At 45.3% G+C, this 45,109-nt stretch carries 41 protein-coding genes and 1 tRNA gene; 20 read left to right on the top strand and 22 right to left on the bottom strand.

The window, feature by feature from the left end; genetic code table 11:
- Nucleotides 1-480: 480 nt before the first annotated feature.
- Nucleotides 481-551 (bottom strand) — tRNA-Cys (locus QZW82_RS27030).
- Nucleotides 552-736: 185 nt separating this feature from the next.
- Here QZW82_RS27030 and cpdA point away from each other — a divergent pair.
- From cpdA to QZW82_RS27015, 3 genes are all read left to right on the top strand, one after another.
- Nucleotides 737-1,516 carry a 3',5'-cyclic-AMP phosphodiesterase gene (gene cpdA / locus QZW82_RS27025; protein ID WP_293155660.1) on the top strand — a complete coding sequence of 260 codons (780 nt, stop codon included), beginning with the start codon at nucleotides 737-739 and terminating at the stop codon, nucleotides 1,514-1,516.
- 545 nt (nucleotides 1,517-2,061) lie between these two features.
- On the top strand, nucleotides 2,062-3,540 hold the full coding sequence (locus tag QZW82_RS27020) for an alpha-amylase (protein ID WP_293155658.1): 1,479 nt from the start codon (nucleotides 2,062-2,064) through the stop codon (nucleotides 3,538-3,540).
- 207 nt (nucleotides 3,541-3,747) lie between these two features.
- A complete protein-coding gene (locus QZW82_RS27015; protein ID WP_293155655.1) occupies nucleotides 3,748-4,524 on the top strand; it encodes an SDR family NAD(P)-dependent oxidoreductase in 777 nt (258 codons plus the stop codon).
- Between the two features lie 591 nt (nucleotides 4,525-5,115).
- Here QZW82_RS27015 and cofG read toward each other — a convergent pair.
- Nucleotides 5,116-6,081, bottom strand: a complete 966-nt coding sequence (gene cofG / locus QZW82_RS27010) for a 7,8-didemethyl-8-hydroxy-5-deazariboflavin synthase subunit CofG (RefSeq protein ID WP_293155652.1) — start codon at nucleotides 6,079-6,081, stop codon at nucleotides 5,116-5,118.
- Between the two features lie 358 nt (nucleotides 6,082-6,439).
- On the opposite strand from cofG, the gene psbA reads away from it, so the two are divergent.
- From psbA to QZW82_RS26990, 4 genes are all read left to right on the top strand, one after another.
- Entirely contained in the window at nucleotides 6,440-7,522 is a 1,083-nt protein-coding gene (psbA, locus tag QZW82_RS27005; RefSeq protein WP_293155649.1) for a photosystem II q(b) protein, read from the top strand.
- A gap of 170 nt (nucleotides 7,523-7,692) precedes the next feature.
- Nucleotides 7,693-8,478 (top strand): hypothetical protein, encoded by a 786-nt coding sequence (locus QZW82_RS27000; protein WP_293155646.1) that lies wholly within the window; start codon nucleotides 7,693-7,695, stop codon nucleotides 8,476-8,478.
- Nucleotide 8,479: 1 nt separating this feature from the next.
- Nucleotides 8,480-8,956, top strand: coding sequence for a hypothetical protein (locus QZW82_RS26995; protein ID WP_293155643.1), 477 nt, complete (start codon nucleotides 8,480-8,482; stop codon nucleotides 8,954-8,956).
- Nucleotides 8,957-9,224: 268 nt separating this feature from the next.
- Nucleotides 9,225-9,998 (top strand): GerMN domain-containing protein, encoded by a 774-nt coding sequence (locus tag QZW82_RS26990; protein ID WP_293155640.1) that lies wholly within the window; start codon nucleotides 9,225-9,227, stop codon nucleotides 9,996-9,998.
- 342 nt (nucleotides 9,999-10,340) lie between these two features.
- Here the strand turns inward: QZW82_RS26990 and QZW82_RS26985 are convergent, their stop codons facing one another.
- From QZW82_RS26985 to efp, 3 genes are all read right to left on the bottom strand, one after another.
- Complete coding sequence (locus tag QZW82_RS26985) at nucleotides 10,341-10,733, bottom strand: metalloregulator ArsR/SmtB family transcription factor (protein WP_293155637.1); 393 nt, start codon at nucleotides 10,731-10,733, stop codon at nucleotides 10,341-10,343.
- Nucleotides 10,734-10,763: 30 nt separating this feature from the next.
- Nucleotides 10,764-11,324 (bottom strand): acetyl-CoA carboxylase biotin carboxyl carrier protein, encoded by a 561-nt coding sequence (accB, locus tag QZW82_RS26980; protein WP_293155634.1) that lies wholly within the window; start codon nucleotides 11,322-11,324, stop codon nucleotides 10,764-10,766.
- Between the two features lie 192 nt (nucleotides 11,325-11,516).
- The gene (gene efp / locus QZW82_RS26975) at nucleotides 11,517-12,074 is read right to left on the bottom strand and encodes an elongation factor P (protein ID WP_293155631.1); all 558 of its coding nucleotides are present in this window, start codon (nucleotides 12,072-12,074) and stop codon (nucleotides 11,517-11,519) included.
- A gap of 375 nt (nucleotides 12,075-12,449) precedes the next feature.
- Between efp and QZW82_RS26970 the strand changes: the two genes are divergently transcribed.
- The 3 genes from QZW82_RS26970 to thiL all read left to right on the top strand — a co-directional run bounded on the left by QZW82_RS26970 (nucleotide 12,450) and on the right by thiL (nucleotide 15,597).
- Nucleotides 12,450-13,574 carry a peptidylprolyl isomerase gene (locus QZW82_RS26970; protein WP_293155626.1) on the top strand — a complete coding sequence of 375 codons (1,125 nt, stop codon included), beginning with the start codon at nucleotides 12,450-12,452 and terminating at the stop codon, nucleotides 13,572-13,574.
- 297 nt (nucleotides 13,575-13,871) lie between these two features.
- On the top strand, nucleotides 13,872-14,186 hold the full coding sequence (locus QZW82_RS26965; protein ID WP_293155623.1) for a hypothetical protein: 315 nt from the start codon (nucleotides 13,872-13,874) through the stop codon (nucleotides 14,184-14,186).
- Between the two features lie 310 nt (nucleotides 14,187-14,496).
- Nucleotides 14,497-15,597, top strand: a complete 1,101-nt coding sequence (gene thiL / locus QZW82_RS26960) for a thiamine-phosphate kinase (protein WP_293155620.1) — start codon at nucleotides 14,497-14,499, stop codon at nucleotides 15,595-15,597.
- A gap of 258 nt (nucleotides 15,598-15,855) precedes the next feature.
- On the opposite strand, the gene QZW82_RS26955 is transcribed toward thiL, so the two are convergent.
- The 10 genes from QZW82_RS26955 to QZW82_RS26910 all read right to left on the bottom strand — a co-directional run bounded on the left by QZW82_RS26955 (nucleotide 15,856) and on the right by QZW82_RS26910 (nucleotide 26,147).
- Nucleotides 15,856-17,337, bottom strand: a complete 1,482-nt coding sequence (locus QZW82_RS26955; protein WP_293155617.1) for a hypothetical protein — start codon at nucleotides 17,335-17,337, stop codon at nucleotides 15,856-15,858.
- On the bottom strand, nucleotides 17,324-17,677 hold the full coding sequence (locus QZW82_RS26950) for a hypothetical protein (RefSeq protein ID WP_293155614.1): 354 nt from the start codon (nucleotides 17,675-17,677) through the stop codon (nucleotides 17,324-17,326). The genes QZW82_RS26955 and QZW82_RS26950 overlap by 14 nt, the downstream gene beginning before the upstream one ends.
- A 111-nt stretch (nucleotides 17,678-17,788) precedes the next feature.
- Nucleotides 17,789-18,616 carry an Rpn family recombination-promoting nuclease/putative transposase gene (locus tag QZW82_RS26945; protein ID WP_293155611.1) on the bottom strand — a complete coding sequence of 276 codons (828 nt, stop codon included), beginning with the start codon at nucleotides 18,614-18,616 and terminating at the stop codon, nucleotides 17,789-17,791.
- Nucleotides 18,617-18,896: 280 nt separating this feature from the next.
- Entirely contained in the window at nucleotides 18,897-21,899 is a 3,003-nt protein-coding gene (locus QZW82_RS26940) for a CHAT domain-containing tetratricopeptide repeat protein (protein ID WP_293155607.1), read from the bottom strand.
- Between the two features lie 28 nt (nucleotides 21,900-21,927).
- Entirely contained in the window at nucleotides 21,928-22,230 is a 303-nt protein-coding gene (locus QZW82_RS26935) for a hypothetical protein (protein WP_293155604.1), read from the bottom strand.
- Between the two features lie 258 nt (nucleotides 22,231-22,488).
- Nucleotides 22,489-23,511, bottom strand: a complete 1,023-nt coding sequence (locus tag QZW82_RS26930; RefSeq protein WP_293155601.1) for a tetratricopeptide repeat protein — start codon at nucleotides 23,509-23,511, stop codon at nucleotides 22,489-22,491.
- Between the two features lie 200 nt (nucleotides 23,512-23,711).
- Nucleotides 23,712-24,041, bottom strand: coding sequence for a hypothetical protein (locus tag QZW82_RS26925; protein ID WP_293155598.1), 330 nt, complete (start codon nucleotides 24,039-24,041; stop codon nucleotides 23,712-23,714).
- Nucleotides 24,042-24,068: 27 nt separating this feature from the next.
- Nucleotides 24,069-25,259 (bottom strand): cysteine desulfurase family protein, encoded by a 1,191-nt coding sequence (locus QZW82_RS26920; RefSeq protein WP_293155595.1) that lies wholly within the window; start codon nucleotides 25,257-25,259, stop codon nucleotides 24,069-24,071.
- Between the two features lie 165 nt (nucleotides 25,260-25,424).
- Nucleotides 25,425-25,547, bottom strand: a complete 123-nt coding sequence (locus QZW82_RS26915) for a hypothetical protein (protein WP_293155592.1) — start codon at nucleotides 25,545-25,547, stop codon at nucleotides 25,425-25,427.
- Between the two features lie 195 nt (nucleotides 25,548-25,742).
- Nucleotides 25,743-26,147: a hypothetical protein gene (locus tag QZW82_RS26910; protein ID WP_293155589.1), complete on the bottom strand. Its 405-nt coding sequence runs from the start codon at nucleotides 26,145-26,147 to the stop codon at nucleotides 25,743-25,745.
- Between the two features lie 190 nt (nucleotides 26,148-26,337).
- Here QZW82_RS26910 and QZW82_RS26905 point away from each other — a divergent pair, with 190 nt between their 5' ends.
- Entirely contained in the window at nucleotides 26,338-28,002 is a 1,665-nt protein-coding gene (locus QZW82_RS26905) for a DUF655 domain-containing protein (protein ID WP_293155586.1), read from the top strand.
- Between the two features lie 37 nt (nucleotides 28,003-28,039).
- Here QZW82_RS26905 and QZW82_RS26900 read toward each other — a convergent pair whose 3' ends face one another.
- The gene (locus QZW82_RS26900) at nucleotides 28,040-28,270 is read right to left on the bottom strand and encodes a hypothetical protein (RefSeq protein ID WP_293155583.1); all 231 of its coding nucleotides are present in this window, start codon (nucleotides 28,268-28,270) and stop codon (nucleotides 28,040-28,042) included.
- A 174-nt stretch (nucleotides 28,271-28,444) separates the two neighbouring features.
- Between QZW82_RS26900 and QZW82_RS26895 the strand changes: the two genes are divergently transcribed.
- Nucleotides 28,445-29,095, top strand: coding sequence for a hypothetical protein (locus QZW82_RS26895; protein WP_293155580.1), 651 nt, complete (start codon nucleotides 28,445-28,447; stop codon nucleotides 29,093-29,095).
- 365 nt (nucleotides 29,096-29,460) lie between these two features.
- Here QZW82_RS26895 and cax read toward each other — a convergent pair whose 3' ends face one another.
- The 5 genes from cax to QZW82_RS26870 all read right to left on the bottom strand — a co-directional run bounded on the left by cax (nucleotide 29,461) and on the right by QZW82_RS26870 (nucleotide 34,735).
- Nucleotides 29,461-30,549 carry a calcium/proton exchanger gene (gene cax / locus QZW82_RS26890; protein ID WP_293155577.1) on the bottom strand — a complete coding sequence of 363 codons (1,089 nt, stop codon included), beginning with the start codon at nucleotides 30,547-30,549 and terminating at the stop codon, nucleotides 29,461-29,463.
- Nucleotides 30,550-30,660: 111 nt separating this feature from the next.
- Nucleotides 30,661-31,119: a hypothetical protein gene (locus QZW82_RS26885; RefSeq protein WP_293155574.1), complete on the bottom strand. Its 459-nt coding sequence runs from the start codon at nucleotides 31,117-31,119 to the stop codon at nucleotides 30,661-30,663.
- A 653-nt stretch (nucleotides 31,120-31,772) separates the two neighbouring features.
- On the bottom strand, nucleotides 31,773-32,396 hold the full coding sequence (locus QZW82_RS26880) for a DUF6391 domain-containing protein (protein ID WP_293155571.1): 624 nt from the start codon (nucleotides 32,394-32,396) through the stop codon (nucleotides 31,773-31,775).
- 48 nt (nucleotides 32,397-32,444) lie between these two features.
- Entirely contained in the window at nucleotides 32,445-33,182 is a 738-nt protein-coding gene (locus QZW82_RS26875) for an MORN motif-containing protein (protein ID WP_293155568.1), read from the bottom strand.
- Between the two features lie 44 nt (nucleotides 33,183-33,226).
- Entirely contained in the window at nucleotides 33,227-34,735 is a 1,509-nt protein-coding gene (locus QZW82_RS26870) for a hypothetical protein (RefSeq protein WP_293155565.1), read from the bottom strand.
- Nucleotides 34,736-34,960: 225 nt separating this feature from the next.
- Here QZW82_RS26870 and QZW82_RS26865 point away from each other — a divergent pair, with 225 nt between their 5' ends.
- The 5 genes from QZW82_RS26865 (at nucleotide 34,961) to QZW82_RS26845 (ending at nucleotide 39,638) form a co-directional block, all read left to right on the top strand.
- A complete protein-coding gene (locus QZW82_RS26865; protein WP_293155563.1) occupies nucleotides 34,961-35,638 on the top strand; it encodes a retropepsin-like aspartic protease in 678 nt (225 codons plus the stop codon).
- Nucleotides 35,639-36,054: 416 nt separating this feature from the next.
- Entirely contained in the window at nucleotides 36,055-37,656 is a 1,602-nt protein-coding gene (gene gpmI, locus QZW82_RS26860) for a 2,3-bisphosphoglycerate-independent phosphoglycerate mutase (protein WP_293155561.1), read from the top strand.
- 352 nt (nucleotides 37,657-38,008) lie between these two features.
- Nucleotides 38,009-38,248 (top strand): preprotein translocase subunit SecG, encoded by a 240-nt coding sequence (gene secG / locus QZW82_RS26855; RefSeq protein ID WP_293155559.1) that lies wholly within the window; start codon nucleotides 38,009-38,011, stop codon nucleotides 38,246-38,248.
- Between the two features lie 196 nt (nucleotides 38,249-38,444).
- Nucleotides 38,445-39,065 (top strand): peptidase, encoded by a 621-nt coding sequence (locus QZW82_RS26850; RefSeq protein ID WP_293155555.1) that lies wholly within the window; start codon nucleotides 38,445-38,447, stop codon nucleotides 39,063-39,065.
- Nucleotides 39,066-39,212: 147 nt separating this feature from the next.
- On the top strand, nucleotides 39,213-39,638 hold the full coding sequence (locus tag QZW82_RS26845; RefSeq protein ID WP_293155552.1) for an NUDIX domain-containing protein: 426 nt from the start codon (nucleotides 39,213-39,215) through the stop codon (nucleotides 39,636-39,638).
- Nucleotides 39,639-40,144: 506 nt separating this feature from the next.
- Here QZW82_RS26845 and QZW82_RS26840 read toward each other — a convergent pair.
- Complete coding sequence (locus QZW82_RS26840) at nucleotides 40,145-40,624, bottom strand: rhodanese-like domain-containing protein (RefSeq protein WP_293155545.1); 480 nt, start codon at nucleotides 40,622-40,624, stop codon at nucleotides 40,145-40,147.
- Between the two features lie 546 nt (nucleotides 40,625-41,170).
- On the opposite strand from QZW82_RS26840, the gene QZW82_RS26835 reads away from it, so the two are divergent.
- From QZW82_RS26835 to QZW82_RS26825, 3 genes are all read left to right on the top strand, one after another.
- Nucleotides 41,171-41,890, top strand: a complete 720-nt coding sequence (locus QZW82_RS26835; RefSeq protein ID WP_293155542.1) for a hypothetical protein — start codon at nucleotides 41,171-41,173, stop codon at nucleotides 41,888-41,890.
- Between the two features lie 67 nt (nucleotides 41,891-41,957).
- Nucleotides 41,958-43,781, top strand: coding sequence for a hypothetical protein (locus QZW82_RS26830; RefSeq protein ID WP_293155539.1), 1,824 nt, complete (start codon nucleotides 41,958-41,960; stop codon nucleotides 43,779-43,781).
- A gap of 87 nt (nucleotides 43,782-43,868) precedes the next feature.
- The gene (locus QZW82_RS26825; protein WP_293155536.1) at nucleotides 43,869-44,903 is read left to right on the top strand and encodes a DUF1802 family protein; all 1,035 of its coding nucleotides are present in this window, start codon (nucleotides 43,869-43,871) and stop codon (nucleotides 44,901-44,903) included.
- Nucleotides 44,904-45,109 lie beyond the last annotated feature (206 nt).

Raw genomic sequence — 45,109 nt, 5'->3', positions numbered from 1 at the left:
CTTTCTGCCCTGCTACGGCAGGCTTTTTGGCTTTTTTTCGGTCTATTTCATAATAAAAACCTTTTTCGATGTTTTTGGGCTTAAATCATTGGTAAAAGTTATGTTGTGCTATCATAAAATTTATAAAGTTTATATTACCAAGACGATCTCAAATTCACTCATTTTTACTAAATGCTGTTTTCTGACTTTTTCAGCAAGCCCTAGCTAAAAAAGCGGTTGTCACCAATTTTTGATGGCAAGGTAGCTCAAAAGGAAAGGCGATCGCCTCTTTCTTCAATCCGAACACCTATCCTCGCCACCTTTACTCTTCCATTGGCCTGATTCAACCTCGCCTGATTTAGTCTGGCATTTTGCTTTGCATTAAATCTGCATTACTTTGTGTGGTTGATTGTAGTTAATTGTGGGCGATACACGCTCCGTTACAATCCCAGAAATCCTGCAAACAAGGCATTTCAAGCTTGTCCAAACAGATAAAAATAAAGGCGGCACCCAGATTTGAACTGGGGGTGGAGGTTTTGCAGACCTCTGCCTTACCACTTGGCTATGCCGCCGTTACGTCTGAAAATTGACGTTATACGATAATACACTAAATCCTGATTATTTCAACATATCTCTCAAAAATTTCCATCGCCCAAAGTTCGTTAGCGAAGCCCTCGAAGAGGATCGCCCTTAAAACCGCATCCCAGGCTAATCTAGAAATAGCTCGATCGCCTCCGCTTCACCCGCAACAGCAGCCATGACACCAAATTCTCCGCTACTCGTCGCCCAAATCACCGACACTCACTTGTTTGCAGTGTGCGATCGACAATGGAAAGGAATCTCGACAACCCGCACCCTGCAAGCAGTTCTTGATCGCCTGCAACAGATACAGCCGTCCCCCGACTTACTCTTGCTCACAGGCGACTTATCTCAAGACGAAACACCCGAATCTTACCAGCGATTGATTTCCCTCATCGCCCCCCTGGGAATTCCCGCCTACTGGATACCGGGAAACCACGACAACATCCCAGTCATGACAGAAATCTTAAATCAGCCGCCGATTTCCCCAAAAAAATCGTGGATGCAGGGAAACTGGCAGTTTCTGCTGCTTTCGAGTGTGGAAGCAGGATGCGACGGCGGGTGGCTTTCCCCAGACAGCTTGCAGTGGCTGGACTCTCAACTGCAACAAACGGGCGATCGACCTGTTACGATTGCTTTGCACCATCATCCGCTGGCGATCGACTGTGAAATCATGGACAGCATGATGCTGCACAATGCCGATGAATTTTTCGCAATTGTCGATCGATACCCTCAAATCAAAATAGTCCTTTGCGGCCACATTCACCAAGAATTTCAGCAACAGCGAGGCTTAGTGTCCTACTTGGGCACGCCGAGTACCTGCATCCAACTGCTACCCAAAAGCCATCCCATTGTCCTCGACACCATCGGGCCCGGATTTAGATTGCTCGAATTGGCGATCGATGGTACTTGGGAAACTAAGATTGAGCGAGTAGCCGCAGAACCTGCAACAGCTTGATAATTTATAGTCAAGAGGTGGTATAGCAATCCTATCTGAGTTTCAAGGTACGACTACCCTCGTTTTGCTAGACTTGTTTTATAGCAAGGATTTCAGAATTACCCGATCTTGAAAATGATTTAGGATTGCTATAGTTGTGCGATCGACAAATCCAAGAATCCTCTACTAGGTTCGTAGTGAGGACTTCAGTCCGCATCAAATTGGTTAGTAGTGAGGACTTCAGTCCGCAGTAAAAATCATATAACTCAAGTCCAAACGAGCCAACCAATTTGATTGTGTTGCTTCAAACGCAAACAGCAAACAACAATATTCAGCAAGTTTCTGAACCCAAATTTACAAATCATAGAACATATTTTTTACTGAATTATATATTAAAACAGTATTAGCAAAAACACACTCAATTGTCAATCTATCAACAGATAGATATCTTTATTAAGGTCAACATTTTATGATAAGTATTGACCGTAAATTGCAGACATATTTAGAGCGCACCGACAACGAACAAAAATATATCTGACAACCTTACAAAACAGGAGAAACTTAATATGTCTCAAGTCAATGGCGTCATGATGCAGTATTTCCACTGGTACAACCCGGCTGATGGCAGCCTGTGGAATCAGCTAGCAGAATCTGCAAAAGATTTAGCAAAAATTGGTGTAACATCCCTGTGGTTGCCGCCCGCCTATAAAGGAACCGGCGGCGGGATGGATGTAGGTTACGGTGTTTACGACATATTCGACTTAGGTGAATTCGACCAAAAAGGATCGGTACGCACCAAATACGGCACAAAAGATGAATATTTGCGCGCGATCAAAGCTGCACAAGATGTAGGAATTCGGATTTATGCCGATGTTGTCTTCAACCACAAATTAGGTGCCGATGCCGAAGAAGAAGCCGAAGCCACACCCTTCAATCCAGACAACCGCAATGACACCGTAGGCGAATATCAAAAAATCAAAGCTTGGACGCATTTTACTTTCCCCGGCCGCGAAAAAAAATATTCCAGCATGGAGTGGCATTGGTGGCATTTTGACGCTATTGATTACAACGTTTACAACACAGACACCCATGCCGTTTACCTGCTAAAAGGCAAAGAATTCGATCGCGGAGTAGACTTAGAGAAAGGCAACTTTGACTACCTCATGGGTTGCGATTTAGATATGGACAACCCAGAAGTCACCGGAGAATTAAAATACTGGGGCGAGTGGTATGTCGATACAACAAACGTTGACGGCTTTCGCTTCGATGCCGTCAAACACGTAGCAGCAGAATTTTTCCAAGAATGGTTGGAACACGTCCGCAACTATGCCAAACGCGACCTATTTGCCGTCGGTGAATATTGGTCTTACGAAGTGGAAGCTTTGCACTACTTCATCCAAGCAACGGATGGTAAAGTATCGTTATTTGACGCGCCACTCCACTACAACTTCCACGCTGCTAGCAAAGCCGGCAATAGCTACGACTTGCGTACCATTTTTGACAACACCCTGGTAAAAGACCAACCAACCCTCGCGGTTACTTTGGTTGACAACCACGATTCGCAGCCTTTACAATCTCTTGAATCAGTTGTCGAGGCTTGGTTTAAACCCTTAGCTTACGCTTTAATCCTGCTACGCAGCGAAGGATATCCGTGTATTTTTTACCCGGATTATTACGGCGCTAACTATAAGGACAAAGGAAAAGATGGCAGCGAATACGAGATTTGGTTAGAAAAACATCAAGCAATTCTCGATAAATTGTTGTTCGCACGCCAAACTTATTCCTACGGGAATCAGTACGATTACTTTGACCACGCGAACACCATTGGCTGGACGCGACTCGGAGATGAAGAACATCCGGGCGCTATGGCTGTGGTACTCAGTAACGGAGGCGATGGCACTAAGTTTATGGAAGTCGGACATCCAAATCAAACTTATATTGACATCACCGAACACATCAAAGAACCGATCGCAACTAATGACGATGGTTGGGCTGATTTTAGGTGCAACGCCGGTTCAGTTTCTGTCTGGGTTCCTCAGCCCTAAGCATTACCTTAATATTGACGGCATCCTCTATCTGAAGTAGGGTGCGCGCTGCGCACCTTACGGCTACGATCGTCCTATCCAACCATTTTTTACTTGGCTATTTCTGATTTTTGCTGATTAAAGCCTGTTCGTAGTGAGGACTTCAGTCCTCTCTTTCTAATCTTACTTTTAGGCGATCGCGCTACCAAATTATTTAAATAAAAAATTATGAAACTTGCAGAAAAAGTTGCCGTAATTACGGGCGGCGGGTCGGGCATTGGACGTGCAGCAGCAATCTTAATGGCCCAGGAAGGCGCAAAAGTTGCAATTATCGATCGCACTTTAGAAACAGCACAAGAAACCGTCCGCGAGTTGGTCAGTAAAGGAGGTTGCGGGTTGGCAATTGTCGCAGATGTGGCTGATTCTAAGCATATGCAACAGGCATTTGAAACAATTTTTGACGAATATCAAAGAATTGATATTGTGTTCGCAAATGCGGGGATTAATGGTGTCTGGTCGCCGATAGAAGAGATAGAACCGAATGAATGGGATCGGACAATTAACATCAACCTCACAGGAACTTTTTTGACAGTTAAGTATGCTGTTCCTTATCTCAAAAAACAAGGAGGTTCCATCGTCATTACATCATCGATTAATGGCACCAGAAGCTTCAGGAAAGTTGGCGCTACAGCTTACGCTTGTAGCAAAGCAGCCCAAGTAGCTTTTGCAAAAATGCTGGCGCTAGAACTTGCACCCAGCCACATCAGAGTCAATGCAATCTGTCCGGGCGGCGTACTGACTGCGATCGATAAAAGTACCGTTAAGCGCCATCTCGATCGCATCTTAGTCCCGCCTGATTGTATTAAAGATGTGATTCCGTTGACTGATAATACCGCAGGTTCCAGCGAAGACATCGCTCAATTAATGTTATTTCTGGTATCCGATGCCTCCAGCTTTATTACTGGTACTGAAGTCTGGATTGATGGCGGCGGTTCTTTGATTTAACATCGATTTAATCGGCAAACATACTGTTCAATAAAAATGCTATTTTTTAAAAAAAAGGTTCGTAGTGAGGACTTTAGTCCGCATCCAAATCAGCCGACTAAAGTCCTCACTACGAACCTTGGGAAAATTAATATTTGAGAAATATTGGCACCAACTCTCCATTTAATCGGCAAACATACTGTTCAATAAAAATGCTATTTTTAAAAAAAAAGGTTCGTAGTGAAGACTTTAGTCCGCATCCAAATCAGCGGACTAAAGTCCTCACTACGAACCTTGGGAAAATTAATATTTGAGAAATATTGGCACCAACTCTCCATTTAATCGGCAAACATACTGTTCAATAAAAATGCTATTTAAAAAAAAAAGGTTCGTAGTGAGGACTTTAGTCCGCATCCAAATCAGCGGACTAAAGTCCTCACTACGAACCTTGGGAAAATTAATATTTGATAAATATTGGCACCAACTCTCCATTTAATCGGCAAACATACTGTTCGATAAAAATGCTATTTTTCAAAGAAAGGTTCGTAGTGAAGACTTTAGTCCGCATCCAAATCAGCCGACTAAAATCCTCACTACAAACCTTTGTAAAATTCATATTTGATAAATATTGGCACCAACTCTCCATTGTTTGACAGCAGTTTGCAATTTTTGCGGCAGCCAGTTATCGTATTTAGGATAAACAGGCAAACGCTGCACGAGCTGCCATCGGGATGCTGCTAAAATTTCTGTTAAGGCTTGGTGTTGCAAATGAGGATAATCGGGATTAACTTCATCCAGCGGCCCAATTCCTCCTAAATCTCTCGCACCTGCTTCTAAACAAGCTAGCAATAAGTCGGGCTGTGCAACTAAATTCGGCGGAATTTGTAGGCAGATTTCAGATGGTAAAATGCTGCGGCCGATCGCAATTACTTGTGGCATTTTTGTAGCATCAAAAACTTCGCCGTCCCAACTTTGCTTGTTTCCCGGACTGTGAGGCTGCAAAATAACTTCTTGAATGTGATTGTAGCGCGAATGAATCCGGGCGATCGCCTCCAACGTCTCAATCCAATCCGCCTCAGTTTCCCCAATTCCCAGCAGCAAACCAGTGGTAAACGGAATCTGCAATTCCCCAGCCCATTCTAACTGTTTGAGCCGCAGCGCCGGCACTTTACTCGGTGCGTGTCTGTGAACCGTTTGTAACAAATCGGGGGACAACTGTTCTACCATCAGCCCCATTGAGACATTCACCTGTTTTAACTGTGCCATCTCCTCAAAGCTGAGCGGCCCCACATTAGTATGCGGTAAAAATCCGAGACTAAGTGCCAGTTCGCACAAATCGTAAATCCGCTGAAACCAGGCTTTGCGCCGTTGACTCTGGGGATGTACCTCGCCGCTGAGGATGAGAATTTCAATTACACCTTGAGGAAGCAGCAATTTGAGCTGTTTTTCGGCTTCTGTGAGTGTTAGCCAAGGACTTTGCAGCGGTTCGGCCCGAAAGTTGCAATAGGTGCAGCGATTGTAACACTCGTAGGTGGGAACCAACGTATAGGCAGGGCTGTAGGTGACAGTGCGGGACATTCCTTGGGATTTTTATCGATCGGACTTACGCAATAACATATATGTCTCACTGGGAGTTTTGCGGTTGGCGATCGCGCTCCTTCATTTATCTTAACACTCAGGCCAGTCCCGAATCTCGTTATCAGCTAAATTATGAGCATTTTTTTCTTGGTGCGATCGCCATCCCATTCCGCTCTCAGCCTTTAAACCCTTGTATAGTAAGCTTTACGGATATACATTAGTTATACTTATGACACTTATAACAAAAACTGTGCTTAATACCCCTTTACAAACCGAAATAAAAGCTTTATGTTTATTTACATGGCGGAACACAAAGCCGTCACGAACATTGAAAACCAAATAAAGCAATCATAAAACCATGACAGCAACCTTACAGCAGCGCGAAAGCGCCAACCTGTGGTCGCAGTTTTGCAACTGGGTCACCAGCACCGACAACCGCATTTATGTGGGTTGGTTCGGCGTCTTGATGATTCCTACCTTGCTAACTGCAACAATCTGCTACGTAATCGCCTTCATCGCTGCTCCTCCAGTGGACATCGACGGCATCCGCGAACCAGTTGCTGGTTCCTTGATGCTCGGTAACAACATCATCTCCGGTGCTGTTGTTCCTTCTTCAAACGCGATCGGCTTGCACTTCTACCCAATCTGGGAAGCTGCTTCCTTGGATGAGTGGTTGTACAACGGCGGCCCTTACCAATTGGTAATTTTTCACTTCCTCATCGGCATTTTCTGCTACATGGGTCGTGAATGGGAACTGTCTTACCGTTTAGGTATGCGTCCTTGGATCTGCGTAGCATACTCTGCACCAGTTGCAGCAGCTACCGCAGTATTCTTGATCTACCCAATTGGTCAAGGTTCCTTCTCTGACGGTATGCCCTTGGGTATCTCCGGCACATTCAACTTCATGATCGTGTTCCAAGCCGAGCACAACATCCTGATGCACCCCTTCCACATGTTGGGAGTTGCCGGTGTATTCGGTGGTAGCTTGTTCTCCGCCATGCACGGTTCTTTGGTAACATCTTCCTTGGTTCGTGAAACAACCGAAACCGAATCGCAAAACTACGGTTACAAATTCGGTCAAGAAGAAGAAACCTACAACATCGTTGCAGCCCACGGCTACTTCGGTCGTTTGATTTTCCAATACGCTTCCTTCAACAACAGCCGTTCTTTGCACTTCTTGTTAGGTGCATGGCCAGTAGTTGGCATTTGGTTTACCGCTTTGGGTATTTCCACAATGGCATTCAACTTGAACGGTTTCAACTTCAACCAATCGATTATCGACTCACAAGGTCGCGTCATCAACACCTGGGCTGATGTCATCAACCGCGCTAACTTGGGTATGGAAGTAATGCACGAGCGCAATGCTCACAACTTCCCTCTCGACTTGGCTGCTGGTGAAACAACTCCTGTGGCTTTGGTTGCTCCTTCTATCAATGGCTAAGTTTTAGCTTGAGATAACAGAAAGCGCCCCTATTTCTAGGGGCGCTTTTTGTTTGCGAAAAATTACAGTTTTAGCGAGATGATCGTTTATGATAATAGAAGGAGCGCGCTAGTTGTAGCTCATGTGCTCTCATAAATCATAAAAGCCTTTATTTATGGAGTCGGCTTCCTATGACAGTCACTACAGAAAATTTAATTAGAGCATTGCCATCGAACAGTGAGGAGGTGATGTTTGGTGAACTAAGTTTAATCAAACACGCCTTAGAAAAGCTGTTTAAATCTGATGAAGCGCGGATTCCTAAAGAAGAACTATTTATTGATGGATTGAAAATTTATGAGGTACTAGAACGGATTAGAGAAGCAAAAGATATACGTCTAAGAGCGGATATTTATTACTCTGAATACAGACCACTTTTAAACGAATTTAAAGCAAAATATAGTGACTTTTTAGCCCGTGATACTTTCAAAGAAATTGAAGATCGTGAAAAATACATGGATGGCTTGAGGGAATTAATCATAGCTCAGGGTTTTATGCTGATTGCGTTTGAAGAAGAAACAGATAAAGTACGTCAATATCGATCGCTATACACGGGTATGGTGAAACTATCAGAGCTTTTAGAAGAATATCTTGTCTACTTTCCACAACACTTAATAGAGTGCATTAAGAATATAGCATTGGCTTTTTTAAATGATTCTAATCTAAAACCCGATCGAGCCAATCAGAACGAGTCAGTTTTTTCATATTTAGTTGGATTAAAAAACACTGCTAGAGCAGTATTATGGCAAATCGAAGAAGACCGAACACAAAATGAAAAATTACATTTGATTGACTCTCCTTATAATCCAATATTTACTCGTGAAATGCAAATTCAGAAAAACCAATCTGCTATGGATTGGGCAAATTCACGACTTGAGCAAATGGAAAGTATTGGAGAAGAAAAAGGATGGAAATTGTAGAGTGATTGTAATTCTAGACTCTAATATTCTTGCTTTGCTGGCAACAAATCTTGATGAAAATTTGTCTGAAGATAAGAAGCTAGCTACAGAGATTTATCAATGCACGAAATGGTTTTATAGCCTGTTATCGAAAGGCGTTTATATAATTGCTTCTGATATCTGTGATTATGAACTTAGACGTGAATTGATTCGTATCAAAAGCAAAAGTATTCAAGAGTTAGATGAACTAAGAGACTTAATTGAATTTCAAGAAGTAACTTTTGCTTTGCTAGAAAAGGCTGCCGAACTATGGGCGGAGGCAAGAGCTATGAGTCAATCTAATAAAATTAAGGAGAACATTGATGTAGACTGCATTCTGGCTGCTCAATGGTGTCTGCTCAAAGAGCAATATCCTGGTCGTAAAGTCATTATTGCCACTAAAAATATTAAAGATTTTCAACGTGTTACCGATTGTGATATTTGGGAAAATATTACTTAATTTATAGTATTTACAAGTTAGATAAAATGTCAGGTAAACTTCAGATATACCATAGCATAAGTGCCTTCTAGATTCTGCCTTCAGACTTATACCTTGTTTTTAAGCGGGAGGGTGTCAAAATGAAATATAGCTCCTAAGCTGTTAAAGATGCCAGGATTGTTTTGGTTTAGCTGTTCCCTGTTCCAGAATCTCAGCAAAAACAAATGTAGCCGATCGGGAGTAGCTCCTCACCGTGTCAAGCGCTTTATCTCTAACGAGGATTTGTATTATGAAAGATGGACAAGAAGTACGCCACGTCTCCACAACAGCACTCATTGCCGGTGTTTGCGGGTTGGCTTTAGTGACTGGAGGGGGCATTGCTTGGTGGACGGCAAGCCGTTCGCCCACCGCAGACACGCAGTCTTCAGCTCCGACAACCGCTCCGGCGCTATCCCCAACTCCTGCCCAATCCCCTGCTGTAATTATCCCCGTACCTCCTCCAAATGCTGTGCAGGTGCCACAGGCTCAGACGCCGCAGGTTCAGACGCCTCAAGCTCAGAGACCTACCCCTCTGGCGTCTCAGGCTCTGGCGCCGAAGTCGCCACAGCCGAAGCCTTTGCAGCAGGCTGATGCCCAAACAGTCCAAGTGTACTGGGTTAAAGATGCGATCGGCAAATTTGAGGCAGTTCCTACGAAAGTAGCTGTCAAACAAGCTGATAAGCCTGATGCAACTTTACAAGCTGCTTTTAACACTTTGTTGGCCGGGCCGAAGGATGCAACTGTTTCTAGCGAAATACCTAAAGGAACAAAACTCCGGGGTTTGAGTGTCAAGAATGATGAAGTTTATGTCGATTTGTCGCGTGAATTTACTGCGGGGGGAGGCAGCAGTTCAATGACGAGTCGGTTAGGGCAAGTTATCTATACAGCTACCAGTTTAAAACCGAATACTAAGGTTTGGATTTCGGTGGACGGTAAGCCTTTGGAACTTTTGGGAGGCGAAGGTTTGGAGGTGGCTCAACCGAGTACCCGCCAAAGTTTTGACAAAAATTTTCCCCTTAACTAACTTTTGATTGATTAGTCATTAGTTAGGAGTTAGGAGTTAGGAGTTATTAGTTATTAGTTAGGAGTTGGGAGTTATTAGTCATTAGTTAGAAGTTATTAGTCTGAATGCAGAAAATAGGGATTGATAGCTGATAACTGATTGCTGATGATATCGTTAACATTTGCATCGGAATAATAATTTTCGGAGTGCAATTCGAGCGTGTCGCTCGCTTCGGATCGCGGAGCCAAACGTCCCGCTCGCTTGCAGGGTAGAATTCCGTAGTTACCGGATTTGAGATAACTGTTGACTGGGAACTGATTACTAATGACTGCTGACTAATGATTGCTGACTAATGACTAATTTTCAGTGCTTGGTAGTCAGGCTAAATGCCCGAAAGTGGAGGGCTTGCTGTTCGATCCGAGTGGCAAGCCGATCGCACACCATAGTACATAGCTCAAAAATTAACTCGTCTTGCACCTTATAATAGGCTGATGTTCCTTCACTGCGGCGAGTGAGGATACCAGCTTGGAGCATAAGTTTTAGGTGCTTAGAAACATTGGCTTGACTCGTTTGAGTAGCTTCCACCAACTCTTGCACGCATTTTTCGCCGTCGCGAAGCAAGTTCAAAATTCGTAAACGCATTGGCTCGCTCAGAATACTGAAATACTCAGCAACTTGTTGCACAACCTCTTGCGGGACAGGCTGGGATGACTTCATCAAACTCACCGGGGAGAAGTGATCTCGAAATATTAGCATTTATTCTGTCCATAACAATAAAGTAATGCTTCAATCCGGATTAATTCGCATTAAAATTTGACCGTATTCGACAGGTTCGCCATTTTGCACTAATATTTCCATGACTTGACCGGACACTTCATCAGCATCAATCTCGTTCATCAGCTTCATTGCTTCGATAATACAGACTGTCTGGCTGACTTTGATGCGATCGCCCACATTGACAAAAGGTGGCTCATCGGGAGCAGCAGCGCGATAAAACGTTCCTACCATGGGCGAGATAATTGACACCCATTTGGTATCGACGGGAGCAGAGACGGCAGCAGGAGCTGCGACAGCAGGGGCTGGTGCAGCCATGGCCGGAGTCGCTGCTGCATTTTGACTAGCAGCATCCGGTGGGGTGGCAGTGGGGCTAGAAACAGGGCCCAGGGCGATCGTCGGAGCGACACTTGCCGCAGTAACTGGGAGTGCAGCAGTCATGGCTGGTTCGCTGGCAATAATGCCTTTGCGTACAGTCAGTTCAAGCTCCCCACTTTTTAATGTCAGTTCCGAAATGCCTGTTTTGTCTAAAACAGTCAGCAGTTCGCAAAGCTGGTTTAAGTCTAATTGCACAGTAGATTCAAGGGTAATTAAGAATTTAAAATTGAAAAATTGGAATGCGGCGAAGCTAGGAAACTTCACCGATTTTGGAGACAAAGGGATAGTTTTTAATCTTTGAGCGATGAGCGATGATTTTTTAGCTCTTTAACTAATAACTCACAACTAAAAACTAAAAACTAAAAACTCCCTTTTCCTCCGTCGTTTCTACTCTCGGCCGAGGTACTTGTCTTCACGAGTATCAATCCGAATGCGTTCTCCTATCGAAATAAATAGAGGAACCATAATCTGAGCTCCGGTGGAAAGGATGGCCGGTTTACTGCCACCGGTGGCAGTATCTCCTTTGACTCCGGGATCGGTTTGTGTCACTTCCAAGACGACAGAATTGGGTAATTCCACTTCCATGATTTGGTCGTTCCAGCGAAGGATACTGACTTCCATACCTTCATTCAGGTACTTGACACGCTCGCCTATTTCCTTGGCTGTGAGGCGGCTTTCCTCGTAAGTTTCCATATCCATAAAGACAAACTGGTCGCCTTCTTTATAGGTATGCTGCATCGCGCTCTTTTCGAGGTTGGCTTGAGGCAAAGATTCGCCAGCTCGGAATGTGTGTTCCACTACGCTGCCGGTTTGGACGTTTTTTAATTTTGTCCGCACAAAGGCGGAACCCTTTCCGGGCTTGACGTGGAGGAATTCGATAACCCGCCACACGCCGTTATTCCATTCAATTGAAACACCTGGTCGAAAGTCGTTACTGGAGAGCATATAAATTTTTGCGGGCAATCCCGTCGCCATTGGGCACGGGGGAACTATAGTCAGTCGATTTTAGATTTGAGATTTTAGATTTGAGATTCACTCGCAGCTTTGAATCTGGGAGATTGAACCTTGCTCTAAAATTTCGATCTCTCCACGACAGGAGTCTGGGGATTGTATCCGTTTTTGAGCGGGGTCAGCTTAAAGCCGCAGTCTAGCTGACGGCATCAAAAAGCAATTGGCAATTTATTTTACCTTTCAAAGGGAGCAAGTGCTGTACTCCAAGCGAAAAACCTCTGTCTGTTGGACAAGTTGGGCAACGGATGTAATGGAGAGAAGGCGATCGCGCGCTGTGGGAAGATAATAGAGGCAATAAAAGTTAAAGATATGTTGCATTGGCCTAATTTCTCGATCGATACGTGCAAGCGCTGGGTGAAGACCGCCGCTTTAGCAATCCTGCTGTTCGCACTCTCCCTGAGTTTCAGTGCAGTTTCCTATGCGAAACGCCCCAGCAGCAGTATGCCTGCGGGGAATCCGGTTACGGATGGGCGGGCGCTGCTGCGTTTCGCGCTACCTATTGACAATCAGACTGTGCGTGAGTTGCAAGTCAGCCTGGAAGACATTGGCAACCACATCCGTTCTAAGCGTTGGGGGCCCATTAGCAGCGATGTCAGCAAGGCTTCGAGGATTCTCAGCATTCGGGAGTCCGACATTTTAAAGAGTATTCCTGAGGCGAAACAGCCGGAAGCTGAGGCGCTAGTTGCACAAGTCAAGGAGGGAATTGCTGAACTGGAAAAGGCTGTTGAGACTAAAGACAGGGAAAAAGTTATTGACTTGAAGGCGAAAATCCTCGGTTCGGTAGGCGAAATCGAAGAGTTGATGGTGACTGGGTTTCCGTTTGAAGTGCCTGCTAAGTATGCTAATCTGCCTCAACTGAAAGGCCGCGCTACTGTGGCGGTGGAAACGGATAAGGGGACAATTACTGTTGTGGTTGATGGTTACAGCGCGCCTGTGACTGCTGGTAATTTTGTGGATTTGGTCGATCGGGGTTTCTATGATGGTTTACCATTTATTCGATCGGAAGAATCCTACGTTTTGCAAACGGGAGATCCCGAAGGCAAGGAAGTAGGTTTTATTGACCCAGGTACTGGCAAATACCGGAATGTGCCGCTGGAAGTGCTAGTTAGAGAGGACAAGGAACCTGTCTATGGGATTACTCTAGAAGATGCGGGGCGTTATCGCGACGAACCTGTTTTGCCTTTTTCTGCTTTTGGTGCTGTGGCGATGGCCCGGGCTGAAGCTGAACCAGACAGCGGTTCTTCTCAGTTTTTCTTTTTCTTGTTTGAACCCGAACTCACGCCCGCTGGTCTAAATTTGTTGGACGGCCGCTATGCTGTTTTTGGTTACACGATCGAAGGAAAAGAGGTTTTGGATAAACTGAGGCAGGGAGATAAGATTATATCTGCTAAGGTGATTAAAGGAAAGGAAAATTTGGTTCAACCTCAAGTTTAATCAGCACGCAAACAAAGACGGCGATTTAAATCGCTTCTTGTCAAACAAAGCCCGCCTCCGCGGGCTGGAAGAAAGACAAACAAAGACGGCGATTTAAATCGCTTCTTGTCAAACAAAGACCGCCTCCGCGGGCTGGAAGAAAGACAAACAAAGACGGCGATTTAAATCGCTTCTTGTCGAACAAAGACCGCCTCCGCGGGCTGGAAGAGTTAATCAGATTAGTTGAAATTTAATTAACATCATTCTTTTGATATACTGAGATTCGTTATTCCAACTAGCAATTATAACGCTATTAATATGGCAATTTTAGAATTTTTATTGGTAATTGGTTTGGGCGGATTCGCAGGATTGTTGATTGTCAACAATCTGAATGAAAGCAAGCAAAAGCGACAGTTGGATGAGGCTTTTTATCAGTTGTTGGAAACTCAAAACAGTCAGATGTCGCTGATTCAATTGGCTGCTAGCGCTAGGGTTGAGGCTGAAGTTGCTCAGCAGTATTTAAACCGACAAGTTAAGATTTTTTCGGCAATTTTAGAGGTGGATGATGAAGGGGATACTTTTTATAGGTTTCCGAGGTTGCGCTTGCCGCCGAATTCTAATAAGGAATGGTAAAGCAGTTGATAGTTGACAGTTGACAGTTGACAGTTGTTAGTTTTCGTATAATTTCCGGTTGTTTTATGGGAATAATTTAACCGCAGAGAGCGCAGAGAACACAGAGAGAGATAAGAGAGATGAATACAGGACGATGCTAGCGGATTTGATATCAGTTGTCAGTTGTCGTTGTCATATCACGTCCCGTCGATTACTATCACAAAAACCGTTCGTAGTGTGGACTTTAGTCCGCAGTATGTTGCGGACTAAAGTCCACACTACGAACCTTAGTCAGTTTCCTAATAATATTTAACGGGCTTGAACTAATTTAATGTTGATTAAAGATATCGGAGAACAAGGTCTTTTAAGAATACTACAAAAATTCTGCCCTGCCGAAATTGTGGGTGATGACTGCGCTGTACTTCCGACAAATCCCAACCAATCTCTGGCGGTGACGACGGATATGTTGGTGGATGGAGTGCATTTTAGCGATCGCACTACAGGCCCTTATTATGCAGGATGGCGCGCCGCTGCGGCAAATTTGTCAGATCTGGCCGCCATGGGTGCAAGGCCTTTGGCGGTGACGGTAGCCCTGGCTGTGAGTGCGGATACGGCTGTGGATTGGGTGGAAGAGTTTTATCGGGGGATGACGGCTTGTTTGCAAGAGTATCATACGCCGATCGCCGGTGGGGATGTGGTGCGATCGCCCGTGGTGACAATTGCGATTACTGCTTTGGGACAGGTTGAGGAAAATCGTACCATCTGTCGGTCAAATGCGCGATCGAATTGGGGGATTGTGGCGACTGGGTTTCACGGAACATCCCGCGCGGGATTAGAATTGTTGTTGAATCCAGAATTTGGGCAAAATCTGGAAAAGGGCGATCGAATTTCTTTAATTCTCGCTCATCAGCAGCCTAAACCGCGGCTGGATGTTTTGCCCATTTTGTGGGAAATTTTAGATGCTGCGGGTGCGATGGAACCCCCCCTCAGTCCCCCCCTTGCTAAGGGGGGGAAGCAAGAGTCAAATTCTCTTTCTCCACCCCTTAGTAAGGGGGGGCCGGGGGGGGTTAATTCCCCAATTGCGATTGCTGGAATGGATAGCAGCGATGGTTTGGCTGATGCGATTGTTCAGGTTTGTCGGGCTAGCGGTGTTGGTGCAAATGTCGATCGCACAAAAATACCAATTCCCCATAGTTTAAGCGAAATCGTATCCGCCCAAAAGGCTCTGGATTGGGCGTTGTACGGTGGTGAAGATTTTGAGTTGGTGCTGTTTTTGCCGATCGACCGTGCTAAGTTATTGGTGGAACGAATCGGTGATGGTGCTGCGATCGTCGGAATTACTACGGAATGTGCCGATATTTGGTTGAGTGATAGCAGCGGGATTTGTCCTGATTTTAGATTGGAGATCGATCGAGGATTTCAACACTTCTAAATTCTCTCTTATCTTACTCTAATCTTAGTCCGCGGAGGCGGACATCGTTTGTGTAGACGCGGTTTCTAACCGCCGGGTTTCTATTATATCTAATCTTAGTCCGCGGAGGCGGACATCGTTTGTGTAGACGCGGTTTCTAACCGCCGGGTTTCTATTATATCTAATCTTAGTCCGCGGAGGCGGACATCGTTTGTGTAGACGCGGTTTATAACCGCCGGGTTTTTGGGTTTATAACCGCCTGGTTTCTAATTCACGTTTTCAATCGCCCTGTCTCTCATCGCGCACTTCCTCGGTTTGCTGCAAGATATGATTAACTGGTTGACTTTGGGAATCTGGTAATTGTGCAACAGATTTACGACGAAACAATCTCAATCTACCATTAATTTTCCATGTTCCATTCAGCAAACCCACAACTCCCGCCACGATTACCACAGCTAGGAAACTCCACAACAGACTGGCTACAGCCGGATGAAGTACATCCCCTTTTTGAGGTATCCTGAACTCTATGGGCGTCTGAACATAAGCAGAGACAGCAGACACCACAATGCCTCCAGCGCCTAAGCCAGTACCGAGTATTTGAATGGTTCTTTCTAAAGAGCGATCGCACTCAGCCTGTTCAATATCGACAATTCCTCCCACTAACTCTACCGCAATCTTAATCAAATCAGTGCCATGCTTGAAATAGCCTAAATCGCCCTTAAGTTGTTCTTGAAAATATCGACAATTTCTCTCAATAAAAAACTTGAATGTTGTCAAATTATCAGTTTGTATCTGCAATTTATCGCCAATTTGCAACAACTTTTCTTGATAATTGTAAACATGAATATTAATCGTGTTATTAAAATCTTCTAAATATTCCAAAGCTCTTTCATAATTCAAACTTTCTCGAAGTAACTCCTTGAGCTTGATTTTCAGATACTTTAACGATTCATCTATATTAACACTTTGTGGCGAATCAACTCCATTTGGTAATTCAATTCGACTTACTTCAGTAATTTTGACTTCCAAGTTTTCGATTGTTTGCTCAATCTCCCAATATCGTTCCTTAAGTTTATCGTAATTTCTGCGACTGTCAAGAAAAGCTTTAGTGATTTTATGGCGGTGATAAAATAGCTCAAACAAAGGTTGAATAATCTTCCCTAACTTTCCCTCAATATCATCATCAACCAGATAAACAAACACCTGTACTTGACTTTTCGGAGAACTATACTCAAACATCGGAGAATCGAATAACCTAGTAGCCCGATAAAAAGGTGGACGCACAGATGATTCTGCTGGGAAAAGGTGTTTTAAACATTCATCTGCGACTTTGCGAAAGTCATTGTCACTTGGCTGCTGATAAGTTTCTGATTTGTAGGTAATCAAAAGAGTTTGTCCTAGCCAATTTATATGACTATCAGCAACCAGCAGATTATTAACATTGAATTGTGTTAATGCTGCGATGACTTCTAAGTCTTTGTTTTCGTCAGTTTCTGGGCTACCAATTCTCGCTAAAATGCCTTCACTATCATCGATACGGCAAAATTTCAACGAACCATCTATTTGATTTGAATGGGTGAACTTGTTGGGTTTAGTGAGGGGATACTTGAGGTTTGCTTGAGAAAAAACTAGGCTTTTGTCCTGACTGAAATATTGCCAGATACTATTTGCCCAAGTCCAGATTGAGTCAGCATCAGTTTTGCTTTTGTCACTGAGTTGGTAGCTGTGGATATAGACTTGGGGATGGTCAATTTTTAGCATTTGGGGCGGGGGGAATTGAGGCTATTTCAATGCGTTTTTTCAAGTGGGCTTCTAGCTTTTTGATATCGGGATAGTTATTAGTGACTGTTTCATAGCCCGGTGTGACTTCCGCTTCTGCATCGTCGAGATTTTTGCGAGTCAGATTGGCAATCTGCTCTGCCACTTCGGGAAAATTTTGATATACTTGATTAATAGCTGCTTTAACTGCTTTGTCAGTAGCATCAGACTCAGCTATCGGCAAAACAGTCTTGAGTAATTCTTCAATAAATGGCGGAGTTAGAATATTTGGGTATTGGGTAATCGCGTTATAGATTTCCGACAAAATCAGGGTTTTCATCATAAGTTTACCTCAAAAATGGATTTACAATGTAAAGTGGTATCGGAGCGAGTTTTACCAAGAGTAATTGCCAAAAACCAATAATCTCGTAAACCCGCCCCCGCCAAACTTCGATCAATTTTGTTCAGCTTGTTCTTGTTGAGCTTCGGTGATAATCTTTGCTACTTCAGTGACTGGCAAGTCTAAGAATAGAGCAATTTGTTCTATAACTAATCCCACATTAAACATTCTGAGGATTACAGCTTTTTCTCGCTGTTTAGCTTCAGCTTGTCCTTCAGCTTGTCCTTCCGCAAAAACATCTTGATAGAATCTGGTTTTCTTTAAGTCACTGAGATTAAACATGGCGGCAATTTCCTCTCTGGATTTTTGGGGTAACTTGTAAACAATGATAGTTTCTAGTAAGTTGATGAAGCTCTCTCTGACTGCGATATTCGATATTTCGGTTTCGGCTTGTCTGGCTAAAGTTATAGCTAAATCCGAGGCCGTGTTTTCTGGTTCGATTACCAGTTTAAGTAATTTTATCGGTAGAGATGCTGTTTCTGGTTCGGTAAGTTCATCCAGGTAAATGCGGGTGATTTTTGGGAGTGCCAGCATTTCCTGAAAGTGGATGTCACATTCTCTTTCTGTTTGCCGATTTGGGTAAATGACTACCAATTGCCAAGGATGCGGCGGTTGGTATTGTTTGAGATAGATGAATAGTTCGGCAAATAGACGATAGTAGAGATTTGGGTCTGGTTGAAATTGGACTTCGACAATGTAGAATGGTAGTTGGGGATCTGCGACAATTGGCAGAAACAAACCATCTAGGCGAAAGGCTAATTGTTTAACTTCTTGGGATGTGAATTGGTATTGGTTTGTAGCATCGGCAGGTATACCCAGCAGGGCAAAGAAAATAAACGGGAATTCTTGGAAGATGCTGTAAAATAGGCTATCTGTTTTCATGGATCGAATTAAATCTTTCTTTGAATTGTACCCTGTTCATTCACGATTGTATGATAATACCAAGTGCTGTAGGGGCGGGTTCACCGAAATATTTGACACTCGTCGATGGATTATAAAAACCCGCCCTCACCCACCGAAAAATTTAGATCGCAATTCTATTGTACAGATAGATTGTGTGTTATATCATAGGCCGGGGCGGGTTTATGAAATCTTTGGTTTTCATCAGAGATTGTTGGTGAACCCGCCCCTACAATATTTGTACTAAATGAACCGTGTTTGATTATAAACCGATCGCACAAAACGCTCCCCAATGATAAACATCGCCGTAGGGTTTTACGGTCGGTTTGTAACGTCCCAGATATTCTGTAACATCTTCTTTTTGCTCTCCATCGAAACTATCCGAACCTTTCACCCATTCTAGCAAATCTGAAGCAGTGGCGGACTTAAACCAGCGCTGGGTATCATGGAGCGCTTGACCAATGCTAACTCCAGGTTTTAGTACCTCATAGAATTTTACCATCATCAAGGCCGTCGAGAGGTCATTGACGGCCCAAAGACTGGCCAAAGTTCCCATTGCTCCCGCGTAGAGAAATCCTGTCGGTAATCCAATATAATCGGAGCGATTCTGCGTATCAATTAGCGCGGTTTCGCAGGCGGAAAGTACGACTAGGCGGCACTGTTTGAATCGCAGTCCGAAAATTTCAGCTAAAGTCAGGCATTTGTCAATATCCGCTGTTTTGCCTGCGCGCCATTCCACATAACGCTCAGGGGGTAGGCACGGGGGCACTACCCCTACGGGATCATCGGCGATGCTTGTAGGGGCGGTGCCCCCGTGCCCGCCCTCTTCGGCGATGATACCCCCTGACAAAATCAAAAACGACTTCAGCGGATCGTCAGCATTAAACGAACCGTGACAGGAAAAATGCGCGCAATGAGCATTTTCTAACTGCTCTAAATACTGTTCCAAAAGATTAGTTTTACTCGCTTCCGAGCCGGGGAGAATTTGACTGATGGCGAATTTGGGGGCGATGCTGGCGACTTCCAACTCGGTGTAGGGAAGATCCGAGGTGGGGTTTTGCAGGGCGAGGAGTTGGTCAAAATTCGGGTGGATTGTAATCTGTTGGAGGAGTTGGCAACTGGGGCTGTATTGAATTCCTTGGGTGAATCTATCTAACAAGAATTCGTCGTCGGTTAGGGGTAGGGCGTGGAGGGGGAACAGGTGCAGCAACCAGTGGGGAATTAGGATTAAGCGCGTACTTTCTGTGGGCAGAATTGTGGTGATTTGGAGGATTTCGGCAAGACGCTGGAGATAGTCGGAGAGTTTGGTTTGCCAGTGGGTTTTGCTTTGTTTGTAGTCGGCGCGGTAGTCGTTAACTAAGTCGATTAATTCATCGCATTGACGATTGCGATGCACTGTCAGCACGTCGGGGTAAGTGAGGACAAAGGTGATGATTTCTTCGTTAGTGATGTACCACTCAATTAGGGCGGTGTCTGGGGTGAGGAGTTGGGTAATTTCGGTGAAAGTAATGGGTTTTAGGACTTGGGGGGTTTCCTGTTTTTGGGCGATGACTTCGGCAAGGTTGCGGGCTTTGTTGGCTTCGGCATATAAGAGTGCTTCTTGGTTGCTTTGGCGATCGAGGCATACTTGCACCATGCCTATGTAAAGACTATCCCACTGCAAATCGTGTTTTTGCTTGGTTTCATCTCCCGATTCTAACTCTCGTAATTTGGAGGCTCTGGTTATGGCATTTTTAAAGGTATCGTAGGCACTTTGGAGAGTTGCTGATTTTTGGTTTGTGTCTTCTAGTTTTTCTAGGTTGATGTGGTCTAGTTTTTTCAGATAAGCCCAGCCCAGGTTATTTAAGGTTTCTACGTTGTTGAACGGGAAATCCTCAAAGGTACGAACTGTTAAAGCAGCGTTATAAAAGCCGATCGCCCGTTCCAGATTTTCCGCCCGCGAACCGTTGATTCTGTTAGCGTAGGTAATAGCTAGGCTATATTGAGTCTCGGCCCAATCTTTAGGGAAATCTTCACGGTTACGAACTGTTAAAGCAGCGTTATAAAAGCCGATCGCCCGTTCCAGATTATCCGCCCGTGAACCGTTGATTCTGTCATTGTAGGCAGCAGCTAGGTTATGTTGAGCCATTGCCCATTTTTCAGGGAAATCCTCAAGGGTACGAACTGTTAAAGCCGCCTCATAAAACTCGATCGCCAGTTCCAGATTATCCGCCCGCGAACCGTTGATTCTGTAACTGTAGACATTAGCTAGATTGTTCTGAGTCTGTGCCCAATCTTTAGGGAAATCCTCAAGGGTACGAACTGTTAAAGCAGCTTTAGAAAAGCCGATCGCCCGTTCCAGATTATCCGCCCGTGAACCATTGATTCTGTTTAAGTAGGCATTAGCTAGGTTATTTTGAGTCATTGCCCAATCTTCAGGCAAATCCTCAAGGGTATAAACTGTTAAAGCCGCCTCATAAAATGCGATCGCCAGTTCCAGATTATCCGCCCGTGAACCATTGATTCTGTTTTTATAGGCAACAGCTAGGTTATTTTGAGTCATTGCCCAATCTTCAGGCAAATCCTCAAGGGTATGAACTGTTAAAGCAGCCTCATAAAAACCTATCTCCTGTTCTATATTCTCTGCTGTCTTTCCCCTGATTCTCTTACCGTAGGAACTACCTAGGTTATTTTGAGTCCTTGCCCAATCCTCGCTACCTGGTTTCCGATTATTTAAAACTATTTGATAACCTGTAATGGCAATTTCAATATTATTCGCTCTATTCCCACGAGAAAAGTTACTAATATGAATACTCAAATTTTCAATTAGGTCAACAATTGAGCTAATTGTTTCTGGATTTTCGTCAGCAAGTAACCTCTGAGCTACTTGCTGTAAAATCTCGGCAAAACGAGCATTGAGGAGATGTTGCCGTTCGGCGAGGATGGGGTAAACCGCGGCAATACCGCCATAGCTTTGTTCTGCTTGCAATAATTCTAGGATAAAGTTGGCATACTCTTGGGGATTTTCACCTTCAGAGTTATTGCTATCTCCGTCATCGTTCATATCGATAAATTGCCCTAGCTGACTGGCCAGATTTCGGAGGAAATTCGCGCCATTTTCGCCTCCTTGTGCAGCCAACTTTGCCGCTACTGACTCGCAAGTTTCCAGAAATCCGCGATCCAATAATTCTGAGTTATCTTGTAATATCTGCGGTTCGTCTCCGTTGGGGCAATTCAGCAGGGTGTGAATTAATTGGAGATAGGCTCGATCGCGGTTTTCTTCCATTGTGGGGAGTTTTGGGTGACACCGATGTTTATTTTAGCATGATTGGTTGGGTGGCGAGAAACCGGGTTTTTGTGACAGACGTGGTGACAATTCCCAGATTTGGGAAAAAACCCGGTTTCTGAGATTGTGGGTGGTGGCGAGAAACCGGGTTTTTATGAGGATATTTGATGGGAGGTGAAGATTTGGGAAAAAACCCGGTTTCTGAGATTGTGGGTGGTGGCGAGAAACCGGGTTTTTGCGAAGATATTGGATGAGAGGTGAAGACATCGGAAAAAACCCGGTTTCTGAGATTGTGCAAAAGTGCGATCGACCGTTTTTTCAATTTTCCCACAAGGGCGATCGATCGTTGCTAAATCTGCAATAATTCAATGCTATTATCCGCGCCACAATTCCCACGCTCACCCACGAGTCCGCCGGGGGTTGAAAACCCCCGTCTCATAGCGTAAGTCCTCTAAAAGAGGACTGAAACATCTATTTTTTAATCAAAATTCTCAGGATTTTATGCAGTCGGTTTCAACCGACTTGCGCTATGAGACGGGGATTTAAATCCCCGGCGGGCTTGAGGACAAATTGTTAAAGCAGCCTCACATTAGGCATTAGCCAGTTTCTTTTGAATCATTGCCCAATATTCAGGGAAAGCCTCACGGGTATATACTGTTGATGCTGCCTCATAAAACGATCGCGCCTTTTCGAGATTTTCATCCCGCGAACCGTTGATTCTGTCATTATGGGCATTACCTAGGTTATATTGAATCATTGCCCAATCTTCGGGAAACTGTTCAGGGGTACGAACAGTTAAAGCAGCCTCAAAAAATGCGATCGCGCGATCCAGATTATCCGCCCGCGAACCGTTGATTCTGTTGGCGTAAGCAGCAGCTAGGTTATTTTGAGTCATTGCCCAATCTTCCGGGAAAGCCTCAAGGGTGTAGACTGTTAAAGCAGCGCCATAAAGGGCGATCGCCATTTCCACATTTTCGGCCCGCGAACCCTTGATTCTGGTAATATAGGCAGCAGCTAAGTTGTTTTGAGTTTGAGCAAATTTTTCGCTTCCCGGTTGCCGATTATTTAAAACAAGTTGATAAGCGGCAATGGCAATTTCAATATTATTCGCTCTATTCCCACCGGAAAAATTACTAATATTAATGGTCAAGTCTTCAACGAGGCTGACAATTGAATCAATAGTTTGGGCATTTTCCCCACCAATTAACCTCTGCAATACTTGCTCTAATATCTCGGAAAAACGAGCATTGAGGAGATGTTGTCGTTCGGCTAGCATCGGGTAAATTACTGCTGTATTGCTATTGCTACCATCTTCTGCTTGCAATAATTCTAGAATAAAGTTTGCATACTCTTGGGGATTTTCACTTGCGGAGTTATCGCCATAGTTGATATCGATTAATTGTGCTAACTGGTCGATCAGATTTCGGAGGAAATTAGCGCCGTTTTGTCCTCCTTGCTGTGCCATTTTTTCTGCTACCAACTCGCAGGTTTCCAGAAATTCGACATCCAACAATTCTAAGTTATCTTGTAATATCTGGGGTTCTTCGCCGTTGGGGCAATTCAGCAGGGTGTGAATTAGTTCTAGGTAGGCTTGGGCGCGGCTTTCTTCCATTATTGGGGAGTTGTGAATAATATCGGATTTATTTTATCATGGTTGGGGGTTTTGGGGCTAGAAATGTTTCTTGAATTGTCCGTGGGTGGCCATAAACCGGGTTTTTATGAGGATATTTGATGGGAGGCGAAGATATCGGTAAAAACCAAATTACGGCGGTTGGAAACCGCATCTACACAAACGATGTCCGCCTCCGCGGACTAAAGAAGATAACGTAATTTCACCGCCTTTTCTTCAACCCGCGGAGGCGGGTTTTGTCTGTGTAGACGCGGTTTCCAACCGCCGGGTTTCCAACCGCCGGGTTTCCAACCGCCGGGTTTCCAACCGCCGGGTTTCCAACCGCCGGGTTTCCAACCGCCGGGTTTCCAACCGCCGGGTTTCCAACCGCCGGGTTTCCAACCGCCCAATTTCCAACCGCCGGGTTTCCAACCGCCCAATTTCCAACCGCCCGGTTTCCGCCCGGTTTCCAACCGCCCAATCTTCAACCGCCGGGTTTCCAACCGCCCAATCTTCCACCGCCGGGTTTCCAACCGCCCAATCTTCCACCGCCCAGTTTTCTAATTCCTACACAATGCTACCTTGGGAATTAATCTATCTAAGATTTGTGCGATCGCAATTACCGTCCAATCAATATCAGCTTCGGTTGTTTCGCGTCCGAGTGTCAAGCGAATTCCACCAACCGCGCCGATGGAGTCATATCCCATTGCCAATAATATCGGACTGGGCGTTAGTTTGCCGCTGCTACAAGCCGCACCGGAACTAATGCCAATTCCGGCTAAATTTAGCTGTCTCACGAGAGTTTTGCCTGTAATTCTCTCTGTGTCTCTCTTTTGATAAGGGCGACAGGATGGGGAGACAATGCAAAAACTGGTGTGGTGCGGCAGTCGGTAATATCGATCGCCCGTTGGGACTAAACTGGGTATGTCAGCTAATCCATCAAAAAGTCGATCGCGCAATCCAATCAATCTCGGCGTTTCCACATCCATTTCCTGCACAGCCAACTCCGCCGCCACTCCAAAACCGACGATAGCGGGCAGTGCTTGCGTCCCTGAACGCAGTTTCAACTCTTGTCCGCCCCCGCCCAACATTGGCACCAATTCTAGTCCTGGACGCACGTACAGCGCCCCTGCACCTTGCGGCCCGTAAAGTTTGTGACTCGAAAGCGAAAGCAAGTCTACGGGCAGTTTTTGCACGTCAATCGGCAATTTACCGGCAACTTGAACCGCATCGGTATGGAACAGGATATTGCGATCGCGCGCAATTTGCGATAATGCTTCTATGGGTTGCAGTGTACCAACTTCGCTTTGTCCGTAGATGATGGAAATTAGCACTGTGTGCGATCGCAGCGATTCTTGCAAATCCAAAGGATGAATTCGCCCATATTTATCTACTGGTAATCGCGTTACTTCCCATCCCAATTCTTCGAGTTGTCGCACCGGTTCTGACACGGCAGAATGCTCAACACTAGAAATAATGATATGCTGCGGCTTTGTATAAAGACGCGCAACTCCCATAATTGCTAAATTATCCGCTTCAGTGCCGCCCGAAGTAAAAATCATCGATTCCGGTAGCGCGTTAATCAGCCCAGCAACTTGCATTCTGGCTAATTCTAAAGCAGTCGCCGCCCTTTGTCCCCACTCGTGCAAGCTAGAAGGATTTCCCCACTGTAGAGTCAGAGCTTTTTGCATAGCATCAATTGCTTCTGGGCGTGTCGGCGTTGTAGCGCTATAGTCGAGGTAAATTTGCATGGTTTTAATTAAATGACGAACTAATAATGAATGATTGACTACCTAATGAATAAAACACTTATCCTAAAGGCATAAATGATTATTGACTTATCATATCAAATCCGCTTTTCATCGTCCTGTATTCATCTCTCTTATCTCCCTCTGTGTTCTCTGTGTTCTCTGCGGTTAAATCATTCCGATGCAACCGGAAACGATATGACTCATGATTCTTAAATCATGACCGATCGCAACGGCCAATTGCCAACTAATAACTGCCAACTGACTAATGACTTCCTGGTTGGCAGACATTTCCTAAAGGCATAAATGATTATTGACTTATGATATCAAATCCGCTCTTCATCGTCCTGTATTCATCTCTCTTATCTCCCTCTGTGTTCTCTGTGTTCTCTGCGGTTAAATCATTCCGATGCAACCGGAAACGATATGACTCATGATTCTTAAATTGTGACTGATAACAACTGTCAACTGCCAACTGTCAACTGACTAATGACTCCCAGGCTTGCAGACATTGTAGTCTTCGTGGGACAAGACTTTTTGGGGAATTAAGAAAGTGCCGCAATCTTCACAAAGCATTCTGTAGTTGCGGGTTACAGGAATGCTCACAATCCAGCGGTTGTGACGGAGACGTTTGCCGCCAAAATCTCTGTAATTCTTATTTTCGCCCAAAGCTGCTATAATAGCGCGAGCTTTAGTAACTACATGATCGGGCAGACCTCTGAGATCGATGATATCTCTAGCAAATGATGCTTCCTTCTCTTGTTTTTGGGTTTGTTTTTCGGCCAGCAGTTCAACTGATTGCTGTTGCGCTATCAACTCTTGCGTGCAGCGATGGCACGCTTTACCATATCCCCTGTGACCACAATCAAAAATTGTTTTTCTTTTACCCATAAAGCATCAGTATCGGGTTTGACCCACGCCCCTGAATGCTGCTACCCTACCAGTGATGCTTCCGGCATCGAGGCAGTTCTACAAGACGCAAAATCTATTCCCTGTCATAAATTTAATAGTTTTAACTTTCCTCGATCCAATATCTTTCCACTCTGAATAGACTGATGACCTCAATAAAATTTTAAATTTTGTGAATGTACTTTATTATAATTTACCAGGTTTGTGTTGTGTTGGAATGCTAGCGATCGCCCTGACGGCTTGCGGACAAGCAAAGCAGGACGTGCAGAATTTACCTCCCAGTCTGGCTCCGCTGCCTCAAGACCCCTTGTTGCAAGTATACTTCAATCAGTCGCTCACTTCGAGTTATACAGAGCCATACCGCGCACAAACTAGACCTGGAGACGATTTAGAAAAGTTAATCGCCGACGCAGTAGCCAATGCTGAATTGACCGTAGATGTTGCGGTTCAGGAGTTTCGGTTGCCCGGTATTGCGCGAAGGTTAGCCGATCGCGCGCGCACTGGAATTAAAATCAGATTAATTGTCGAACATATCTACAATCGCCCTTGGAGCGATTATACAACCCAGGAGTTGGCAAAGTTACCGGAACGAGAGCGCGATCGCTACAGCGAATTTCTGCAACTCGCCGATATCAATAAAGACGGTAAATTGAGTGCCGAGGAAATCAAGCAAAACGATGCTTTGGTAATTGTCCGGGATGCGGGGATTCCTGTCATTGACGATACTGCTGACGGAAGTAAAGGCAGCGGTTTGATGCACCACAAATTTGTAGTAATTGACGGCAAAACAGTCATCGTAACTTCGGCTAACTTTACCACCAGCGATATTCACGGTGATTTCAAGACAGCAGCAAGTCGCGGCAATGCCAACAATCTGCTAAAAATAGACAGCCCTCAATTAGCGCAAATCTTTACTCAAGAATTTAACATCATGTGGGGCGACGGGCCCGGTGGTAAACCGGATAGCAAGTTTGGCATCAAAAAGCCGTTTCGTCAAGTGCAAAAAGTGAGAGTTGGTAATGCAACTGTTGCCGTGCAATTTTCACCAACAAGTGCGACTTTACCTTGGGAACAAAGCGTTAACAGTTTGATAAATCGCACTTTAGCAAAGGCGAAAAAATCTGTTAATTTGGCACTGTTTGTATTTTCGGCTCAGCAGTTGTCCAATACTCTAGAACTTGAATCTAGGCGCGGTGTAGCGGTGCGAGCTTTGATTGACTCAAATTTCATTTATCGCCCTTACAGCGAAGGATTAGACATGATGGGAGCGACTTTGATGCAAGATTGCAGCTTAGAATCTGACAATCGCCCGTGGAGAAAGCCGCTGACGACAGTGGGAGTGCCGCAGTTACCAATGGGCGATCGCCTGCACCACAAATTCGGCGTTATAGATGGAAATACCGTCCTTACAGGCTCTCACAACTGGACTGAGGCTGCAAATCACGGGAATGATGAGACATTATTGGCGATCGACAGCCCGACGGTTGGGGCCCATTTTGAGCGAGAGTTCGATCGGCTTTACAAAGGTGCAATCTTGGGAATTCCCGCCCGAATCAAACAGAAAATTGACGCTAAGCAAAAAGAGTGCGAATCAGTACAAGCAGCATCCAAATCTGCGAATCCTCAACCCCAAATTGTTGCCACTAAAAAGTTAATTAATTTGAATAGCGCGACTCAGGAAGAATTAGAAACTTTGCCAGGAGTTGGCCCGAAGTTAGCCGAGAAAATTATTGCAGCGCGGGAAAGGCACCCTTTTGAGTCTTGGGAGGATGTCGAAAAGTTGCCAGGAGTCACAAACAAGACAGTAGACAAGTGGCGCGATCGAGTAAAATTTTAAAGTAGGGTGCGTCAGTTATGGTTAATTAATTAATCATCTAGCAACTACAAACCTGCACCATAAATACTTCATTCATTGGTGGAGAGACTAACCAGGAAGGACTAAAGTCCTCACTACAAACCTGCACCATGAATACTTCATTCATTGGTGGAGAGACTAACCAGGAAGGACTAAAGTCCTCACTACAAACCTGCACCATAAATACTTCATTCATTGGTGGAGAGACTAACCAGGAAGGACTAAAGTCCTCACTACAAACCTGCACCATAAATACTTCATTTATTGGTGGAGAGACTAACCAGGAAGGACTAAAGTCCTCACTACAAACCTGACTAAAGTCCTCACTACAAACCTATTTTATCTTTCTTGACAATAGATAGGCTTTCTAGTTAAACTTACATTAAAATAAAATGCACTTTTTTCATATTGGAGGTATAAAGAGATGAAACGCGCCAGATTTTTTACGGGGAAGCGATCGATCAAATTCCTAGCTTTTTTGATTGGTGTAATTTTAGTCACACTAGCAGCTTTCACAGTCAGCGCCCAGCAGACTAGCGAAGCACAATTTCGGGTAAAAAACGAGAACAGTTTTAATATTAACATGATTCAATTCAAGCGCGTTGAATATATAGGTCAGTGTCCCGGAAGTGGCATCTCCCCTGATTCGCAAAGCGCTCGATTTGTTTCCAGCAAGACTCCCCCCGGCCCTAACAGAAGAGTGCTGATTAAAAATGTGACTGATGGCATGGAAACTGACCCCTATCCTTACACGGATAGAAGTTATGACAAAGGTGAGTCTTCCGAAAGTTTTGGATTTAAGTTAGCAAACAGTCACAAAACAAGAACTTTTTCGGTTTTAGAGGGCGAAAATAAATTTGCCTATGAAATCAAAGAAAATAACCAAGTTATAGAACAGGGTGCGCTTACCGCTCAAGTTTCTGTACAAAATTTAGGTACTTTTCCACGCCAGCAAATTTGTGAGAACAAAGTCACCTCACAATGTCAGGATGCTTCTGATTGTCGCGAGAGGAGACGCAAAGGAAAAAGTTGCAGAATAGAGTGTGTTACTGTTCAAGAGTGTCGCTGTCCGTAGTAATTCCTGCCGGTTCGTAGTAAGGACTTCAGTCCTTTATTCCCGAGGTTCGTAGTAAGGACTTCAGTCCTTTATTCCCGAGGTTCGTAGTAAGGACTTCAGTCCTTTATTCCCGAGGTTCGTAGTAAGGACTTCAGTCCTTTATTCCCGAGGTTCGTAGTAAGGACTTCAGTCCTTTATTCCCGAGGTTCGTAGTAAGGACTTCAGTCCTTTATTCCCGAGGTTCGTAGTAAGGACTTCAGTCCTTTATTCCCGAGGTTCGTAGTAAGGACTTCAGTCCTTTCTTTAGCCAATTAGCAGCAAAGACTAAAGTCCTGACTAGCAACCTATTTTATTAGGACTAAAGTCCTCACTACCAACCTGGTTCAAGTAACAGGGTGAAAGTAAAATGCCGCAGCTAACACAATATATGTTGCCAAAAGTAGCACTCCTTCCAGCCAATTAGATCGCCCGTCGAGACTAATTAGATTAGCGATTGTTACCGCAATGGCAACTGCAACCACTTCAAACGGATTAAAGTTTAAATCCATCGGCTGATGAATCACGATACCGATAATCACCAACACCGGCGCAACCAGCAAAGCAACTAGCAAACTCGAACCCATCGCCACGGAAACTGACAAATCCATATTATTTTTCATCGCCACTCCCACCGCCGTTACGTATTCCGCCGCACCGCCCACAATCGGCAACAAAATTACACCTGTAAACAGTGGTGTTAATCCCAATCCTTTGGTAGTTTCTTCGACAACGCCCACGAAAATTTCTGATTCAAAAGCAACAGCAACTGTTGAGGCTACTAGCACTCCTATCCACAGCCACAAATTCGGTTTGTGTGCAGTTTCATCAGTATTTTCAGAATCTTCTAACTCTAGTATGCCGACTTCGTAAAGATAGCTGTGAGTTTTTAAGGAAAATAGCAGCGTTAGTGCGTAAACTGCAATTAGGACGATCGCAGTTATCAACGAAAGATTCTGAATGGCTGCGGGTTCCACTCCATTCGACGTGTAAATTACCATCGTCGGCAGCAGAATCGCAATCACTGCTAGAGTCATGGTGGAACCGTTCACCCGGGCGATAATTGGCTTAAATTCTTGTTCTTTGTAGCGGATTCCCCCTAGCAGCATCGAAAATCCCATCACCAAGAGCAAGTTGCTGATAATTGTGCCGGTGATGCTGGCTTTCACGATGTCAATCAAGCCGGCTTTCAGGGCTACTATGGCAATAATTAATTCCGTAGCATTCCCGAAGACTGCATTTAATAAGCCGCCGATAGATGGCCCTGTGACGATCGCCACTTCTTCTGTTGCTGTGCTCAACCAAATCGCCAGAGGTATAATGCCTAGGGCGGATGTGATGAAAACTACCAGGGAACCCCAGTGCAAATATTCGGCCGCGATGGAAATGGGGATGAAAATTAACAGGGCTATGGAAAGAATTTTTTTGATTGACATAGGGATTCGGATGGTGTATTGAAGGTGAGTTCGAGTTGCCAGGGCGATCGCCAAATTGATTTTATATCAATATGCTTGGCATAAGAAGATCGGGCGGTTTCAACCGCCGTGTTATCGGAGAAACAGTGCACCATCATTCCGAATGCTTAAAGATCTTTTATCCAAACCTAAATCATTTGTCTCGTCTAATCTTACTTCTACTGTGCCTTCACCAACCGGTTTTAAACTCGCTTTCAATAATGCGCCGTCTTGTCGCCTAAATACAATGGATGCAGGTAGTGTCAATGCTTGCAGCGCGACTGTTGAATTTTCGGCTAAGGTGCGGCGGTTAGTTTGTCCAACTACTTGATAAAATAGTCGATCGCTGGTTTTATTCGTTAATCTCACATTAGCTTTGCCATTAACGGGAACCATCTTGCCGTCTGGAACTCTTTCTGGTTCGTTAGCTTGGGCAATTTCCCTCGCAAAACTCGCATTGTCACCCAAAGGTAAAAAGCTGTTGCCTGCTAGGGCTAAGGTGACAGCCAGCAGGCTTGCTAGACTGGTTTTGTCGATCGCTAGTTTGCACATTTTTTGATTGACTTTTGATCTAAAAATTCTAACAAGCAATTTTACCTGATGCTGCTCTCTTCTGGCAAGTCGCCTCAGAAATCAATCCGAGCTTTTCATAGCTGACGCCTTGATTGTGAAAAATAAAATTGAATATCATACAAATTTATATAAATATAAAAAAATATATTTTTCCTCATTCTAAAAATTAGGTACGTTGTTGGGCTTTAGCCCTTCTTAGATTTATTACTTAGCAAGTTACGCCCCTAAAAACTGCATTTACGAATTATGTCTCATCTACCTGATAAAAAAGATAATACAAATGATATAGCAGAAAGAAGAATGAAAAAGACAGAATGAACAAAGCAGATGGCACATTAAAAAAGGTACGTTTTTAGAAAAAGAGCGCTCTTTTCCCAACAACGTACCCAAAAAATATTTATTGTGACACTTGCATCAAGCAGTGAAAAAGGAAAAAGGAAGAACGACAAAGGAAAAATGAAGATTTACCAGAAAGAATTGGTTGAAAGCCTCTCCCGGAGCGGGAGAAATTAGAATCAGACTATTCATTACTTCAATCCTCTTCCTTCTAGGTAGAGGTCGCTCTCCCATGGTCAACTGTCAACTGTCAACTGTCAACTGTCAACTGTTGAACCTCTCCCTTGCCGCAGCAGCTATTCAACCCAACGCACGCGCACAAAATGAGCTTCCCGTCCCCAGAAGTCGTGACTCACAGAAATATCAACAATACTCAAATTAAACGGAATAGCAGTTGTGACGTAACGCTGAGCCAGAGCTCCCACATCGGGAGCTAACTGAGCTGCTGTCGTCGCCGCCGCACCCAAACCCAAAAGTTGCAGAATGGGCCCCTTCGGCAGAGCTAAATTGATGCCGACAGCAAGTCCAGCAGTCAGCAGCATCGCCACCGACAAGTTGGTGCCGCAGCGGGGATGTACGGCTAAATCCCACTCTCCGCTGGCAATCCGCTGCAAAGCTAATTGCACTGCATGACGCAACTGTGCAATGTTAACGCGGCCGTACAGATAAAATCCTTGGTCAGTGGACATTCCGCCCAATAACTGATTATCCGCTCTTGCTGTCGGCGTACCGCCAGATTGGCTGAGTACCCAAACCGTAGCGTGTTCCAATGCATGAACTTGGCGCAAAGTCAAGATTTCCTTCAAACCCGGAACAAAATCTAGCTGTCTTAATAAGTCAGCATCTTGATTCCGCTGCGGGGCAAAGTCAAAAGGAATTTGGCTGGCGTGCCCAGAACTAGAAGCAGCATTTGTCGTCATGTCAAAAGGCCTCCACTAATGTCCGATCGCAAATTTTAGCAGCGAGATTCACGGTTGAACGCGCTTGCCTGCCCGAAACTCTCCAGAAAAGCGTCTACCTTTAGCATCTGTAATTACGCCTCTACCGTGAGGCAATCCCTTGCGAAATTCGCCTTCGTAGCGAACGCCGTTGGGGAAACTGCAACTACCTTTACCGTCTAGCTTTTCGTTGAAAAACTGACCGTCGCAGCGAGTGCCGTCCGATCGGGTAAACACTCCCCGACCAAATGGGTTTCCTGCAAAAAATTGTCCGGCGTAGCGATCGCCCGTGGCAAAGATAAATTGCCCTTGACCGTGCGGCTGACTGCTTGGAGCGCTGCCACCTACTTGTTGAACAATTTCAAATGTTCCTCTGTAGCGATCGCCCGTGGCAAAAATAGCTTCTCCCCTAACGATCAGACCGTTGCGGAACTCTCCTACCATGCGGTCATCGTTAGCGAACAGGAATGTGCCTTGACCGTTGGGAACCCCGTTACGAAACTGTCCTTCGTAGCGATCGCCCTTGGAGTATACGTATATTCCTTGTCCCTGAGGTCTGCCGTTGACGAAAGTTCCTTCATAATTGTCGCCATTTTCGTAGTTGCACTTGACTCTACCGTTCGGGGGAGAGCCTTCGCAAACCGGAGGGCGCTTTTGTTCTGCTGCTGGCGCCGCCAATGACGATTTAGTATTGGCTAGCAGTGAGAGGCATCCTACCCCCGTGCCAACCAACATGAATATTCCGAGTTGTTTAATTGAGCGAAGCATGACGGTTCTCAATTTTTTTTCTAAGGATTGAGCTAAATTTTGCATTAAATTGGGTTCTGGGCAACTCGGGGAGATTTTTCTCCCACAATTTTAGAAACCTCTACACCGTTTTCTTCTAGAACCACAATCGGATCGGCTCCTGATTTGAAATCAACCCGTTTGATTAGCACCTGCCCGCTAGCAACCCGCTGTCCTACTTTGATATATCGACTTGTTGGCTCGTTAGGTGCTTTCACAATTACCAGTATGTCATTACCAACTCTGACTACGCCACTAACTTCAACTCCTTTGGCATTGTCTGTCGAAGGCGGTGGCGGTGGTGGTGCGGGGGGTGCGGGGGGTGGTGGTGGATTCGGGTCTTGCCACGATGGCGGCGGTGTTAATTCCGGCAGCTTGGGCAGACCGGGCAATTCTCTGGTGGCGATGTTGGGAATGTTGGGAGGGCGTGGTGGGCCGGGCGGGCGGGCGGCGATCGCTGGCGGGCGTCCCGGTGTCGCGGCTGGTCGTCCCGGTGTCGCGGCCGGTCGTCCCGGTGTTGCTGCTGGTCGTCGCGTCCCTTGGGGGCTTGCCGTCGTGCCTCTTGGGAAGCCCGGTATAGAGGGAACTCCTGGTATTGATGATGCCGGAGCTCCTGCTATGTCTGGGGAACCTGCTGGTCTGGATCCTGGGCGTCCTGGTCTGGTACCGGTGCCGCCGGTGGTGCCTGTTGGGAAGCCCGGTATAGAAGGCACTCCCGGTATTGATGCCGGATTTCCCGCGACGTTTGGGGCACCTGCTGGTCTGGATCCTGGGCGTCCTGGTCTGGTGCCGGTGCCGCCTGTTGCGATGCCCGGTACAGAGGGCACTCCGGGTATTGATGCCGGATTTCCTGCGACGTTTGGGGAGCCTGCTGGTCTCGCTCCGGGGCGTCCGGGGGCTGCTTGGGGACGCGCTGAAATTGGCGGCCGCCATTGGGGTACGGGGGTTAGCGGCAGGTTGGGAAGACTTGACACCTGTGCGGGGCTTTGAGCTTTGGGAAGTTCGGCAACTGTGCCGCCGCCCGGTGCCCTTTTCGATCCCGGTACTGGCGTCCACCGAGGTGGGTTTCTCTCGTCTGGCAGCTTGGGCAGACTTGGAACTTGTCTGACTGGGAGGTTGGGGAGTTCGTTGCCCGCTGTCCCGCCACCGTCTGTTTTGAGTGGTTGAGGGGGAAGGACTGAGAATGGGTCATTTGCTTGGCCGGGGACAGATGTCTGGGGAATTGCCCTTGGGGCTGTCTTTTTGCCATCAATGTCTGCTTGAGCTTGTCTGGCGCGATCGTCAGGGTTTGTCGATCGGATCAAGCCGGGGGGCTGGGCCGCTACTACTGGAGAGGGGAATGTCTGAGCTCCTGGTGTGGGACTTGCCACACCCCCGGTCGTTCCGGGAGCGTTGGCTGCTGGTGCCCCTGGTGTTGCACCCGGACTGATACTAGGACTAGGAGTGGGACTGGCTGTGTCGCCACCCCCGTCGCCGCATCCCCCGATCGAGAAAGCCAGCATTCCTATAGTTGCAAAATATAAAAGTTTACGCATTACCGATCGTCCCCAAACGCCTGACTTTTAAGTGATCCAAATGGCAATTGCAGTTGCTGCCATTTGCCGCTTTTCAGTTTACCTGGTTTGATGGTATGCGATCGCTTTTAAATTGCCAAGTTTTCCGGACGATTTGATATTGAGGCGGGCCCTGGGTTTTCAGGAGCAGGTTAGGATATCAATGGTGGTGGTTCTTGTACATATTTAACTAATTAGGGCATGGTTATGGTGGCAAAAGTGATTCTCCAACGGATTTGGCGATCGGGCATTGTTTCTGTGGCTATTTTGGTAGGTCTGGGATCGGTGGGAAGCGGCAATGTGAATGCTCGTTCACATCAGCCAGAAACAAAGGTGATGGCATTGGTGCCACTTGCAACTTCCCACCAGATCGTGAAGCGGAGCTATCCCGAAGGGAATCGCACTTTCACAGCAGCCTCAGAAGCCAGAAGTGGCAATGTGTATTCTCAGTTTCGCCGGGGCCCCTCAAATCCTAGTGCCCAACCGCCAGCCAATCAACCTGCCCCTAGTGGGAATCAAAAGGTATTTCAAGCTAAAATCAAGCGCCGCGCGGGTGGGACACCTGTGATTGATGTGGTATTTAACGGTAACAAGACTTTTGAAATGATTGTCGATACCGGGGCGAGCGGCACTTTAATTACTCAGCGGATGGCTACTGCACTGGGAGTGAGGCAAGTGGGCACTGGGAGAGCGGGGATCGCTGACGGTAGCATTGTCGAGTTCCCCATTGGTGTGGTGCGATCGATTCGGGTTGGGGGTGCTGCAATCCAAAATGTCGAAGTGGCGATCGCCAAACAAATGGAAATTGGTCTCCTCGGTCACGATTTCTTTGGCAATTACGATGTGAAAATCAAAAAAGATGTTGTAGAGTTTTATGTTCGCTGAAACTGAGCCAATTCAGAAACCAATTATTATTCGCATACTGTAAAGTTATTCGCAGCCCGGTCAAGGCTGTTTAATTTATTTCTTCAGGAACTAGCCAAATGTCGGCGAGTGTGGTATTGTTTTGAGTGTTTACCGATAAGTTGACCGTTGAACAATCCGGCAAAATCCGGCTGTCAAAGCACTGCCACTGTTGGCGCTATCGAGTAACAGTCTCCAACGGTGGATTAACAGTTTAAGGCAAGGCAATCTATTAGACAATTTGCCGATCGGGTGAAAATTAGTTCCCAAAATGCTGTAGCTGGGGAATTATTGTTAGCGTTGTTGGGCCGCTGTACAAAATATATGAGCGGAAGATGTTCCGCAAAATCGGCAATAATGACGATCGAGAAATTAATTATTGTAAATAGGGTATTGGCATGGCACAAACGTCTGTATCTCCTGTAGTGCTGATTATTCTAGATGGCTGGGGTTATCGTGAAGAAAAAGACGGAAATGCGATCGCACAGGCGAAAACACCCGTGATGGACAGTCTCTGGGCAGCTTATCCCAGAACTCTGATTAACACATCAGGTCGGGCGGTAGGGCTTCCAGACGGGCAAATGGGCAACTCGGAAGTCGGTCACTTAAATCTGGGCGCCGGCCGGGTGGTTCCTCAAGAGTTAGTGCGAATCTCGGATGCAGTCGAAGATGGTTCTTTGCTAGACAACCGGGCGCTGGTTAAACTTTGCGAGGAAGTACGCAGTCGGGGCGGCAAGTTACACCTGACCGGTCTTTGTTCCGAGGGTGGGGTACACTCGCACCTGAGTCACATTTTGGGTTTGCTACAGCTAGCAAAAGCACAGGGAATTTCTGAAGTTTGCATCCACGCGATTACAGACGGCCGCGATACTACTCCGAAAGATGGTGTAGAAGCTCTCAGCAAGATAGAAGGTTATATCAAACAGGTAGGGGTCGGTCGGATTGCTACCATCAGCGGCCGCTATTACGCGATGGACAGGGACAAACGCTGGGATCGGGTGAGCCGCGCTTATGAGGTAATGACGGTTGAGAGCGCACCTGACGGTCGATCGGCAGTTGATGTGTTGCAGGCCTCCTATGCGGTTGGAGTGACCGACGAGTTTGCAGTTCCGACTCGCATTGCCCCCGGCGCGGTGGCATCCGGGGATGGGATGATTTTCTTCAATTTTCGCCCGGACAGGGCTAGAGAGTTGACTCAGGCCTTTGTAGCGCCAGATTTTAAAGGCTTTGAACGATCGTTAATTGAGCCTCTGACTTTTGCGAGTTTTACTCAGTATGACCCCAAACTGTCGTCGGTACTGGTGGCTTTTGAACCCCAGAATTTGAACAATATTCTGGGTGAGGTGATTTCTAACCACGGTTTGCGACAGTTGCGGACAGCGGAAACTGAAAAGTACGCTCACGTGACTTATTTTTTTAATGGGGGTCTGGAAGAGCCTTTTGAGGGGGAAGACCGCGAGTTGGTGCAGAGCCCGATGGTGGCGACTTACGACGAGGCGCCGGAGATGTCGGCGGCTGAGGTGACTGATGTGGCGCTGGAGGCTTTGTCCAAGCGGATTTATTCATTTGTGGTGCTTAACTACGCTAACCCGGATATGGTTGGTCATACGGGGATGCTGGATGCGACGATAATTGCGATACAAACTGTGGATAAATGTTTGGGGCGGCTGTTGACCGGGATTTCCAAAGCTGGGGGAACGGCAATTATTATTGCTGACCACGGAAATGCTGAGTTGATGTTCGACGAGGATGGGAATCCTTGGACGGCTCACACTACTAACCCGGTGCCCTTTATTCTAATAGAAGGCGAAGGTCTGAAAATTCCAGGTCACGGAGGAGATGTTGCTCTCAGGGCGGACGGCTGTTTGGCCGATGTGGCGCCGACGATTTTGGAACTGTTGAAGTTGCCTCAGCCCCCGGAGATGACTGGAAAGTCTATGATTCAAGCTGCTGAATTTGAAGTTCGAGCCAATCGAACTCCGGTGCGGGTGCGGCTTTAGATCGAAGGTAGGCTCACACTTGGGCCAAGGTACGTTGTTGGGCTTGGGCCCTCTTTCCTAATCTTATAAAGAGGGCTAAAGCCCAACAACGTACCTAATTTGTGTGACGACAATAAAACCACCCTGCCTAGCCCCCCTTAACAAGGGGGGACAAGAAATGGATCGAAGTCCCCCTTTTTAAGGGGGATTTAGGGGGATCTGGCCTCGGCGACAAACGAGAGATACAAAGGTTTTCAGGCGATTGTTGACACGACAAAAGGCAGTCGCCTGTCCCTAAGCGCGGTTGTGTGCGATCGACTAAATTTGATATGATAATGAATTGCCAATTACTAATTACCAATTACCCTAAATTATGAATATAGTTTCTGTGTTACAAGTTATCTGGTCTTTGTCTGCCTTAGGACTTGTAGTTTTTGTCTTGCTGCACAGTCCTAAAGGCGATGGCATTGGAGGGATTGGCGGACAAGCTCAATTATTTACCAGCGCTAAGAGTGCGGAAACAACTCTCAACCGGATTACTTGGGGTCTGTCTATTGTGTTTATGGGTTTGACTATTATTTTGAGTGCTGGTTGGTTGACTCCTAAATTATAAGATTAGGATTTTTAACCGCAGATAAACGCAGATAAACTTTATATAATTTGCATTTATCTGCGTTTGTTTGCGTGTATCTGCCGTCAAAAAAATGCGCTGGAAAGTTAGGATAAAGCCTCGATTGCTCGGAGGCTTGAGATTTGCTTTATTATGTTGTTGCAGCCTGATAATTTTGACTCAGGTTAATACTCGTGCCGTGAGTCTTGCTCCTCTCCCCAATACTTTGCCCCCTCCACAGGTTCACCCTTTACCACCAACGCTGGCTAATTGGCAAGATGCAACTAATAGCGGCGATTATTTCGATCGCATTAAACAGCCAAATGTCGGTCATTTGCTGTGGTCGAAGTTCCCGATTCAGGTGTATGTAGAGCGTCCGATTGATGGGAATAAGTCTGAAGAATGGATAGCAGCAGTGTTGGGTGTTGTGCGGGAATGGGCGGTTTATTTGCCTTTACAAGTCGTGGATAGTTCCGAGGCGGCTGATATTAAAATTTTACGTCAGGCTCCGCCTTTGCGTCAAGGGCTTTTGCGATCGCGATCGGGGGAATCCACCTATGAGTTGTACAATCGTCGGGATGGGGAGAAAACTGTTTTATCTCATCGGTTTGCGGTTTATTTGAATCCGAATCAAGTGGGTAAGTATATTCCAGCGACGGCGCGGCATGAGTTGGGGCACGCTTTGGGAATTTGGGGCCACAGTTTGCTGGAAACTGATGTGCTTTATTTTTCTCAGGTGCGGAATCCTCCGGCTATTTCTGCAAGGGATGTTAATACTTTGAAGCGGGTGTACGAACAGCCGACTCGCTTAGGTTCGTAGTGAGGACTTTAGTCCGCATCAAAATTACAGGACAGCCGACTCGCTTAGGTTCGTAGTGAGGACTTTAGTCCGCATCAAAATTACAGGACTGAAGTCCTCACTACGAACCTTTGAAAAACACAATAATTAATAGGAAACAGAATAATAATGAAAGATGAATGTTTTGGAATAGTCCCAATCTTTGGAAAAGAAGCGGAGCGTTTGTTTTTGTTGATTCAACATCAAGCAGGACATTGGGCGTTTCCTAAAGGTCACGCGAATCCGGGGGAAACTCCAGCGGAAACGGCTAGGCGAGAATTTGCAGAGGAAACTGGCATATCGGATTTTGAAATGCTGGATGAGCCGAGTTTTACGGAACATTATTCCTTTGTTAAAGATGGCGAGGAAATTGACAAAACTGTGACTTATTTTTTAGGCTTTGTTAATTCGATGGATGTGGTTTTGCAAGTTGAGGAAGTTCAAAATCATGCCTGGGTTTCTGCTGAGGAAGCTGTTAAGTTGATTACTTTTGATGCAAACCGCCTGATGTTTGGGGAGGTTAAGGCATATTTGGAGGGGAGAAAGGAAAGATAAGAGAAAGATAATATAAGCAATCAAATTTTGATGCGGACTGAAGTCCTAGTCATGAGAGATGCGGACTGAAGTCCTCACTACGAACCTATTTTCTGGGTTTGTAGTGAGGACTTCAGTCCTCTGATTTTGATGCGGACTGAAGTCCTCACTACGAACCTATTTTTTGGGGTTTGTCATTGAGAAACCCGGTAAATTTTGTGATGCCGGGTTTTTTAAGTGTCAGTATTTGGACGGGAGGAAGGAAAAATAAGAGAAAGATAATATAAGCAATCAAATTTTTATGCGGACTGAAGTCCTAGTCATGAGAGATGCGGACTGAAGTCCTCACTACGAACCTATTTTCTGGGTTTGTAGTGAGGACTTCAGTCCTCTGATTTTGATGCGGACTGAAGTCCTCACTACGAACCTATTTTTTGGGGTTTGTCATTGAGAAACCCGGTAAATTTTGTGATGCCGGGTTTTTTAAGTGTCAGATTTTTTTAGCTAATTGTGCCGCGAATCTGAGATTATTTGTTAATTTTCTGGGCTTTGGCGTGATGTTGCAGGCGAGCGAAAACGTTGTAGGCGTCGGGGCCGGGATTATCGTGTTCTAGAGCGCCGTCGATGGGGCCGTCGATGGCTTTCCAAGCAGGAATTCCGCCTTTTAATTCGGCTACTTTTCTAAAGCCGGCTGCGCGTAGAAGATTGGCTGCTTCAGCAGTTTGTTCGTCGGTTTCGCCGTAGATGTAGATGTCGCGAACGGGTTCTAGGCTGGCTTTTGCTCGCTCTACTAATTCGTCCATTGGCATTGGTGCGGCGCCGGTAATGCGGCTTTTGTCGAAGCTTTCAAAATCGCGGGCGTCAATGATTGTCAGTCCGGGTTCGCCCCAATCTAAGCGGGCTTTGAGGTCGTGGCTGGATACTTGAGCTTTTAAACCGGGAGGGGTGGGAGTGAAATCTGGCAGTTTTTCTTTGATGTCTGCAATTTGGTCTGGAATAGTTTTCATGGGTAAAATTCTCTTCTATGCTTCGATCGCAATGTAACAAGATATTTCGGTTGAATTCGTCTTTCTAAAGGCTGAAGTGGGGATCGAACTAAAGTCACACTTAAGGTGAATTGCTGCTAGTTGACTGCGGTTGGGAGCGCTATATTTGTTGAGGTTGCTAGGTTTTTAGTTGACAGTTGACAGTTGAAAATAGACAGCGACCTCTACCTGGAATGAAGAGAATTAGAGTAATCAATCGTCTGATTTTATTTTTTTCCGGGCTTCCGGCTTTCAACCAATTCTTTCTGGTAAGTGGCGTTGATTCCGATTGTTTTGATTGAAATGTTCGATCGCTCTTATTGACTGTAGATATTTTGAAGTTCGATCGATCGTCCAACCACTCATTCTATCAAATAATCAAATTTTAGTCAATGCCAATTATTTTAAAATGAAGTTTGCATGGGTTGTGCGCGGTCTCGCGCGCTATTTTGCTGAGAAGTTGAGATGTTTTTTAGCAAAATTTCTGGTAAGATTTGATACTAACAATAGGGATTTAAAGGTATACATATGTCTGAGCAAAATGAAATTGCTGTGTCTAAAACTTTGACACCGGAAGAGCAAGCGGTTTGGGATGCGAAGGCGAAAGTTCGGGTATTGCTGAATTTGTGGGATTTGGGTGGCGGTCAGATTCCGGTTAAAAAAGGGGATTTGACGAAGCGGATTGTCCGGACTAATGAGACGAGTCAGAAGTATCTGGAAGTGCTCGCGCAGTTGCAGGAATCCGGGGCGATCGAGTATTCGCTGGTAAATCGGGTGACGCGGGTGGAGTTGAGTGCGAAGGGGAAAGAGGTTTTAGCGCAGGGCTTGAAAAGTCCAGATTCTCTGTTTGAGTTTGATGGTTCTCAAATCGGTACTCGGCTGGGAAATGCTCTGCTGAAGTGGATTCGGCATCAGGATGGTGCGGCGAGTGTTGCTGTGGAGACGGGGAAGAAGGATGCAGGGGCGATCGCATCCTATGAAGAATTTAAGGCTGTGGCGTTGGATGTGTACGACAGCTTGAACCGGGATTATAACTTAGACGATTTAGTGCCGATTTATCGGATGCGGCGGGCGATCGGGGAAAGAGTTGGGCGATCGCAATTCAACGAGTGGCTGTTGGAAATGCAGGCTCAAGATATTCTCCAACTTATAGGTGGCAGTGTAGAAGACAGCGCCCCCGACAAAATCGAAGATTCTATCACCACAAAAGTAAACGGTTTGCGCTGCTATGTCAAGCGTTTAACCTAATTAACTTGAGTTCTTAGTTTTCCTCAACTGCATTCGCTCCATTATCTCTTCACACTCACACAAAACGATGAATGACTTTCACTCCTCAATCGCATATCTCAGTAAAGCTATTGCAAATCAAAACCCTTTTGACCGATCGTTAATAGTCAGGAGTAATGATATTTGGAAGCCAAGTTTTCCTGACGTTCCTTCTATCAATGCTCATGCCTCTGATGGTGTTTTTCAGGCAATCAAGCAAATTCGTGCCGGGTATCGCACAGTTAGTGGTATCACGATCAGAGCTGAAAAAGGTCTAGGAAAAAGCCACTTAATCAGTCGGATTCGTCGCCGCCTTCTAGATGAAGGTGGCTCTTTCTTTGTTTATATGAGCGACGTAGACTATGGAAACTTAAACCGAGTCAACGCTAACTTTCTAAACACTTTGTCCTCAAGCCTGAAACGGATTGGTAACGAAGGCGTAATGCAGTGGCAAGAATTAGCAACTGCTTTAATCAATGAGGCATTAGGGGAAACTTACATACCTCAGCAGCTAGTCAAGCAATTTCCTGGGATCTTAGCTGAAAATCATAAATTAGACGTTGATGCCTTAACTGCAAAAGTGCTTCAAATTAAGCCAAATATCGAAAATCCCTATTTGATACAGGCTATTCTGTGGACACTTTCTTCAGATAAAGTGAGCTTTGCCATTAACTGGCTATCTGGAAGAGCCTTGGCACAGACACAAGCTGATGCAATGGGTTTACCAAATTCTACGGAAGATGATAAAGAAGGCGAAGCATTTCAAACTGTCTGCCAAATTTTAGACTTAATCGGTGATTACAGAACTCTAGTAATTGGCTTTGATGAGTTAGAGAGTGTAGATCGGAATGAAGCTGGTTTCAACAGGGCGCAGGTCGTCGCACTCTTAGTAAAAGACCTGTACGGTAAAATTAAACGAGGTGTCTTAATGACAGCTATGTTTGATGAAACTTGGTTTAACATTAGAGCATTACCGCAGGCAGAGTCAGTCACAGCTAGAATGGGTGAAAAGATTTTTGATTTAAAGTATCTCAATGCTGATGATGTAGTGACTCTAGTTTCTCAATGGCTCCAAGATTTTTATGACAGTAAAGATTTAATTCCACCTGATCCTGTTTATCCTTTTGATGAAGGTGAACTGAGAGAACTGGGAAAAGAAAAGTTAATTGTCAGAAAGGTTTTAGAGGAGTGTGCTAAGAATTGGAAAGTACCTGGTGATAATACTCCATCGCCAATCGCAACAGATCCACTCCATCAAGTTGAACTTGCTTTTAACAACGAACTGAATGCACTTGAGGAAACAATCGAGAAATATTTTGAGGATAGCACTATTTTAGCCGAGGCTCTATATTTCGCCTTCCTTGCAGTAAAAGGCGAGACTTTGGAAGGAGTGCAAGTTGAGGAGATTGAAAAGGTACAAACTAAAGCTGTAGACAGAGGTTATCTCCACTTTAGAATTCGAGGTAAAGAAAATGGAAAGTCTGTCAAGATAGTAGTGGCAGTTGTTCAAGAATCTGGCGCAAGATTTGTGAGTGCCGCATTAAAGCGATTAATTGATTATCAAAAGTTTGATATGACTCGCGGTTGTTTAGTTCGTTCTAAAGATGTTAGGCCGAATACTGTAGGAAAACAGTCTTTAGACAAACTTCTTTCTCAAGAATTAGGTGGAGAATTTGTCAAGCTTGCCAGTGAAGATATCAAGCCTCTATTAGCTATTTATTTTGTCAACAAGGCTCAGGCAGATTACGATGTCAGTGAAGACCAAATAAAGCAGTTTATTGTTCAGAAAAAGCTGGCTAGTGAAAATCATCTAATTTGTGAAATTCTTAGCGATCCGTCAGGTCAGATTCCTGATGGTTTGGTTCCTCAATAGTATACTTGAAAGTACCTTCCTACCTGATACCACTGAAATTAACAACTTCGACTAATCACTGGATAATTTATTAGGTCAAATAAGTGGATGAGTTATTCTGTTTTTGTTGATACGGCTTTGCAGTTACCTGCGCCAGATGTGAAAGCCTTAATCGAAGGGCGAGTGATTGCCGCCAGACCTCGAATATTCATCGAGCCTGGTCGGTCATTTGCCCTATATCCAGCCAATATCCCGATTAATTTGCTCCCCCATGAGCAATACTACCGATCGAGTTTTTTACCAATTGCTAAAACCTCATTTTCTCAGTTAACTTCTGAGACGATTTTAATAAAAGCTTGGGCTAAATGCGAATGGTGTCAAATACTAAACGATCCAGAATCATTAGAGGCTTTGTCACAGTTAACAGTCTGGACAACAGAGGCATTACAGCAAACTCTCCTGCAACGACGTTATATTTTTCTAACTCATCTTCGCGTCTATCTGCTACCTCAGCCGCTTGAAATTCCAGTGCATCCCAGCGGCAATTTTATATCTTTGCCAAAATCCCTAAATGTTACTGATTCAACGCCTGTGTTGATCGAGTCTATCTTTGCTAAACGCCGTCAACAACTGGAAAAACTAGAGCCGCCAGAACATCCAGAATTGGAAGAGTTGCAAAGTGCATTAGTGCATTTATCCACCACCAACTCAAAAGCCAAACAACTAGACGTAGAAATCAAAATATTTCTAGGTTGGTCAGAAAATTCACCTATAACAAAACCAGATTCTGATTTAGATTGGATTAAAACGATCGCACAAATCGGCAATTCTAGCGACGGTAATGGCTTTGAAAAGTTAGTCCGCCAAAGTTTTGTCAAGCTAGGATTTGCAAATTCTAACAATAAACCAGAAGCTAGCCTCGATCCAGAATCAACAGGCGGTGCTGGTGGATTAGATTTCTACTGTGAAACTCCCTATCAGGTAGTGGGAGAATGCAAAGCCACCAAAAGTGAAACTGTAGCTGATGGAACGCCCGCGCAACTTATCAAGTTAGGACACAAGCATCTTCAGGAACAATACGACTGCTGTATTAAGATAATTATGGCCGCTGGTCAGCTAAGGAATGGCAATTTAATAACTTAAGCAATCTCGAACTTTCAATCCTTGCCTGCAAAGCTAGCGGGCGTAAAGATGCTGAAATTATTGAATTTTCATTCCTAAATACTGTAGTTTAGACTAAAAAATGAGCGCAGCTAAAAGTAGCCACCTTTGAATCTCAGGCAAGCTGTTGCTCAAAAATTCAAAAAGTAGAAGATTAAATAGCTAATCTTGAAGACTTTTTGCGCCGA

Source organism: Microcoleus sp. bin48.metabat.b7b8b9.023, from assembly GCF_013299185.1.
Taxonomy (GTDB): Bacteria; Cyanobacteriota; Cyanobacteriia; order Cyanobacteriales; family Microcoleaceae; genus Microcoleus.
Note: the sequence above shows the minus strand (reverse complement) of the source record. Positions and strands in the feature narration are given on the sequence as shown.

What these genes read in the sequence shown, in the direction of transcription:
- thiL (WP_293155620.1), top strand. Translation starts at nt 14,497, where the DNA reads ATGTTGATTAAAGATATCGGAGAACAAGGTCTTTTAAGAATACTACAA.
- QZW82_RS26895 (WP_293155580.1), top strand. Translation starts at nt 28,445, where the DNA reads ATGAAACGCGCCAGATTTTTTACGGGGAAGCGATCGATCAAATTCCTA.
- QZW82_RS26885 (WP_293155574.1), bottom strand. Translation starts at nt 31,119, where the DNA reads ATGTGCAAACTAGCGATCGACAAAACCAGTCTAGCAAGCCTGCTGGCT.
- QZW82_RS26825 (WP_293155536.1), top strand. Translation starts at nt 43,869, where the DNA reads ATGAGTTATTCTGTTTTTGTTGATACGGCTTTGCAGTTACCTGCGCCA.
- secG (WP_293155559.1), top strand. Translation starts at nt 38,009, where the DNA reads ATGAATATAGTTTCTGTGTTACAAGTTATCTGGTCTTTGTCTGCCTTA.
- QZW82_RS26845 (WP_293155552.1), top strand. Translation starts at nt 39,213, where the DNA reads ATGAAAGATGAATGTTTTGGAATAGTCCCAATCTTTGGAAAAGAAGCG.
- QZW82_RS26970 (WP_293155626.1), top strand. Translation starts at nt 12,450, where the DNA reads ATGTTGCATTGGCCTAATTTCTCGATCGATACGTGCAAGCGCTGGGTG.
- QZW82_RS26875 (WP_293155568.1), bottom strand. Translation starts at nt 33,182, where the DNA reads ATGCTTCGCTCAATTAAACAACTCGGAATATTCATGTTGGTTGGCACG.
- QZW82_RS26865 (WP_293155563.1), top strand. Translation starts at nt 34,961, where the DNA reads ATGGTGGCAAAAGTGATTCTCCAACGGATTTGGCGATCGGGCATTGTT.
- QZW82_RS27000 (WP_293155646.1), top strand. Translation starts at nt 7,693, where the DNA reads ATGACAGTCACTACAGAAAATTTAATTAGAGCATTGCCATCGAACAGT.
- QZW82_RS26985 (WP_293155637.1), bottom strand. Translation starts at nt 10,733, where the DNA reads ATGCTAATATTTCGAGATCACTTCTCCCCGGTGAGTTTGATGAAGTCA.
- efp (WP_293155631.1), bottom strand. Translation starts at nt 12,074, where the DNA reads ATGCTCTCCAGTAACGACTTTCGACCAGGTGTTTCAATTGAATGGAAT.
- QZW82_RS26880 (WP_293155571.1), bottom strand. Translation starts at nt 32,396, where the DNA reads ATGACGACAAATGCTGCTTCTAGTTCTGGGCACGCCAGCCAAATTCCT.
- QZW82_RS26950 (WP_293155614.1), bottom strand. Translation starts at nt 17,677, where the DNA reads ATGATGAAAACCCTGATTTTGTCGGAAATCTATAACGCGATTACCCAA.
- QZW82_RS26945 (WP_293155611.1), bottom strand. Translation starts at nt 18,616, where the DNA reads ATGAAAACAGATAGCCTATTTTACAGCATCTTCCAAGAATTCCCGTTT.
- QZW82_RS26920 (WP_293155595.1), bottom strand. Translation starts at nt 25,259, where the DNA reads ATGCAAATTTACCTCGACTATAGCGCTACAACGCCGACACGCCCAGAA.
- cpdA (WP_293155660.1), top strand. Translation starts at nt 737, where the DNA reads ATGACACCAAATTCTCCGCTACTCGTCGCCCAAATCACCGACACTCAC.
- QZW82_RS26930 (WP_293155601.1), bottom strand. Translation starts at nt 23,511, where the DNA reads ATGGAAGAAAGCCGCGCCCAAGCCTACCTAGAACTAATTCACACCCTG.
- QZW82_RS26940 (WP_293155607.1), bottom strand. Translation starts at nt 21,899, where the DNA reads ATGGAAGAAAACCGCGATCGAGCCTATCTCCAATTAATTCACACCCTG.
- cofG (WP_293155652.1), bottom strand. Translation starts at nt 6,081, where the DNA reads ATGTCCCGCACTGTCACCTACAGCCCTGCCTATACGTTGGTTCCCACC.
- QZW82_RS27015 (WP_293155655.1), top strand. Translation starts at nt 3,748, where the DNA reads ATGAAACTTGCAGAAAAAGTTGCCGTAATTACGGGCGGCGGGTCGGGC.
- QZW82_RS26870 (WP_293155565.1), bottom strand. Translation starts at nt 34,735, where the DNA reads ATGCGTAAACTTTTATATTTTGCAACTATAGGAATGCTGGCTTTCTCG.
- QZW82_RS26965 (WP_293155623.1), top strand. Translation starts at nt 13,872, where the DNA reads ATGGCAATTTTAGAATTTTTATTGGTAATTGGTTTGGGCGGATTCGCA.
- QZW82_RS26990 (WP_293155640.1), top strand. Translation starts at nt 9,225, where the DNA reads ATGAAAGATGGACAAGAAGTACGCCACGTCTCCACAACAGCACTCATT.
- cax (WP_293155577.1), bottom strand. Translation starts at nt 30,549, where the DNA reads ATGTCAATCAAAAAAATTCTTTCCATAGCCCTGTTAATTTTCATCCCC.
- gpmI (WP_293155561.1), top strand. Translation starts at nt 36,055, where the DNA reads ATGGCACAAACGTCTGTATCTCCTGTAGTGCTGATTATTCTAGATGGC.
- QZW82_RS26830 (WP_293155539.1), top strand. Translation starts at nt 41,958, where the DNA reads ATGAATGACTTTCACTCCTCAATCGCATATCTCAGTAAAGCTATTGCA.
- QZW82_RS27020 (WP_293155658.1), top strand. Translation starts at nt 2,062, where the DNA reads ATGTCTCAAGTCAATGGCGTCATGATGCAGTATTTCCACTGGTACAAC.
- QZW82_RS26955 (WP_293155617.1), bottom strand. Translation starts at nt 17,337, where the DNA reads ATGCTAAAAATTGACCATCCCCAAGTCTATATCCACAGCTACCAACTC.
- QZW82_RS26900 (WP_293155583.1), bottom strand. Translation starts at nt 28,270, where the DNA reads ATGGTGCAGGTTTGTAGTGAGGACTTTAGTCCTTCCTGGTTAGTCTCT.
- QZW82_RS26840 (WP_293155545.1), bottom strand. Translation starts at nt 40,624, where the DNA reads ATGAAAACTATTCCAGACCAAATTGCAGACATCAAAGAAAAACTGCCA.
- QZW82_RS26910 (WP_293155589.1), bottom strand. Translation starts at nt 26,147, where the DNA reads ATGGGTAAAAGAAAAACAATTTTTGATTGTGGTCACAGGGGATATGGT.
- QZW82_RS26915 (WP_293155592.1), bottom strand. Translation starts at nt 25,547, where the DNA reads ATGTCTGCCAACCAGGAAGTCATTAGTCAGTTGGCAGTTATTAGTTGG.
- QZW82_RS26835 (WP_293155542.1), top strand. Translation starts at nt 41,171, where the DNA reads ATGTCTGAGCAAAATGAAATTGCTGTGTCTAAAACTTTGACACCGGAA.
- psbA (WP_293155649.1), top strand. Translation starts at nt 6,440, where the DNA reads ATGACAGCAACCTTACAGCAGCGCGAAAGCGCCAACCTGTGGTCGCAG.